Genomic DNA, 41,930 nt, shown 5'->3' on the forward strand with positions numbered 1-41,930 from the left:
CTCCCGTGTGTCACCTATCGAGGCTATCCGCTATGTAGAACAGAATACGGTTTCCATAAAGCGGAAAAAGACAACTATGGAGAACTATCTGATGCGGGACACCGATGTTTCCTATAACTCTATTTCAACACTGAAAGCTGATGTTTTAGGCATGAAAAATGTTGTCCTGCTGGTTGGCGGAATGATAGGTGCTGTATTTGCTTTGGTGGGCCTGATCAACTTCATCAATCTGGTTATGACCAATACTATCTTCCGCAGACGAAAGATCGGCTTCATCTTCCAGAACTACAATCTGGTGCCGGTGCTGAATGTCTTTGAAAACATTGTGCTGCCTGTGGAGCTGGATGGAAACAAGGTGGACAAGAAGTTTATGAAAGAAGTGGTGCGGATGCTGGGGCTGGAGGATAAACTGAACAATATGCCCAGCAATCTCTCCGGCGGCCAGCAGCAGCGTGTAGCCATCGCCCGCGCTCTGGTATCGAAGCCCGCTATCGTCTTGGCCGACGAACCGACCGGCAATCTGGACAGCAAGACTAGCAGTGATGTGCTGGGGCTTCTGAAAGTAACCAGCCAGAAGTTCCACCAGACACTTGTAATGATTACCCATAACAGTGAGATTGCCCAGCTTGCCGACCGTATCATTCGGATTGAGGATGGCAGAATTATGCAGTAAAGGGGGGGATGACATGAGCGATATTCTATTTGGCAACAATAATACCAAAACCATCAAGCACCTGTCTAAACAATATTTCAAGAAGAATAAGGTTCGTAATCTGGCGGCGATTCTTGCGATCGTTCTGACAGCATTTTTGTTTACATCCATCACTTCACTGGCATTTAACATGGTATCCTCCATGCAGCTCTCCATGCAGATGCAGAAAGGCAGCAAGGGAGATGGAACCTTTGGATATATGACAGAGGAGCAATTTGAGCAACTGAAAAATAGTGATTTTGTAGAGCAGGCAGGTCATCGGCGGACGATTGGCTATGCAAGCAACGCCGTGGGTCATTCTGTTGAATTGAACTATGCTGACAGCATACAGCAGGAACTTACATTCTGTGTGCCAACGCATGGTTCAGCGCCGGAAAAAGCGAATGAAATTGCTACTACCGAACTGGCTTTGAAAGCTCTTGGTGTGGAACCGGAGATTGGAGCAGAAGTTCCTCTGGAATTTGAACTGCGTGGAAAAACTTATCATTATGATATGGTGCTTTCCGGTTGGTGGGAAGCAAGCAACGATATGATCAGTGTGGCCGTTCTTTCAGAGCAGTTTGTAAAAGATAATCCGGATGTAGTGAAAAATACCCACGCAGTGGATGGAGAAATCTCAGGGGTTACTTTTTCTGAAGTTGTCCTGAAAGACAAGACGAACATTCAGGAACAGATGGATAACTTTGTCTACTCTATCGGCGGCAATCCAGAGGATATGTCTGCTGATAACTTTATCCTCTCTGTTGAAAACCAGATGGGAAAAGCCATGATTTCTCCGGAGTCCATCTTATTTGCCGTAGTATTTGTGCTGATGTTTGTATTGTGCGGCTATTTGCTGATTTATAATATTTTTGATATTTCCGTTATGCAGGATGTTCGGCAATATGGCTTACTGCGGATGATTGGTGCTTCTACGCGGCAAATTAAAAGCATCGTCAATCGGCAGGCGGTATGGCTGACCCTGATTGGGCTGCCTATTGGTTTAATTGCCGGGTTCTTTGCAGGCCGGGCGTTGCTTCCGGTAGTAATGGAAATTTTCAGCTATGAGTCTTCTACGGCAAGCTTGCAGACATCGACCTCCCCCGTGTTATTTATTATAGCTGCCTTGTTTACGATTCTGACGGTATTTATCAGTACCCGCAAACCAGCCAAAAAGGCCGCAAAAGTATCTCCCATGGAGGCGATCCGCTATACAGAGCAGGATGATTATAAAAAGAAAACCGTTACACGAACCAGAGGTGCAAAACTCTCCCATATGGCATTTTCCAACTTGGGCCGCAATAGACGCCGCTGTGTATTCATCGTTGTTTCTATGCTTTTGTGTATCGTTCTGTTCAACTCTATGATTATTGTGACACAGAGCATGGATGAAGAAAAGTGGATTACCCGCACAACGAAAACAGATTTTACCGTCTACAATTCGATTGCAGTCAATGTTTTGGAAGGCTTTAGACATCACGAAGATGCACTTCCACAGCAAGTGGTAGATATAATCCGTGAGCAGGACGGTCTGGAAGAAGAACGGTATCTTTATCGCAATACCGCAGATGACGGTAACGTGCTGGTTGATTATGGTTTTGAGGGACTGGAGTGTACCTCAACCTATGAAGATCAGGACGGTAGTTTCCGTAAGGTCTTTGGAAAATATAATATGAAGACTGCCCCGGATGTAGAAAATCTTTTCTTTGGAAATATTTTTGGCGCTTCCGAACATTTTTGGGCGGATATGATGATTTATGATGGCGAAACAGATCCTGATGTACTGACACAAAAAATGGCAACCGGGGAATATGTCATTATTGGAGAACGGTTAGACCGACTGAGTGGTGGTCCGAAAAGTACGCCCCTGACAGAACAGTTACAGATTGGCGACAGTATTTCTTTTTACAGGGATGGCGAGTTAGTCAAAACCTGCACAATTCTTGCAAAAGCCTGTACCGTTGGAACTGAGGACGAAACGCCGTCAACAACTACGGCTATGGGGAATATTGGTGGCGATGCGCCCTTTGTGTATTTGCCGGACACTCTGTTCAAACAGATTTACACGACTCCAACTCTGCTGAGTTATGGATTTAATATGGATGATTCCTTACAGCCGCAAATGGAGGAATTTTTGAGCAGTTATGTTGAAAAGAACCCCTCTGTTACCTATACCTCAACAAAATTACTGAAAGAACAATTAAATTCTGTTGCAAGTATGGTTCTGGTTGTAGGCAGTCTGATTGGCTGTATCATGGCTTTAGCAGGACTGATTAACTTTACAAATATGATTATCACCAATATTATCACCCGCCGCCATGAGTTTGCGACTATGCAGAGTATCGGTATGACAAATCGCCAGCTTCAAAGGCTGATGGTTTATGAAGGCGTTTATTATGCCGCTGGTGCAGACATCATTGGTGGAGTGGTTGCGTTGCTGCTTGCTGTGACGGTGCTGAAAAATGTATTGAACTCGCCATCTATGTGGTTCTTCACTATGAATATCACATTGATTCCGGTTCTGGTCATCGGTGTACTTTATCTGCTGCTGGCTGCGGTTATTCCGCTGATCGTTCTCCACTTCTTTAACAAGGGAACTGTGGTGGAACGGCTGAGGACTTCGGAGTAAATAATTAGACAGAGCCGAGGGGAATTTTCCCCTCGGCTTTTCTAATTGTCACAGATTTGTGAGATTTCAGCTTGTTATAGTGTCGAAACACTGCTGTGCTGTGAGGATTATGTGAGAATTGTAATCTAAGATAGCAGTAAGCAAAGGGAGGGCGGGACGGAAAAACCGTTCCACCCTCCCTTTGTTTGCGAAATTTGTCAAATAAACAGGTTGGAGAGAAACCATCGACCAACCGCGACGAAAGAAAAGAAATGGGGAATAAGTTTGTATTTTTGTCCCTTTTGACCCGCCGCCGAACCGACCACGCTCCATATTAGAACATCACAATTCTTTTATACCGCAAACGGGCTCTAGCCTGTTTGCGGCTCTTTTTTTCCTCGACAGCATCTCCAAGTATTCCCTACCAAATTTTAGGGAATATTTGGAAATACCGTCGAGAGATCACAGCGTATGTTCGGCTCCGAAGCCCAGACTGGGGAGTTCGGCTGAAAAATTAGAGAAATTTTTATATTTTGGCGGGAAAAGAAATTCCTGCCGGGGTCCTCCCGATTTTCGTTGTTTCCCCACGCAACAACGAAAATCAAAGGAGGAGCCGATTATGTTTGACCGCAGGAGCGACTATGTGCTCAACAAGCAGGACCCGGATTCCATTGTCTGCAAGAGCAGCACCGGCGTACATATCCGCCTGACCCGGCTGGACTTTTCCAGCCCGGAGGAATTTGAAAAATGGAAGCATTGGTCCGACGAGGACTACCACAATACGGAGAAGGCGGATCATGTGTATTCCAACCATACCGTTTCATCGGACAAGCTAGTGGAGGTCTCTATCACCGTGATTTCCCCGGAGGATGAATTGATGGAGGTATTCAGTAGGCAGGAGCAGGAGGAATTGTACCGCCGTCTGGAGACCGGTCTGGAGACCCGCCTGACACCCGCCCAGCGCCGCAGACTGTGGATGTACTGCGTGGAGGGAATGACGGTTAAGGAGATTGCAGGAATGGAGCAAAAGCGCCATCAAAGCATCTCTGAGTGTTTACAGACAGCAAAAGAAAAAATTAAAAAATTTTTTGAAAAACACCCTGCGAAACCCTCTTAAAAACGGCGATAGGTGAGAGGACTTTTAAGGGCCTGGCCCGGCTGGCTTGTCCAGCCGGGCCGCCCTAAAAACTTCCCTCAAAATGAGGGAAGTTTCGACACCAGCCGCAACCGGCACAGACGCGCCCGCCCTTCCAGCGGGCCGCTCCTAAAAGTCCCCTCAAAATGAGGGGACTTTCGACACCGACGCCAATCGGCACAAGCCCGCCGCCCTTCCGGCGGGCCTGTGCGGGCTGGCGACAGTCCGGTAATTGAATAGGTCCACTGGGTACGTCCGATATGCGTCCGAGAGGAAAGCCGTGCGGGAATGAGCAGGCCATGACCCCACTTTAAGAAGGGAGGTATAGGGAGAGCAGCCGTCCGCGCACAAACAGGCCGTGGCTGGCTTGGAGGCGATGATCCGCATATCGGGGAGATACGATTGTCCAGTCTCAGTCCGAGCGTTGAAGCGGTCTAAAGGGGCCGTGAGCCGTCGCAGGCAAAGAGGGCAACCTGCGAGACCCGCAGGGGGTGAAATTCCCGTGTAAGGCGCGCCAGCGCCGCCCAGTGTGTTCCTGAAATCCGTCCACATCACTATCACGATACCAAGAACCGCGCCTGCATGAGGGAGCGGTTTTTGTCATATTATGGGGAGGCTCAAGTATGGTGATGAATTATATTACCCGGTGCGACAAGGAAGAAACGGAAGTGGAGTTTACGGTCCAGGGCCGCAAGGTAGTCGGCATATTCCCAACCGGGGATAACTCCGATATTTACCAACACCTCAAGCGGATTTTAGTCAACACCTATATGGACAAAAACCATGCTGAAACGCACATTTTTTGACACTTTTTGCGGTTTATGAGATAATATATACAACAAGGAAACTTGCTGTGTACCTTGAAAATTTCATAGCGGATATATCAATCTGCCATCTCATACCGCACAATTTTTCCTGGGAGGACAGATTGATATGAATAAAACGAGTGTGATCCCGTACAGCGTACTGAGTAAGTTACCTGACAGTATCAGTGACATTACCCCGGATTATGGAGTTGACAGCCTGTTGGTAGGAAAACGGGTTTGGTGCCTATATCGTGTTTCGACCAATCAGCAGGTAGACCACGATGAAAAGAATGAGGCCGATATTCCTATGCAGAGGAAAGCCTGCCACCGCTTTGCGGAAAAGATGGGCTGGGCGATCCTCCATGAGGAACAGGAGGAAGGCGTCTCCGGGCATAAGGTGAGAGCGGAAAACCGTGATAAACTCCAGATTATCAAGGAGGCCGCCAAGCAAAAGAAATTTGATATTCTCCTTGTATTCATGTTTGACCGCATTGGCCGTATTGCGGACGAGACCCCTTTTGTGGTGGAGTGGTTTGTAAAAAACGGAATCCGTGTATGGAGCACCAAAGAGGGGGAACAGCGTTTTGACAGCCACACCGACAAACTCACCAACTATATCCGATTTTGGCAGGCAGACGGAGAGAGCGAAAAGACTTCTATCCGTACATCTACCAGGATGGGACAAATCGTAGAGGATGGTTTTTACACTGGCGGTAGTTGCCCTTATGGGTACAAACTGGTCCGTCAGGGCCGTGTGAATAAGCGCGGCCATGAGTTATATGATCTGGTCATCGACGAGGACGAGGCCCCTGTTGTCCGCATGATTTTTGAATTGTATGTAGCGGAAGGGCGCGGGGCGCAGAGTATCGCTAACCTGTTGAACAGCCGGAATATAAAAAACCGTTCCGGCCACAACTGGCACCCTTCCAGTATTCGCGGCATGATTAAGAACATCACCTATATCGGCATTTTGCGGAGCGGTGAAAGCCGTTCCCAGGTGCTCCCGCATCTGCGGATCATTGATGAACAGACGTTTGGGGCGGCCCAGGAAATCACAAAACAGCGTAGCAAAAAACACGAGGACACCCGCCATGTGCCCATGAACATCAAGGGCCAATCACTTTTGGCCGGGAATGTGTTTTGTGGGCATTGCGGGGCCCGGCTGTCCCTTACGACGAATGGGAAAGGGCGGCCCCGCAGCGACGGAATGGACGCCGTGCGTGTGCGCTATGTCTGCCAGACCAAGACACGGAAACATGAGCCCTGCGGCGGACAGACCGGCTATACCCTCCACATCCTAGACAGCATGATAGAGGATATTGTCCATGAGATATTCCGCCGTGTAAGGTGTCTATCCAAGTCAGAGGTTTTAGGGGCCAGTTATGCCGCTAAAATGAGTGAGCAGAAAGCGATTATCCGAAAGGCCCAGCGTGAGTATCAGAAGGCCGAGAATGACTTAAAAGGTCTCAGGAATGAAGTTGTAAAGGCTGTCAATGGAGAAAGCGCGTTCCCTTTGGACTTGTTGAGCAGTCTCGTCAAGGAGATGGAGCAGAAATGTGTCCAACTCCAGGAAACCTATCAAACGGCCCAGGCAGAGGCGGACAAGAACGATATGCTCATGGATGAGCTACGCACTACATATAACCAATTTATCAGTTGGTCGAATATCTATGATACGGCCAACATCCAGACAAAGAAAATGATCGTATGCCAACTGATAGAAAGGGTGGACGTGTTCAGAGGATATGAACTAAAAGTCAAGTTTTCTATCAGTGTCGAGCAGTTTATTTTGGGCCTTGACATTTCTGCATAACTTCTATTTCGAGTGAAATGTCACGGAGAGGTACGCAAGTGCGCTGTCCGGGAGAGCGCTTGACTGGCAGTCAAGAGGTCAGCGGTTCGATCCCGCTTATCTCCACCAATTGAAAAGACGGCTTGAAACTTCTGTTTCAAGCCGTCTTTTTTGTTTCTCACGCAGCGTCTCTCAGGCAGGCGAGCCTCTGCTCTTCTGGCCGGATATTCCCCAAATAAAATGCGTCTCACTGCCAGCCCCGGTCTTTGGGGTCCAGCTGGTCCGCCGCCGTATACAGCAGCGCGTTGCAGATCGCGGCCGCCACATTGCTGCCGCCCTTGCGCCCCATGGCTACGATGGCCGGGACATGATGCCGCCGGCAGGCCTCCAGCAGCCGCTCCTTGCTCTCCACCACATTGACAAAGCCCACCGGCACGCCGATCACCAGCGCCGGGCGCTTCCCCTCCTCCAGCAGCTCCGTGATCCGGAGCAGCGCCGTCGGGGCGTTGCCGACTGCCAGGACCGCGTTGGGGTATTTCTCCAAAGCCCACTCCATGGCCGCCGCCGCGCGGGTGCTTCCCCGCTTCTGCGCGGCCTCCGCGATAAACGGCTCCGCCATAAAGCAGTGGGCCTCGCCGCGCAGGCGCGCCAGCGTGGGCTTGCTGATGCCGGCATAGGCCATGTTGGTGTCCGTCACGATGACGCCTCCCTGCACGGCTTGCACGCCCAGCGCCACCGCGTCCGGCGTGAAGCGCAGGGTCTCCACATATTCAAAATCCGCCGTGGTGTGGATCACCCGCTTCACCACCGCCGCTGTCTCCCGGGGCAGTACAATGCCCCGGGCCTCCAGCTCCTGGCTGATGATCGCCATACTGGTCCGCTCAATATCCGCAGGCCGTGTGTGTTCTCCGCTCATGTGCCCATATCCTCTCTTTCCAAAATCCGGTGCAGCAGGTCCATGTCCAGAGAATCCCGCAGGCCTGCCGCCAGGATATCATACTGCCGCTCCTTATATAATGCGCGAGGCTCCTGTACGGCGGTCTCCACCGTCAAGCCCTTCCGGACGCACAGCCAGTCCGCCAGCTTCTGCACCAGCTCCCCGCTGTCGAACAGGCCGTGGAGATAAGTGCCGAACACCCCGTCCCGCTGACAGCCGTCCAGCCGTCCGTCCTCCAAACGGCAGAAGGCCTCTCCCCGGACCTCCGTGGTACCCATGTGGATCTCATAGCCGTCCAGCTTCGCCCCGGCAAAGGGGCCGCCGGTGACCTCAGCCTCCACCCGGGTACGGACCTTCGCCGGGGCGAACAGGGTCTTGCAGGGCAGCAGCCCCATCCCCCGCAGGACCGGCATTCCGCATTCCACGCCGTCCGGGTCCTCGATCACCTCGCCCAGCATCTGGTATCCGCCGCAGACGCCCAGGACCGGCGTTCCACGGCCAGCCAGCTTCAAAACAGCTGCCTCCAAACCGCTCTCCCGCATCCAGAGCAGGTCCGACATGGTGCTTTTGGTGCCGGGCAGAACGACCAGATCCGGCAGGCCCAGCCCGCCGGGACGGTCCACATACCGCACTCCCAGCGCTGGATGGCTCTCCAACGGAGAAAAGTCCGTAAAATTCGAGATGCGGGGCAGCCGGACCACCGCGATATCTACCGCTTTCCGGGCCTTGTCCTGGTCCAGCCGGGGTGCAAGAGAGTCCTCGTCATCCACATCCACATGGAGATACGGCACAGTGCCCAGCACCGGGACTCCGGTCCGTTCCTCCAGCTGTTTGAGGCCCGGCCGCAGGATCTCCAGGTCTCCCCGGAATTTGTTGATGATCAGGCCCTTGATGCGCGCCCGCTCCTCCGGCTCCAGAAGGGCCACCGTTCCATACAGCTGCGCGAACACGCCGCCCCGGTCGATATCTCCGGCCAGGAGCACCGGCGCGTCCACCAGCTCCGCAAGACCCATATTCACGATGTCGTGGGCCCGCAGGTTGATCTCCGCAGGGCTCCCGGCGCCCTCGATAACGATGACGTCGTTCTCCGCCGCAAGGCTCTCATATGCCTCCATGATCTCCGGGACCAGCTTCCTTTTATAGCGGAAATACTCCGCCGCCGACATCTGCCCCCGGACCTCGCCGTTGACGATGACCTGGCTTCCCGTGTCGCTGGACGGTTTGAGCAGGACCGGGTTCATCCGCACATCCGGTGCGATCCCGGCTGCCTCCGCCTGCATCACCTGCGCCCGGCCCATCTCCAGGCCCTGCCGGGTCACGTAGCTGTTCAGGGCCATATTCTGGCTTTTAAAGGGCGCGACCCGCAGCCCCTCCTGCCGGAAGAGCCGGCACAGGCCCGCGCAAAGCAGGCTTTTGCCCGCGCCGGACATGGTCCCCTGGACCATGATGCATGCCGCTTTTTTCATCCCAGCACCTCCTTCAGCGCCGCCGCAAGACGTTGGTTTTCCTCCCGGGTCCGCACCGCTGTGCGGTACCAGGTGTCGTCCAGTCCCACATAGTTTCCGCAGCTCCGCAGCAGGATGCCCCGCTGCCGCAGCGGCTCACACAGCGGTGTTTCGCTTTGAAACAGCAGATAATTGGCCTCGCCGGGAATCACCCGCAGGCCCAATTTCCCCAGCTGCTCCGCAAACCATGGCCGCTCCTCCGCGATCAGCGCCCGGACCGTCCGCACATACTCTGTCTCCTCCAGTGCCGCCAGGCCCGCCGCCTGTGCCAGGGAGGAGACCTCCCAGGTCTGTCCGGCCAGGCGCATCTGTTCCAGAAACGCCGTGTCGGCGCAGAGCGCATACCCCAGCCGTACGCCCGCCATGCCGTACAGCTTGGTGAACGCCTTTAGGAGCAGCATGCCGGGAAAGCAATCCAAAACACCTTTCAGGGTGTGGGCCGCCGGATCGTCCAGAAAATCGTTAAAGCACTCGTCCACCACCACGCGCGCACCGGTCTCCCGGCAGCGCTCCAGAATCCGCAGCAGCAGCGGCCGGTCTGTCGTCACCCCGGTGGGGTTGTTGGGCTCGCACAAAAATACCAGATCCGTCTCCGGTGTGACGGCCTCCAAAAAATCCTCCCGCAAATGGAAGCCGTCCTCCGCCCGCAGGGGATGGTGTGTCACAGCGCATCCGGCCCGCTCCAGCGCCGCCGCATATTCCGCGAAGGCAGGCGCCGTAACCAGCGCCCGCTTCGGCCGCAGCGCCAGCACCGCCCGAAAGATCAGGTCCGCCGCACCGTTCCCGCAGAGGATGTGCGCCGCCGGGACGCTCTCCCGCTCTGAGATCGCCCGCCGCAGCGCCCGGCACAGGGGGTCCGGATAGCGGTCCGCCTGGGCAGCCGCCTCCCGCAGCGCCCGCTGTACCCCCTGGGGGACTCCCAGCGGGCTGATATTCGCCGAAAAATCCAGCGGCAGGTATCCCTGGTCCGCCGCAAAGCCGGCCCAGTCGCCGCCATGTACCAATTCATGCATCATGACTGTTTCCTCAAATCAGACATACCGCCAGATACCGCACCGCCGCGCAGGCAACCAGCAGCAGTGTTCCGGCGGCGTACAGCATCCGGTTCGCCAGCAGGATGTCCTCCGGCACCACAGGCCGCGTGGGGTCCCCGATGGTGGGTTTTTCATACAGCTCTCCAAAATACCAGGCCGGTCCCGCCAGCTGGACCCCCAGCGCCCCGGCGCAGGCGGATTCCGTCTGGGCGGAGTTGGGGCTGGCGTGGCACCGGGCGTCCCGCCGCCACATGCGGAAGGCCCCCCTCCCGTCCTGGCCCGTCAGCGCCGCGGCGGCGATCCAGAAGCAGGCGGCGATCCGGGAGGGCAGAAAGTTCACCGCGTCGTCCAGCTTTGCCGCCGCGCGGCCGAAATACAGATAGCGCTGGTTCTGATACCCCACCATGCTGTCCATGGTGTTGATGGATTTGTACACCATCGCCAGGGGTGCGCCGCCCAGAAACATATACAGCATCGGGGCCGCCACGCCGTCGGAAAAATTCTCCGCCACCGTCTCAATGGCCGCCTTTGCCACCCCTTCCGCACTCAGCCGCTCCGTGTCTCTGCCGACGATCCTGGCGACGGCCTTCCGGGCCGCAGGAAGGCTGCCGCTCTGCAGGGCCCCGCAGACGTTCCGGCTCTCCGCCGCCAAGCCCTTCATGGCCAGTGCCTGCCAGCACCACAGGGTCTGCAGGGCAAAGCCCGCCGCGGGGTGCAGCCAGAACGCCAGGGCGCAGCCTCCCCCTGTGACCGCCAGCGCTGCGGCGGGCAGAAGGACCGCAAGGCAGACGCCTGCCCGAAATTCCCCGGCGGATGTCTGGGAAAACCGGGGGCGCAGAGTTTTTTCCACCCAGTTGATCAGCTTTCCCATCAGGACCACCGGATGGATAAGCCATGCAGGGTCCCCCAGCAAAAGGTCCAGCAGGAAGCCGCAGACCGCGGCCCAGAGAATCAGCATGAGACGCCGCCTTTCGTATACCGCACACGTTCCAGCAGCCGGAGCTTCCGGGAGGACTGCCAGAGCCCGGCGTCCCAATCCAGCACATAGCCGCCGCCGTTGGGCGCCTCCCAGTCAAAATAGCCCCGCTCCGGCAGGGCGAACCGCTCCATCAGCGCCATCAATACGCCGCCATGGGCCACGACGACCAGCTCTTGGGGGGCCGCGGCCTGTTCCACCAGTTCCTCAAACGCCGCGCATACCCGCCGGCAGAACTCCGGCCGGTCCTCGCCGCCGGGACAGCGGCCATTGCAGCCGCCGTCCACCCAGGCACGGTACTCCGGGTCGTCCTCCATCTCCAGATAATTCCGTCCTTCAAAGGCACCGAAATCCATCTCGATCAAGGCCTCCACCACAGACTGGCGGGCGGCGGGAAACAGGCATTCCGCCGTGCGCCGTGCCCGCCGCAGGGGGGACACATAGACCACCTGCGGGGAGAAATCCGCCTGGACCAGCTCCGCCTCCCCCTCGCCGGACAGGGGGATATCCCGGTGCCCCTGGTAGCGGTGCTCCGCATTGTAAGCGGTCCGCCCATGGCGCAGAAGATAGATCTTCATGAGAGTTCCCCCTTGATGACCACCGGGATGCCGCAGAACACCCGGACCACCGCGTCCGCCCGCCGGGCCAGCAGACAGCACAGCCGTCCCGCCGCCTCCCGGGCCGCCCGCTCCTCCGCATCCGCGGGCACCACGCCGCCGCCGACCTCTGTGGCAATGACGGCCTCATAGCGGGCCAGCTCTCCGGCCAGCGCCGGGAGGTCTCCGCTTTTTGCGGCCAGCTCCTGGACATCCCATACCGCGCGGCGGGACAATTCCTGTTCATCACAGTGCAGGAGCTGCATGGCCGCCGCCTTTTTTCCGCTGCACAGCGGCCCAACGATCAAGATCATAGCACTGCCTCCCCATACTGGCACAGCACAAGCGCCGCCAGCATCCAAAACTCCGCCTTCTGTAAAAACCAGCCCGCCAGATCGCCGGAGATGCCGCCGAACTTCCGCTTGGCCGTATGGATGTAGTATCCAAACACCCCCCCTGCCGCCAGGACCATCGCCGCCCCCACAGGCCCGCCGCAGAAGCACAGCGCTCCGGCGGCCAGCAGCACAAGGGCGCCTAAGATCCAGCGGACACGCACCCTATCCGCTGCCGTGGCGAAGGTGTGGGCCAGGCCCGTATTCTTTGCCAGCGGGAAAGCCGCCACCGCAAAACCCGAAAGGGCGCGGGAAAAGACAAAGGCCAGGCTCATGCAGCACAGCGCCCGCCGGTCCAGCGTCAGTGCGCCGCACAGGGCAAAGCTCCCCACAAAGTAGGCGCATGTCCGGATGACCGCAAAGGCGCCGCAGCGGGGGTCCTTCAGGATCTCCTGCCGCTGCTCCGGCGGGGCATAGCTGGCCAGGGCGTCGCTGGTATCCGCGTAGCCGTCCAGATGGATGCCGCCCGTCACCGCCACAGGGATCAGGCACAGTCCCGCCGCCTGTAACAAAAGTGGAAAGCGCAGCGCCTGGCAGAGCGCGGCCCAGGCCCACCAGCCAAGGGCATTTACCAGGCCCACCAGTGGGAACGCACACAGCATATAGCGCATGTTCCGCTGGTTCCACTCCGGCTGGGGCAGCGGCACCGCGGAAAACATGGCAAACGCCACGGCAATGGTCTCAAACAGCAGCATCAGTTGGGTTCTCCTCCCTTGTAATAGACCGGAACGCCGTATACCACCTCGCAGACATTGTCCGCCATGGCAGCCAGGGCGCAGTTCACCCGGCCCAGCAGTTCCAAATAGCGCAGGGTATCTCCCTGGTAGCGGCTCCCGCCGGAAAAAACCTCATTCGACACGATCACCAGATCCCTGCACTGGCGGCGCAGGCGTTCCACGCCCTCCAAAACCGCCTTTTGGGCGTTTTCCCCGCTTCCCTGGGGGCTGTACATCTCGTTGGCGCACAGATTGCTCATGCATTCCAGCAGCACCGCACTGTTCTCCGGCATCGTCACGGAGGCCAGACCGGTATAGCACTCCACCGTCTCAAAGGACTTGCCGGCCCGCATGAGCCGGTGCTTTTCGATGCGCCGGAAGCACTCTTCGTCAAAGGGCTGCATGGTGGCAATATAGACTCTGGGCCAGCCTGCGGCGGACAGGATCAGTCCCTCGGCGTATTCGCTCTTTCCGCTGGCGGAGCCGCCCACGACCAGCGTCATCATGCGCCGTCCCCCTGGGGCTGGTACGCCTCAATGCCGCATTCCGCAAAGCTGTATGTCTCCCGGTAGACCGCGCAGGCCATGTCCAGCAGCGGGATCGCCGCCACCGCGCCGGTCCCCTCGCCCAGGTGCATCCCGGCGGTGATCAGCGGCGTTTTCCCCAGTGCATCCAGGACCAATCTCCCTGCGGGTTCCGCTGAAACGTGGCTGGCAAACATGGCCTTCCCCGCCTGGGGGCAGAGCCGCTGGGCGCACAGGGCCGCCACGGAACTGATGAAGCCGTCGATCAGGACCGGTACGCCGTACAGCGCGCCGCCCAGAAACATGCCGCACATGCCCCCGATGTCGAACCCGCCGACCTTTCCCAGCACATCCAGAACGTCCGCCCGGTCCGGACGGTTGACCTCCACCGCCCGCCGGATCGCCCGGATCTTCCGCTGCAGCCCCTCGTCGGACAGTCCGGCCCCCCGTCCGGTCACCTGCTCCACCGGGCAGTTCAGCAGGACGCTGGCCACGGCGCTGGAGCTGGTGGTGTTGCCGATCCCCATCTCGCCGGTGGCCAGAAGGCGGATCCCCTGTTCCTTCTGCTCCCGCACCAGTTCCACGCCGGTAAGGACCGCCGCCTCCGCCTGGCTCCGGGACATGGCCGGCCCCAGTGTCATGTCAGCGGTGCCGTTCCCGATCCGCCGGGACAGGACCCCCGCCGTCTCCGGGAAGTCCAGAATTCCCATGTCCACCGGGACCACCCGGCAGTCCGCCACGTTTGCCATGCGGCACACGGATGTACGGCCAGCAGGCAGGCTCTTTGCCACAACGGCCGTCACAGCGCTGGACGTCTGTGTCACCCCCTGGGCCACCACGCCGTTGTCTGCGCACAGGACCAGCACCGCCCGGCGGCTGATGTCGATCTCCGCGCTGCCTGTCAGGGCCGCGATATCCTCCAGGACCGTTTCCAGCAGGCCCAGTCCCCCAAGGGGCTTGGCGCAGTCGCACCAGTGCTGGTGCGCCCTTTTCCGCGCCTCCGTGTCTTCAGGTCCGATCTGTGTGAGCAGTGCTTTCAGTTCCATCGTCTTTTTCCTCGTTTTCTCTGTAGCGCTCCGCGGCGCGTACAAACCGCTCCGCCAGTTGGGGGCTCCCCGCAAAATAGAGGTGCGGAAAGGCCGCGTATAGGGTCTCTGTCATAAATCCGCAGGTCCAGGACCGCCCGGACACCGGCTTTTCCACTTGCAGGCCGCTGCCGTTCTCCGTGCTGTCCCAATAGTGGAACTCATGGGCCGGGATCTCCTCGCCCGCCCGAAACAGCAGGCTGTCCCCTTTGGCCCGCAGGGTGCTATAGCCGAACCGCACCAGCTTTCCGGCGGGAAAGCCCTCCCCCGGGAGGACCTCTGCCATAGGCCAGCGGACATCCTTTTCATCCCCCAGCGCCTGGCCCAGATACAAAAATCCGCCGCACTCAGCCACCGTCGGCATCCCCCGGCTCACAGCCGCTTTGACCGCCTGCCGCATCTCTCCATTGGCGGACAGCGCCTTTGCGTAAAGCTCCGGATAGCCGCCCGGCAGATATAGGCCGCAGGCGCCGTCCGGCAGGGCCCTGTCCCGCAGGGGGCTGAACGCGGCAAGCTCCGCCCCGGCCATCGCCAGTGTCTCCAGGCTCTCCGCATAGGTAAAGCAGAAGGCCTCGTCCCGGGCCACCGCGATGCGGACCGCGTTTTTCCCCCGCGGGATATCCGGCGGCGGTCCGGCAAGTGTGTCCGCTGTTCCGCTCCGGCACAGCGCCAGCAGCGCGTCCACATCCACATGCGCCTCCAGCTCCCGGGCCAGCAGGTCGATCCGCTCCGTCAGGTCCCGGATCTCCGATGCGGTATACAGGCCCAGATGGCGGCTCTCGATCTCCGCCTGTTCCAGATGGGGCAGGCACCCCAACACGGGGAGCCCGGTCTCCTGTTCCAGCATCGGCGCGAGGCTGCGGCACAGCATCGGGGAACAGTCGTTCAGGATCACGCCCGCGATGCCACTGTGCTCCCGAAAGTCCCGCAGGCCCCTGATCTGCGCGGCCAATGTCAGGCTGGCCCCCTTCGCCCGGACCACCAGGATCACAGGAAGGTCCAGCGTGCGGGCCACATGCCAGGCGCTGGCCCGGTCCGTGACGCCGCCCACACCGTCGTAAAAGCCCATGACGCCCTCGCACACCGCCGCGCCGTGGCCCGCCGATGCCCGGGCAAACAAATTCCGAAGGGTCTCTTCATCAGAGAGAAAGAGGTCCAGATTGCGGCTCTCCACCCCCAGCACCGCCCGGTGAAACATGGGGTCGATATAGTCCGGGCCGCACTTGAAGGCGCAGGGCGCCAGGCCCCGCTTTTGCAGCGCCGCCAGCAGGGCGCAGGTCACGGCGGTCTTTCCGCTTCCGGAGGCGGGAGCCGCCAGCAGCATCCGGATCATGTCTCTGTTCCCTCCGTCCGGCGCCCGGTGATCAAAAAGACCGGATTATTCGCCATCAGCAGGTGCAGCGCCCCCGCCGCCCTTGTCCGGCTGACGCTGATCTGGGTCACCTCCGCCTCCAGTCCGCGGGCGGTCAGCGCTGTGACGGCAGCTGTCAGGGTCTCCAAGGCGATGGCGGAAATACAGATGCGGGCATTGGGGTTCTTTTTCAGAGCAATGTCCACGATAGGCTCCATGCCGCCCTTGGTCCCGCCGATAAAAACGGCGTCCGGCGCAGGCAGGGCCTCCAGTGCCTCCGGCGCTCTGCCGGGAACCGGCGTCAAATTCCACGCGCCGAAGCGCTCCCGGTTGGTCCGGATCAGCTCCAAGGCCTCCTCCTGGCACTCGACGGCATAGGCGCGGCCCCGGTCCGCCGCCAACGCCAGCTCCACGGAGACGCTGCCGGTGCCGGCGCCCACATCCCACACGATATCCGTGGGCCGGACCGCCAGCTTCCCCAGCGCCGCCGCCCGCACCTCCTGCTTGGTCATGGGGACCGTTCCCCGCTGGAAGCACGCGTCCGCGATGCCGGAGGTCCGCTTTGGAAAGGGCTCCGGCGCCGGTTCCGCCAGCAGCACGGAGAGGGGCGCAAAGCTCTGTTTTGCCAGTTCCGCCGCCGTTCCCCGGGAAATGCGCTCCTGGCCATAGGAGAGATTCTCTCCCACCGTTACCGGCAGCTCTCCCAGCCCCGCGTCCGCCAGACGGCGGCAGAGGCCATCGGGACCAAGGCTCCCGCCGGTCAGGAAAAACGCGGGCCTTCCCTGGGACACAGCCGTCACCGGGTCGCAGTCCGTACCGTGGGCGGAATACAGCGCCCAGTCCTGCCAGGGACGGCCCAGCCGCGCCGCCAGCATCTGCACACTGGAAATGCCGGGCAGCACCCGGTATGCCATGCCGCTGGCCTCCAACAGCGGCAGCAGGCCCCGGGTGCCTGAATAAAAGCCGGTGTCGCCGCTGTATACCACGCAGGGGCGCTGGCTCCCCACCTTCCCCAGAAGGTCAAAGATCTCCTGGGGTCTGGTGGCCGGAAGGCGCCGCTTCGTGCATGTCTCCGGCAGGGATGCCAGCAGCCGTTCCGCGCCGATCAGGCAGTCCGCCTGGAGCATGGCCTCCCGCGCCTCGGCAGTGACGGTGGCCGCCGTACCGCAGCCAAGGCCGGCCAGTGTTACAAGCATTTCATCAACTCCTCACAGCTCGTTACGATCTCTTCAAAGGACTCGCCGCGCTCCTCCGGGCGGCGGATCAGGACCAGTTGGGTCCCTGTGCTTCTGGCCGCAAGGACCTTTTCTGTAAAGCCCCCAGCCTTTCCACCATCTTTTGTCACAAGGACGGAGATGCCGCATTGCCGGATCAGCGCCTCGTTCAGCTCCTGGGAAAAGGGCCCCTGCATCGCCAGGATGTTGCGGTGGGGAATCCCCGCCGCCTCACAGGCGGCAATACTCTCATGGGTGGGCAGGACCCGGGGAAACAGCCGGGACGGCTCCAGGCCCGCAAATGCTTTCAGCTCCTTCGCCCCGGTGGTGAGCAGGATCTTCCCTGTCTTTTGGGACAGGAATTCCGCCGCCTCCGCCGCGCTCTCCACCACAACAGCGCCGTCATCTCCGCCGCCTCCGCCGCGCAGCAGGCGGCGGTACGGCACGCCCGCTGCGGCGCAGGCCTCCCGGACGCTCTTCGTCACCTCCACGGCGTAGGGATGGGTGGCGTCCACACACAGGTCGCAGTCCCGCAGAAGCGCCAGCTTTTCCTCCGGCGTTCTGCGGCCTGTCAGGACTGTGATATTCTCCGCAGTCCCCTGCTCCTCCCGGCCGTACTCCGTGGCAACGCAGACCGTCACCTCCGCGCCTTTTTCCGCCAGCAGGTGGGAAAGGGTCCGTCCCTCGGTGGTCCCGCTGAAAATCAGGATCTTCATGCTTTTTTGTATCCTCTGGGCGTCACCATGCGGTCCGCCAGGTCTTTTGTCTGGGAGGAGCCGATAAATACGGTGGTGAACATATCCAGTTCTTCCTCCGGCAGCTCGGAAAGTGTCAATACCTTACAGCATTGTTCCTCTCTGCCGATGTTTTTCACCCAGCCGCAGACCGTGTCGCCGCTCCGGGTGCGCAGCAGGATCTCACAGGCCCGCCGCAGGTGGTCCTTCCGTTTTTTAGAGCAGGGATTGTACAGGCAGACGGCAAAATCCCCCGCCGCCGCGCATTCCAACCGCTTTTCGATGACCTCCCAGGGCGTCAGCAGGTCCGACAGGGAGATCACGCAGAAGTCATGTCCCAGCGGCGCGCCCAGGACCGCGCCGCCGGAGAGCGCCGCCGTGATCCCAGCCACGACCTCCACCTCCACCTCCGGATAGTCCTGGGACAGCTCCAGCACCGGGCTGGCCATGCCGTAGACCCCCGCGTCGCCGCTGCATACCATGGCCACTGTCCGGCCGCTCCGGGCGGTCTCCAGCGCCCAGCGGCAGCGGTCGATCTCCCGCGTCATGGGCGTCGTATAGGTCTCCTTCTCCGGATACAGCGGGGCCACCAGGTCCACATACACGGTGTATCCGCACAGAACGTCCGCCGCCGCCAGCGCCGCCCGGGCCTCCTCTGTCAAATACCGGCTGCCGCCGGGCCCCAGCCCCACCACATAAACTTTACGCATCCTGCCATCTCCAATCCAGGCGGAAGGGCCTCCAGGCCAATGCCATGGTGATGCCTCCGCCCGCGTGTTTTCTCTCAAGCAGCGGTCCCCCCGCCGCCAATACCGCGCTGCGCTCACAGACGTTGTCCACGCCGGTCCGCTGTTCCACGAAGGCAGAGGCGGTGAAAACGCCCTCCGCCTGCCGCAGCTCCCCGGCGGAATAAAAACGGATGGGCCAGCCGTGGGCCTCGCAGAAGGCCAGCAGCCCGCTTTCGTCCGATTTTAGGTCGATGGTAGCCGCACCGCAGACGGACTCCGGCCACAGCTCCAAGCTCTCACAGAGATCCGCAAAAGCCGACTCCAGCGCCGCCTGGGAGGTTCCCCGGCGGCAGCCGACGCCCAAGACCAATGCCCTGGGTGCCAGACAGAGGCCGCTGCCCTGCCGGCGGCGGACATCGACGCAGACATCCCATTCCCTTCCATCTGTCAGGCGGATCCGCTCCGGCGGCGTTCCCTCTATGGACCAGGCGGAGCGGACCATAACGGTCTCCCCCGCCAATATTTTGGCGGAGACTCCTTTGATCCCATGGGGGTCCGTCACCGCGCAGTTCTGCCGCTTCGCCCACTCGTCCACGGCGAACAGGCCGTTGGCGTCCGTCGCCGTGGTGATGACGGCCACTGCGCCGCAGGCCGCCGCGATCGCCCGGGCCAGATCGTTGGCCCCGCCCAGATGGCCGGACACCACCGGCACGGCGAACCGGCCGCATTCATCCACAGCCACCACCGCCGGGTCCACCGCCTTGCCTTTCAGATAGGGGGCTATGGCCCGGACGGCGATGCCCACGGCGCCCACAAATACCAGGGAGCTATTTGTGAAAAACGCCCTCTCCGTCCACTCCGACAAGGAAAATCCCTGTACAGTGCGGGTACAGGTCACGGTGCCTCCCAAAGCGCGGCGCAGACGCTCCGCCAGCGCTGCCCCCTTTTCTGAAAAGGCCAAAAATGCAGGGCCGCCTCCCGGGGCACTCATTTGCGGCCCTCCCGGTATTCCGTGGTGAACGCCGGGTCATACAGCTTGCTCTTTTCATAGGGGGAATCCAGGAAATCCCCCACCAGCACCAGAGCCGTCTTGCGGATGCCCGCCTGCTCGCCCGCCTGGGCCAGTGTGCCAACCGTACAGCGCACCGTTTTTTCCTCCGGCCAGGTGGCCTTGTATACCAGGGCGGCAGGCGTCTGCTCCGTGTAGGCGCCGCCCTTCAAAAGCTCCTGCTGGACCTGTGCCAGCATCCCGCTGGACAGGAAAATGACCATGGAGGTCCCGTGCCCGGCCATGGCGGACAAACTCTCCGCCTCCGGCACCGGCGTCCGGCCCGCCAGTCGGGTGATGATCACGCTCTGGCTGACGCCCGGCAGGGTGTATTCTGCGCACAGGGCCGCCGCCGCGCCGCAGAAGCTGGAGACTCCCGGCGTATCGTCATAGGCGATCCCGCGGGCGTCCAGGGCGTCCATCTGCTCCCGAATGGCGCCGTAGACACAGGGGTCCCCGGTGTGCAGGCGGACGGTGGTCTCGCCCGCCGCCTCCGCCTGCTCCATCACGGCAAGGACCTCCTCCAGCGTCATGGTCGCGCTGTTGTAGACGCGGCAGTCCTGCTTTGCCATTTCCAGAAGCGCCGGGTTCACCAGGCTTCCGGCGTAGATGATCACATCCGCCTGCTTCAGCAGCTCCGCGCCCCGCAGGGTGATCAGGTCCGGCGCGCCGGGTCCGGCGCCGACAAAATGTACCATGTTCTCTCACTCCTTTACGATCACTGTGGCAAAATAACCCATTCCCTCAGTGGGCGCCTCCCGGGACAGGTCCGGATAGACCCGCTCGCCCGGAAGTCCGCAGTTTTGGACCAGCATACTTCTCTCAAGGGCATTCCGCTCCGCCAGCGCCGCCAAAACGGCCGGCATCTGACGGCCCGATTTCATCAGGATCTTGATCCCCGGCAGGTCCAGCGTCTCCTTCAGCGCCGCGCTGCCGGGCGCGATATGCAACGTGCTGTTCATCTCCGTCAGGCTCACGTTCAAGCAGGCCGCCACCGCGCAGAAGCTGGGAACGCCGGGGATCATGGCCGTCTCGTATCCCCGTTCCCGCAAGATCTCCATCAAATAGGAATAGGTGGCGTAGATCGAGACGTCGCCCAGATTCAGCATCGCCACATCCTGTCCCTGGACCAAATACGCTTCCACCGCCTCCGCCGCGGCCAGATGGGACTTTCGCAGCCTTTCCGGGTCACGCTCCATGACAAAATGCAGCGGAACCACGGTCTTTCCCTGGAGGTCCACCGCACGGGACGCGATGTCCAGCGCCAGCATCTCCCCGCTCTTCGTCTGGGGCGCCGCAATGACCGGGCACCGCTCCAGGAGCCGGATCGCCTTCACCGTCAGCAGCTCCGGGTCTCCGGGGCCAATGCCGACGCCGTAAAAAACTCCTTTTTTCATCTCTGCTTCCATTGCTCCATGATCTCCTCAACTGTCTCTGTTTTTCCCAGTAATCCGTATTCATTGGAAAATGCAACCGCTCCGACGGTAAACGCGCCTGCCGCCCGGTATTCCAGGTGCCGCTGGATCGCCGCCAGCAGGCTCTCCATCACCGCTTCCCGCAGGCCCGCCGCGTCCAGCTCCGCGATACACGCATCTGTGGTGGCCGCCTCCATCAGCCGGCGGCACAGGTCTGTCCCGCCGCCGCAGACCGCCGTGTGGGCACAGAACAGCTCCACCCGGCAGTCCGCCCATTTGGAGTGGGTGTTCATCACGCCGCCGGCCAGCTTCACCAGCTTGCCGATATGCCCCACCAGAAGAACGCTTTGGAAGCCCTCTACCACCGCGATATCCAGGGCCTCTCCCAAGAAATTGGAGCATTTCACACAGGGGACTCCCTGTGCGTCCAACCCATTCTCCCGCAGAAAATCCATGCCGTAATTTCCCGGTGTCAGCAGCAGATGCTTAGAGCCGGAAAACGCCGCCTGATGCTCCTCCACCGCGATGGTATCCACGATCGCCTGCTCGCTCATGGGCTCCACGATGCCGGAAGTCCCCAGGATGGAGATGCCCCCCTCGATCCCCAGCATGGGATTGAAGGTCCGCCGGGCCAGCTCTTCCCCGCCGGGAACGGAGATCACCACGGACAGTCCTTCGCTGTATCCGGTCTCTCCGCAGACCTCGCCCACAGCCGCCGCGATCATCTGCCGGGGAACGTGGTTGATGGCCGCCGCCCCCACCGGCTGGTCCAGACCGGGCCTGGTCACCCTGCCGACACCGGTGCCGCCGTCAATGGTGATGCCGGCGGCGGTCCGGGCGACGGATGCGCAGACCAGATGACCGTGGGTCACATCCGCGTCGTCGCCGCCATCCTTGACCACGGCGCAGCGGGCGGTGTCCCCGGCCATTGCGCAGGACTGCGGCTCCACCTCCACCAGAATGCCCTTGGGTGTCATCAGGCACATCCGTTCCGGGGCCTCTCCGGTCAGCAGCAGGCGTGCGGCTCCCGCCGCCGCCAGCGCCGCGCAGGTCCCTGTTGTATAGCCGCAGCGCAGCTTTCGCTGGCCGCTTCGGATGTAGTATTCAAAAGCCATGACGCACCCACCTTTCTTTTACAGAATGCTTTCCAAATGCGCCCGGTACAGTGCCTGCACTGCCGGGACCGCTCCCAGGCCCTCAACTGTGCACCGCACCGTGCAGCCCTCCGCCGTCAGGCGGGACGCCCAGCTGCCGCTCTCCGCCCCCGCCATGTCGTTCATGGCGTGGTCTCCGGCCACCAGCATCAGCGGCACCAGATGGACGCGCTTCCTTCCACCGGCCTGGATCTGGCGGGACACGTCCTCGTAGGAGGGCCAGCCCTCCACGGTCCCCACCAAAACATCCGCTCTGCCGGTCAGCCAAAACGCTGTCTGCAGCGCCGGATACACCGCATTGGCAAAGTGGTCTGTTCCGTGGCCGAACAGGACCAGCGTCTCATCCGCACAGGGCGGATAGGTCCTGGACATCGCCGCCGCCAGCGCCTGGATATCCTCGGTATCCGCCAGCAGCGGCCTGCCGATCACCAGACTGTCAAAGCGCTTCCGCCATGGCTCCGCCTCCGCTCGGATCTTGTCGTATTCATGGCCATAGAGGATGTGGGTCGGCTGCACCAGCACCTCCCGTATCCCCTGGCTCCAAAGGCCCTCCAGTGCCTCCGGAACGCTTGGCACTGTCTCTCCCCGCTCCGCGAGGATGCGGCGGATAATGGAGCTTGTGAACGCCCGAACGAACAGGCGGTCAGGCGCCAGAGACCGCAGGGTGTTCTCCACCGCCGTGATGCCCGCTCTCGCGGCGTCCACACTGGTCCCAAAGCTAACGCATAGGATCGCTTTTTTCATGCTCTCACCTCTTCTGTTCTTCCATGGATCACCAACCGAAAAACACCTCATGGTTTATATAGCCCGGTGCTTTAAGATCGCATCCACGATCCCCTCGGCGGAGATGGTATCCGCTGTCAGGAACGGCCGGTCACAGCGCTTTGCCAGCGCCCGTGCCGTCACCTCTCCGATGCACACACAGACCGCCTGCGGCGGGATCTCTCCGTGGGCGGCGCAGAACAGCTCCACGCCGCTGGCGCTGGAAAAGGTCAGATAGTCCAGCGTGTCCAGCACGCCGCGGGCGGCCTCCGCTGTCCGCGGCTCGCTCCGCAGAGTATACAGCGGGATCTCCCGCACGGGGATATCGTGTTCCCGCAGGATCTGGGGCAGGACCGCCGCCCCCTCCCGGGAGCGGAGCAGGACTACCTCCTCCCCCGCTTTCACCTGTTCCGCCAGCGCCCAGGCAAGGCCCTCACTGGTATAGACCTCTGGACAGAGGTCCGGGGATATTCCATGCTGCTCCAGCAGCTTCCCCGTGGAGGCGCCGATCACGGCGAATTTGCAGCCGTGAAGGCGGCGCAGGTCCATGCGCTCCTCCCGCAGGCGGCGGAAAAAGCTTCTGACGCCATTGCTGCTGGTAAACACCAGCCAGCGGTTTTTGCCGCAGAGGCCTGAAAGGCTTTCAGCCACAGGCAGCTCCTCCACCAGGGATTCCTCCACGGTCCAGACCTCCGCCCCATATTCCCGCAGGGCGCTCTTCAGCTTAGAGGTCACCGCGCTGGTCCCCGTCAGGCCGATCCGCACATGCCGCAGGGGCCGCTCCAGGGTCGCAGAGAGGTCCAGCGCCGCCGCTTCGCCCACCACGATCACGGCGGGAGGCTGCACGCCCGCCTGCCGTGCGCGCTCCGGCAGGTCCTGCAGCGCAGCCCGGACAGTGGCCGGGTGCGCCGCGTTGCCGCCGGACACCACCGCCGCCGGGGTCTCCGGCGCCTTTCCCGCCTGTAAAAGGCCTTTGGTGATCTGCTCCAGATGGCTCAATCCCATCAGGAACACCAAGGTCCCATGCAGGGCTGCCAGATGCTCCAGATCCTCCGGCAGTCCGCTTGACGCCGCTGTATGTCCCGTGATGACATGAAAGCTCCGGCTGACGCTCCGGTGTGTCACCGGAATGCCAGCGGCGGCCGGGATGGCGATGGCGGACGAGATGCCCGGCACCTCTTCACAGGGGATCCCTGCGGCCCGCAGGGCCTGGATCTCCTCACCGCCCCGGCCGAATACAAAGGGGTCTCCCCCCTTCAGCCGGACTACGGTTTTACCCTCTCCGGCTTTTTCCACCAAAACACCGGAGATCTCTCCCTGGGGCGCGGAGTGCTTCCCGCACCGCTTCCCCATATAGATCCGCTCCGCCGCCGGCGGCGCCGCTGCCAGCAGCTCCATGTCGATCAGATCGTCATAGACCACAACGTCACACTGCTGCAGCAGCCGCAGGCCCCGCACCGTGATCAGGTCCGCCGCGCCGCAGCCGGCGCCGACCAGATAGACGCAGCCCTTTTTTTCTTTCATCCGTGTACCTCCTGTGCAGCCTGCAGTTTTTCCGGCAGGGCTGTGCCGGGCAGCGGTCCGCCTGCCCGCATGCACTCGTCAAAGAGTTCTCTCAGCAGCTGCCTGCGGCGGCTCTCCTCCGGGATCTGGTCCTTCACCGTCTCCCGGGCCGCCTCCAAATACGCCAGGATCTCCTCCAAGCGCTCCGGCAGAAGATCCGCGATCCGCTCCTTGAAATAGATGGCTGCCGTGGGGCCCGCTCCGCTGGTGGAGATGCCCACAGACAGGTCCCCGCGCTTGACCAGCGCCGGAAACAAAAACGTGCAGTCCTCCTTGCAGTCCGCCACATTGACCAAAATCCCCCGCTCCCGGCACAGCGCCGCGATCCGGTGATTCAGCGCGTGGTCATCCGTGGCGGCGATCACAAAGTCGCAGCCCTCCAGGTCCTCCGGCACAAACGGCCTCTCCCGCAGCTCCAATCCGCAGATCGTGCGGAGCTCCCCATGGAGCTCCGGCGCCGCCACAGCCAGCCGCGGGCCGTATGGCAGCAGCTTTTGGACCTTGCGCAGAGCGACGGTCCCGCCGCCCACGATCAGCCCCTGTTTCTCAGACAGCTCCACAAAGAAGGGAAAATATCCCATAGCGTCCCCCTCGATCCGTTCTCACACATAGTAATACTGCCAGCCGTGCTCCGTCCAAATGCGCTTTACCGTCACGCCGAATACCCGGTCCAGCACGCCGCTGGAAAAGATCTCCTCCGCGGTCCCGGTCCGGCGCAGCATCCCCTCCTCCAGCACAGCCAGCTGATCCGCCTCCCGCAGTGCCAGGGACAGGTCGTGCAGGACCAGGACCACAGCCCGTCCCAGCTCTGCCAGCCGGCGGGAGACGGACATGACCTCCATCTGATGTTTGACGTCCAGGTAGGTGGTCGGCTCATCCATGAAAATGGTCTCCGTGTCCTGCGCCAGCGCCATGGCCAAATAGACCTTCTGCCGCTGGCCGCCGCTGAGCTCCGACATGGGCCGGTCGGCCAGGTCCTCCGCATCCGCCCAGGCCAGCGCCTGCCGGGCCATCTCGCGATCCTCCGGCCGGTAGCGCCGGGGATAGCCCAGATAGGGGAACCGGCCATGGAGCACCATTCGCCGGGCTGTGATGCTCGGAATATTACGGGCCTGTGCCATATACGCCGCCTTTTGGGCGATCTGCCGCACGGTCAGGCGGTCGATGCTGATGCCGTCGAACAGCACGTCGCCCGTCCGGTCCGGCAACAGCCCCAGCGCCGCCTTGACCAATGTGCTCTTGCCGCAGCCGTTCGGTCCCAGAAGGACCGTCACCTGTCCGGGCGGGAACGCCATGGATATCCCGTGAAGCACCGCATGGCCGCCATAGCCCGCGCCGAGGTCCTTGAGTTCGATCATGTGTGCCCCCTCCTTTGCAGCAGCCAGATAAAGAAGGGGCCGCCCACCAGCGCCATAACGATGCCCACCGGCAGCTCAAAGGGGGCGAACAGCATCCGGGCCAGCAGGTCGCATCCCCCCAGCAGGGCCGCGCCCCCCAGAGCGGAGGTCACCAGCAGCGGGCCGCTGTCCTCCCCTACCAGCCGCCGCATGATATGCGGCGCGATCAGGCCCACAAATCCGACCAGGCCTGAGATGCTCACCGCCGCTCCGGCCATCACCGCAGCCAGCGCCAGCACCAGGAGGCGGAGTCTTTTGGCGGATACCCCCAGGCTCTGGGCCTGCTCCGTCCCCAGCATCAAAACGTCCATCTCATTATGCAGGGAGAGCGCCGCCGTGAAGCTCAAAACGATGGGCCAGAGCGCCGGTTTGATCCTGGTCATGGACATGCCGGAAAAGCCGCCGATCCGAAAATCAGAATACCCGTTCAACGCGTCCGGCACGAAGGTGATGACCGCGTCGATGCCCGCACTGAAAATACTGGAGATCGCCACACCCGCCAGCACCAATGTGATCTTGGACGCCCCGGTCCGTTCCGCGATGAACAGCACCAGACTCACGCCTAAAAAGCCGCCCAGCAGCGCCGCATAGGGGACCAGCGCCACTGAGGAGGGCGCAACGGCGCAGCAGACCGCCACCAGCAGTCCGGCGCCTGCGTTGACGCCGATGGTGCTGGGCGCCGCCAGGGCATTGGACAGCACCCCCTGGATGATCGCCCCCGAGGCCGCCAGGGCGGCGCCGGTCAGCAGGCAGGCGCAGGTCCGGGGCATCCGCACATAGCGGATGATCCGGAACGCCACTGTGCCGTGCTCCTGCCCCGCCAGGACCCGGCCCACGGTCCCCAGCGGGATCGTCTCCGCGCCCAGGCAGAGGTTCAGGACCGCCACCAGCAAAACGAGTCCCGCCAGAACAGCGGCCGTTGTGCCGGGTTTATGCCGCGGGATAGAGGATGTCCGCCAGTTTTTCATAAGCTTCTCCCCACCGTGCGTTGGGCTTTACATTGTACAGCCGCTGGTCCATCGTGTAGTATCTGCCCTCCCGCACCGCGGTCAGCTCGCTCCATGCGGGATTGGAGAGCAGCGTCTGTTCCAGCGTCGCTTCCGCCTTTGCCGTGTCAGAGCCCTGGAGCACCACGAAAATATACGCCGGGTCCGTGGCCAGGATGGTCTCCATGCTGAGATTTTCCAGCAGTCCGGTCTCGCTGTCCGCGATGTTGACGCAGCCCAGCTCCGCCAGCATCTCGCCCAACACCGTGCCCTCGCTGTTTTTTACCTTGCAGCTGGAGCCTGTGGCCCGGATATACAGCACGCTGGGTCCCTCTTCCGGCGCCCGGTCCTTTGCCTGCTCGATCTGCGCCTGCACCTCTGTGCCGTACTGCCGGTAGTTCTCTGAACAGCCCGTGAGCTGCGTGCAGATCCCCAGCATGTTCAGATAGTCCTCAAAGGAGCTGACCTCAAAATAGGCCACCGGGATCCCCGCCTGTTCCAGCACATCCATCAGCTCCACATCGGCAGCGGTCTTGGCGCTGCCGATGACGAAGTCCGGCTCCGCCGCCAGCAGCTGTTCCAAATTCGGTTCCTTGACCTCTCCGAGATTCGCCACTGTATCCGGCAGGTCCAGGTCAAACTGTGTCCAGCTGTCGTTGGCCGCAGCCACCAGCGTGTCCCAGCCGCCAGCCAGGCACCAGACATCCGCGAAGCTGCCGATCAGCGCCGCTGCCCGCTCTGGAGCCGCAAGCGTGACCTCCCGTCCCAGGTCGTCTGTAAAGGAGACCATCTCCGTATTTTCCGCCTGTCCGTCTTGCTCCAGTGCCTGGATCTCCGCCTCTGCGGCGGGCTTCCCGCCGCAGGCCGCCAGCAGGCACACCAGGACACAGCACATCAGGGTCGTTCCCATTTTTTTCATTTCACTTCTTTTCCCTTCTGTCTCCCGGAAGTTCCTTCCGTATATCGGGAGTCTAATTTCTAATATTTTCCATATAAAACATAATAGCCGCGGCGGTCTCAATGACTGCCGCGGCCGATATTCCCGCAACAAACCAAGCAGCACCATTCCTGCGGTCCTGCTCTTTTCCCACGAAATAGGTCTCCTGACTCGCGCTGCGGAGCCTGCCGCTCCGCCGGCCTCTCCCCACCTTCTCAGAGATCCCTCCAATGGCGAACTCGCGTTCAACGCTCTGTGAGCGCTTAGGGAAGCCTTACGCATACAGTGCCGGCACGTCTCGGATTCTCACCGAATTCCCTCATCTCTGCATCTTCGGGAGATGCAGAGTCACTCCGTGCTATTTAACCATCGATCGGTCTTTAGACCCTTGGTTTTAGTGATATTTTAGCATATCTGCATAGCAGAGTCAATCTCCCTGCTCTTTTAAAAATGCATATGCGGCTCCATACTGCCAAACCCTTTTCAAATACCAGCTGAAAAAATTTGTCGTTGATTGAATTTTAGTGTTGACAATTCCGTTACTTCCTGTTATACTGTCAACTGTTCCGGTTCGGGGGTATAGCTCAGCTGGGAGAGCGCTTGACTGGCAGTCAAGAGGTCAGCGGTTCGATCCCGCTTATCTCCACCAAGAAAAAGCCTGAAATCTTTTGATTTCAGGCTTTTTTTCTTTATTTGCTTCCAATGGGCATCATGGGCCGTCCGCTATTCGCTCAGGCAGCCCCATGATGCTCTTGCTTGATTTTGGGTGGAAAAACAGATATACTCCATATAAACACACTCGAAGATCCCTCTGCTGCTTTGACCGGCGATTTGACTGCCGAATAGGAGGACCGCTATGAAAAAAGACTATCTGCTGTATATCGATGGCGCCTGGACACCGCAGAGCGACGGCTGCGTCCGAGACGATCTGGAACCCGCCACCGGGAAACCGCTTTGTTCCGTACACCGCGGCGGTCCGGGGGATGCGGAGCGGGCGCTGGCCTCGGCCCAAGCCGCCTTTCCCGGCTGGGCCAGCACTCCCGCCGACCAGCGGGAACGGGTGCTCCTCCGGGCAGCGGACATTCTGGAATCCCGGATGGATGAATTCATGGACCTGCTGGTCCGGGAGGGCGGCAAGCCCCAGTCCATTGCCAGAGGTGAATTTTTAGGTTCCGCCGGCGTGTTCCGTGTGGCCGCGGGAGAGTGCCGCCGTCACAGCACGGAGCATATGCCTCCCACAAAGCCCGGTCAGATCTCTCTGGTGGTCCGGCAGCCTCTGGGCGTCATTCTGGGTATCGTTCCCTTCAACTATCCCCTGATCCTGTCCGTGAAAAAACTGGCCTATGCCATCGCGGCGGGAAACGCCTTCCTGCTCAAGCCCTCTCCCCACACCCCGGTGATCAATCTGCTGCTGGGAGAGGTCCTGACCCAGGCGGGTCTGCCCAAGGGCGTTCTCAATGTGCTGCCGGTGGCGGATGAATCCATCAGCGCGGCGCTGGCTCAGGACAGCCGGGTCCGTATGGTGTCCTTCACCGGCGGCGGCAAGGCCGGTCACGCCATCGCCGCGGCCGCCGCCAAAGATCTCAAGCGTGTGGCGCTGGAGCTTGGCGGCAAGAATCCCTTGATCGTTCTGAAAGACTACGATGTGGACGAAGCCGTGAGCATCGCCGCCAGCGGCGCTTTCAGCAACCAGGGCCAACTGTGCATGGCTACCTCCCGCATCCTGGTGGAGGCCCCGCTGTATGAGTCCTTCTGCGAGAAAATGGCCGTCGCGGCCAGCGCCCTCAAAGTGGGCGATCCCACGGACCCGGCGGTCTCTATCGGACCGCTGATCGACGCGGCCCACTGTCCTTTCGTGAAGGGGCAGGTGGACGACGCTTTGGCAAAAGGGGCCAGGCTCCTCACCGGCGGCGGGTATGAAGGTCCCTTCTTCCAGCCCACGGTCCTGCGGGATGTGACGGAGGACATGCGCATCTATTATGAGGAGAGCTTTGCCCCTGTCACCAGCATCGTGCCGGTGGCAGACGCCGCAGATGCCCTGGCCAAGTGCAATGACAACCAGTTCGGCCTGTCAGCGGCGGTGCTGACCCATGACCTGGACCTGGCCATGGAGCTGGGCATGAAGATCCAGGCCGGCATGGTGCACATCAACGACATGACCTATCTCAGCGCCACCACGGCTCCCTCCGGCGGCGTGAAGGAGAGCGGTATGGGCCGGGAGGGCGGCCGGTATTCCATGGATGAATACACAGAGCTGAAATGGCTCACCTTCCAGGGCAAGGGGACCTGGTGATCCACCTGCATCAAAAAAGCTCCCGGCGGGAATTCCGCCGGGAGCTTTTTTATGTCGATACACCTGTGCGTCTGCCGGAACGCTGTCCGGCGGGCGCCGGTCTGCGGCGGCCTCACAGGATCCCCAGGTGTTCCAGCAATATCTTCGCGCCCAGCAGGATCAGGATGATGCCGCCGGACAGCTCCGCCCGCCTCTTATACCGGGCGCCGAAGAAGTTGCCCACGGCCACGCCCACCATGGAGAGGCAGAAGGTGATGCACCCAATGATGGAGATAGCGGGCACGATGGAGACCTCCAAAAACGCAAAGGTCACGCCCACCGCCAGAGCGTCGATGCTGGTGGCTATCGCCATCAAAAGGAGCTGCTTGTAATCCAGCTTCGCGCTGACGGCGCAGGCCACTTCCTCCTCTTCCGGAGACAGGGCCTCCCGCACCATATTGCCGCCGATCAGCAGCAGCAGCCCAAAAGCCACCCAGTGGTCGATGCTCTGTATGTATCCGGCGAACTGGGATCCCAGCAGCCACCCCGCAAAGGGCATCAGCGCCTGAAAGCCGCCGAAGAACAGCGCGATGACGGCGGCATGACGCCAATTCAGCTTCGGCATGCAAAGTCCCTGACAGATGGCCACGGCAAAGGCGTCCATGGACAATCCCACGCCGATGAGAAACAGCTCCGCAAAACTCATACTTCCACTCCTATCGCTCTCACAGGATCACCGGCACGCTCTGGCGGATGACAAGGCTCTCCGGCGTCACGGCACAGTCGCAGGCCCGCACGTTCACCCCGTTGGCCGCAGCCTCCCGCAGGGCGGCGCCGAAGGCGGGATGGGTCCCGTCGTTGGGGGCCACGCTGCGGATGTCCTCCATCTGCACCACAAAAAACAACGTGGCGTCCAGTCCGGCTGACGCCGCCCGCTGCAATTCCCGGATGTGCTTCACGCCCCGCTCCGTGGGGGCGTCCGGGAAACGGGCCGCGCCGCCCTCCTCCAGCGTGACGCCCTTGACCTCCACCAGATGGAGGCCCTTTGGCGTCTCCAGGCAGAAGTCCAGCCGGGAGTCCCCGTAGACATATTCGCGCCGCACCGCCGTCACATCCGGCAGGAAGCCGCCGGACGCCGCCCACTCCGCAAAGACCTGATTGGGCGCCTGGGCGTCCATGTTGATGAGCCGCGCTCCCTTTTCCACCGCAATCAAATCATATGCGGTCTTTCGGGCGGGATTCGTCCCCCGTGCCAGATAGACTGTAGCGCCGGGGACCAGCAGCTCCCGGCACCGGCCGGTATTCTTCACATGGACCGTCTCCACGCCCGCCGCGGTCTCCACATGGGCGATGAAGCGGTTCGGCCGGTCCAGAAAGCGGCCGGAGATGACCGCGTTGTAATGCATCTCTGTTCCTCCCCAGTGTGTGATTTTTTTATTATAGCACGTACCGGCATATCGCGTATACCAATTTTCCCATGGTTTTTTTGTCATAATTTACCAAGAAAGCGCGCGGTATCTCCCGAGACCGCGCGCTTTCCAGATCTCAATGATGGAAGTGCAGCTCATAGGTGTCCACCGTCAGGTCCAGGGTGTCCAGCACCGCGCCGTCCTCACCGTACAGCGTCACATGCACCGGAAGGTCCGCATGGAGCACACTGTATCCTCTCCACTCCTCCAGATCGACGATATAGCCCCTATACCACTGGTACGCCGCGTTTTCCAGATCGCATTCCTCATCTGGTACCTCCCCGAACCCGTTTGGCCGGTGATCCTCCGCCCGGTATCGGAAGGCGAACAGGTCATCCCCCTGCTTTTCCCCCTGGAAGGTGAACGTGCGGGTCTCCCCCTTGACGGTCTCTCTGGCCCCTGTGGCCGAGGTGATATACTGGGTCGTCCTTTGGGCCGTCACCTGGGCGGTGGCCGCCGCCGCATCCCGGAACGGCCCTGCCACATACAGCGTGCCGTCCCAGGCCGTGCAGAGGGTGCCCCGGCCGATTTTTGGATTTCTGCCGTAATCTGCCCGCACCCGCAGGAAATTGCGCCGGTACATGGTGAAAATATAGGTGTCATCCGCCGTCTTGGCCAGCAGATAGGTGTCGTAATCGATCTCATGAAACCACCCTGTGGAATATTTGCGTTCCACCCGATCCGCCAGGATCGGCTCCAGGTCCGGCAGCAGATACTTCCGCTCCATCCGCTCCAGCATCCCCTGCACCGTGTAGGGAGGGAAGCCCAGCATGGTGTACACCACCAGCCCAAGCACTATGCACACCAGCAGATTGCGGACGATCTTCTGTTTTCGGTTCAGTCGGATCCGTCTCATGCCTCACTCCCCCAATCCACCCGCAGGGTCCACTCTCCATCGGCGGGATAGCTGATCTCCACCCACTCCGGCGGCGCGTCCAGCGTCAGTTCCAGGGTCTCACGGAACCGTGTCCAGCCGCCCGGCCCCGCCCATTTGCACTCCCAATACCGGCTCTCCGGCATAGCGTCGTCCTCGGCCTGCCGCCGGTAGGCGCTCAACTCCCCCTGGCTGTCCCGGTAGGTAAACCAGCTGGTCGGCGGCCATGACCCCGCCGCCAGCGGGTCCCGCTGCCTGACCCACAGCAGGATCTCCGCCTTCACATGGCCGTCCTCCTTCCAGACCTCTCCCGGGGCGGCGTACACAGTGGCGTGTTTCAGCTCCACCCTTTCCGCCGCCTCAGGCGGCGCCTCCCACTGCAGCTCACTGACAGTTTGCCGCACCATCTCCGGCATGACCTCCACCACAAAGGCGGTCACCACCGCCGCTGCCGCCAGCGCCAGGACCAGGATGCGGGTGGCCTGCCACAGCCAGCCCCAGAGGGGATGGTGGGCCCGATCCATGGCGCTGCCCACCAGAGAGGCGCTGCCCATGGCGCCCAGCGCCCGCTGTTCCGCCAGGTCCCGGTCGTAGCCCAGGCGCTCCAGGTCGGCGCAGCTGTCCTCCAAATGGGCCATCAGCTCCTGCCGGATGGCCGGGTGGTCCGGCTGAAAGCGGACCTGGGCCAAGACCGCCTCGCACCAGTTTCGCCATGCCTGATTCTCCCGGGGCGCGGAGGTTTTATTCTTCCCTTTGAAGATTCCAAAGTTCTTTTTCATAGGTATGTACTTCCCTCCCGGCCGCGTCAAAAAAGGTCACCTTGACATCGCTGATAAAATCCGGGTCTCCCGCGCCGTCGGCTGTGCTCTGGAACACCCAAAAAACCAACGCTTCGTCATCTTTCAGGTTTCCCTCCGGGTATTTCCGCTCCAGGGCAAAGCGGTAAAGCCCGTGCTCATTGGGTTCCGCCTCCATGGTATAGGTCTCGTCAAACGCCCGGCCGTTGGCAATCTCACGCAGACGCAGCGCGCATACCGCCCGCGCGTCATTCGGCAGGTCCGCATAGACGTAGACCGCCTCCGGATCGCGGCTCCTCTTCTCCTGGAGAAATACCACCGCTCCCTCCGGCTCCGCCAGTTGGAATTCGGACACAGCATAGTCCATCCAGCCATACCGGTATTCGACGGCCGTCCCGTAAAACGCGCCAGCCCGAAACACCACGTCCCGCCGGGCGTTCTCCCACGCGGTACGGTGTAGCGCCTCCGGCGCGGGCAGTCCGTATTCCTCCGCCCGCCAGCGGAGGGCGGTATCGGCTGCCGGCGCCCGGAAATCATGGACGGCCCAGACCAGAAGCGCCAGCAGGACCGCGGCCAGCAGGTTCCGCGCGATCCTCTGTTTCCGGCTCAGCCGGGGCAAAATCCGCGGCAGCTTCATGGTGCTTCCTCCTCTCTTCCGGGCAGTTCCAGCCGGAAAGACCATCCGGCGGTCCTGTGGCGGATCTCGATCCACTCCGGGGCGCCCACAATGCGATACACGCCGATGGACAGGGTGCTGCGGACATGTCCCTGGGTGCTGCTGCCTCCATAGAGCCGCTGGGGCGCGCCCCCGTCTGCATACCGCAGGCCATTGCTGTCCACCGCTTCCAGACAGCCATGGAGCACCGGAGCACCCAGCCAGAATTTCGGCGTCTGGGCTATCATCTCCACATACAGCGTGTCCCCATCAAAATGCGCGTGCTCCACGGTCATGGTGTATGCCCCCGCCTGAAAGGGCGGCGGGAAATCCACGGTATCCTCATAGCGGTAGAACTCATCCCACTGGGAATGCGGCCGGATCCATTTCCCCACGTCCGGCAGTCCGCCGTTTGAAAGAACGGCCATCAGCGCCCATGCCGCCGCCAGCACCGCCAGCCACCGGCTCACCTGCCACAGCCAGCCCAGCCAGGGCCTGTGGGCACGGTCCAGCGCCCGCCCCACCTCCGCCGGGTCCCCCATGGACCGCAGGACCCGCTCCTCCGCCAGCTCCCAGTCATAGCCCAGCCGCAGCAGGTCGGCCTTGCTGTCCTCTAGATGGGCCGTCAGCTCTTTCGTGATCGCCTTGTGGTCTGGCCAGAACCGCACCTGCTCCAGCACCTCCCGGACCCAGCCCCGCCACGCGGGGTCCAGCCGGATATCCGCTTTTACCTCCCGCATAGGCTCACGCCGGGGAAATGCCGCAGACCACGGCATTCACCTTTTCTGTGAAGGTGTTCCACTCCTCTTTCTTCTCCTCCAGCGCCCGCAGGCCCTTTCGGGTGATGCGGTAGTACTTCCGCACCCGGCCAGTCTCCGCCTCCTTCTCCCGGACCGTCACCAGCCGGTCCGCCTCCAGGGTGTGGAGAATGGGATACAGCGTCCCCTCCTTCAGCTCAAAGGTGTGGTCGGAGCGCCGGGCCAATTCCGTGATCATCTGGTAGCCGTACATCTCCTCCCGGGCCAGCAGGGACAATACCAGCAGCGTTGTGCTGCCTGTCATCAAACTCTTGTCTATCTTCATAGCCGCTCCTCCTTCTCTTATAGCCACCGCATGGTGGTCCGCCGAAATTGCTCGATGTCCCGCGTCTCCAAAAGCGCTTCGTTTTCGCCGTACATCCGCAGGACCCCAGAATAACGTTCCTTTTGGCTTCCGGCAAAGATCTCCCGTTCCCATCGGGCCTGCTGGCTCGTGTCCGCGTCGCCATGCTGCCGCGTCAGATCAAACCGCCAGCAGTTTTCCGCTGCCCGCGTTCCCCGCGCCGTGCAGGTGGAGACCATCTGATTGGATGTGTAGGACAAGGTGATATCCATCTCCGCCGAGGTAGCGTCCGGCAGATCGCCAAAGACAAAGAGATGGATGGGATAATACCCGTCCTGTTTTCCCGCGGCCAGGTCGATGCCGGCAAAAGCACCTACCTCCTCGTCATACAGGCGCACGTCATCCAGCCACAGCCCCATCAGCGTGCGGTCATAGTAGACCTGCAAAACATCGCCCTGGTTCCAGAGATACAGCTCACAGCCGCCCCCAATGGAATCCGTTTCCAGCAATACCTGGGAATCCCCCGCCATCAGATATTGCCGCTCCGCCCTGCGGATCAGACCGGCCTTGGTCAAGCTGGGGAATTCCGTTGCCCAGGACATCAGAAACAACGCCAGGACAATGCACAGCAGATTACGGATGATTTTCCGCTTCCGGTCCCATTTGGGCAGCCATTTCCCCCATTTAGCCATCCGTGTCCACCTCCCACTCCAGCCGCAGGGAAAAGCCCTCGCCGCTGCTGCAGGTAAATTCCGTCCACTGCGGCATCTCCTCTAAAAAAGAGACCCATACCAGATATTCTGAACAGAAGGGATTTTCCTTGATGAAGCTCACTTTTACAAAACCGTCCCAGCGCTCCCGGCGTTCCTTGTACGTGTACTCCTTCCACTCCGTAAGAGCGGCAAATTCTCCGCCTGTGCTATCTGTCATCGACAGGGTCTGCAAAGCCCGATAGGGGCCATGATCCCAAAAACGGCCGTCCTCCGCCCGCAAAATGGCCACCATGTTATAGTTCTTCTCCAGCTCATTCCACCAAAGAGCGGCATAAGGAATGGATATGCTGTATCCGCTCCGCTCCACTGTGCCGCCCTGTGTCACCGTGGCCCGGGAATAGGCGGGATTATTCAGCTCAAGGCTATAGCCATTCGGCTCATAATCTCTCTGAGGCCGCATCAAATGCAGATCATGGCAAATGTTGTAGCCGCTGTCCCTATATGACACGACGCACAGCAGCAAAGAAACGCAGAGTACCAGCACCCACTTGCTCGCCAGCCACAGCCAGCCCAGCCAGGGCTTATGTACCTTGTCCAGCGCCCGGCCAACCTCCACCGGATCCCCCATGGCGTTCAGCGCCCGCTCCCGTGCCAGCTTGTAATCATAGCCGATCCGCTCTAAATCTTTCACATGATCCTCATAGTGGGCCTCCAGTTCCCTGCGGATGGCACGCCGGTCCGGCCGAAACCGGACGCAGTCCAAAACCTCCGTCACCCAATTCCCAAAATGTCGCTCCAAGCCCGCTCACCTCCAAAAAAGCACAATACCTCGGCCATCTATGTTTATCATACATAGATGGCCGAGGTTTGTCAACCCTTGCATGCACTTATTTTTCCGGCAAAAGCGGGCTGTACATCATGATGGCGTCGTTGGTGAACAAAAACTGCTCCTCCAAAAGCGCCCCGGTCTCTCCGTATACCAGCCGGTACAGGGCGTTGTGGCGGACATACCCGCCCCAGGACTGCTGGTCGATCCGCGCCTCCCGCTCCACGATCTCATAGCGGAATTCCGGCGGCCGCACGGCCCGCCAGGCTCCCTCCAGATGGGTCTCCCCCACCCGCACGCAGAGCTGAAAGTCCTGGTCTGTGTCATTGCGGATCATCAGGTCCCGGTGGGGATAGGCGCAGGTGGCGCCGCTGCCGAAGGGCTGGGTCCGATTGGCGTCGGGAAATACGTCGTGGGAGTGACGATAGCGCTCCACCACCGTCAGCGGCGTGTGGAGCGTCATCCAGAAGATCAGGTTGGAGAGCTGGCACAATCCGCCGCCAATATCCCCGCCGATCCGTCCCAGGAACAGCACCATCCCCTCCTTGTAGCCCTTCCGGCTGCTGGGCCTGCCAATCAGCCTCCAGTAGCTGAAGGTCTCGCCGGGGTGCAGCACCAGCCCGTCCAGCCGTGCCGCCGCCAGCTTTAAGTTCGTGACCTTGTTCCGCTGCCACTCCATCTCCTCCCCCCGAAGCTGCCGCATCAGCGGCGTGGCGTGGGTAAATTGAATGCAGGGCAGGCGCTCTTTTCTCCGCTCCTTTGCCCAGCGAAATTTAGGAGAGCACCAGAGCAGATACCGCTTTCCAGCATAATACGCCTTTCCCAGCCGCAGGCGAAGCCAGCTGCGGCGGATAGGCGGGCGCAGCTGTTTGTCTATTTTCATATGCGACTCCCTCATACCTTATCCGGTGGGTAGACGGTCACTGTGACAGGCGCGGAACGGACGATGGCGCCTTGCTCCGTATCATAGGCCAATTCCGTCGTCAACTCGCCCATATAGTGAACCGTCTGAAAGCGGGGATCCTCCATGCCAAACGCCATCGCAGCTGACAACGTTCCCGCCTCCACGTCAATATCCAGGGTCGTCCATCCGCTTTTTATGGGTGCATAGCGGAACTCCTGCCAGATGGTTTCCTCCTCGTAACCGGCGGCGATGCAGGCGTTATAAGTGCGTCCCTCATCATCCGTTATCAGGCACTGTATGTAGCCGGCCTCTTCCCCCAGCGTCTCAATGGTAATGAACTCCGCCATCTCCTCCCATGGCTCCAGAATGGGGATCTCCTCCATGGCGGCCAGATCGTAGGCAACGCACCAATCCTCGTGTATCCCCGTCCCGCCTCCGCCTTGCAGATACAGGAGATCCGGCTGGCCGTCGCCGGTCATATCCGCCCAGAAGGGCATCCCATAGCCGGACACCGCGCCGCCATAGCCGGCGGAGATGTTCCAGCCCCACGCATACCCGCTGGCGTTCAAGCGGTCATTCAGTTTCATGGTGCGGCCGTTGTAACGCACGGTTGCCGTCTCAAAGCCATCGCTGATCCGCAGGTAGAAGTCCGGCTCTTCCGGCCGGGTAAACTCATAGTAAAAATGGCCGTTCTCCTCCACGCCGCCAAAGTCGAACCCATTGGGCCTGCCGTCCCGATACATATATTCCAGAGCCTCTTCCGACAGCAGCAGCCGTGTCGGCGCCTCTTGTTTCTCCTCTGTCTGTTCAGGGATTTCCGGCTGCTCCTGGACTGTTTCTTCCTCTTCTTTTGCGCCGCATCCCACCAAGAAAATCGTCAGCAATAGGCATAGCCAGGACATGTACTTCCGCCTTTTCATAAAAATCCCCCACATTTTCTATGTATTTGGGGTAAGCATACCAGAATGTCTGGAAAAATGAATCTCAAAAAAGGAACAAATCGTTACAAAACAGAACACCTGTCCCCCTGTCCTGTTCCAGAAGCAGGCCATCACGGCCGGTACGCAAAGCGCGTCCCGTTATACGATAAAACTCCACCCCAAAATGGTGGAGCCGTGTTTCGGAGATGGTTCTTAAACGTATGGGGCTATAATAAGGGGAGAGCCGACAGGCTCTCCCCTTATTTTTCACTTTTGCGACATGTGTCATCGAGTAATTCCTGCTCCGCGCATTTTTATATGCCAAGGCCGCAGGGCTTATACCGCATTTTCCTTCTGGATGGCAGGCAGTTCCTCGCCGAAGAATTCGGCCAGGATCTCGTCGCAGTTCAGCACGGGGTCGTTCGCCTCTCCAGTGAGCGTTCCCAATTCGGGCATGGCCGCATTGGTCCAAGCGGCGAACCGGGCAAGGATGGCCTCCACGGCGGATACAGTCACCAGTTCGTCGGGCTTGAACCTGCCGTCTCCATAGCCGTTCACCATGCCGTGGGATTGGGCCCATCCGATAGCAACGGTGAACTCATGGTCGGCGGGCACATCGGTGAAGGTGCTGGGCGTACTGTCGGGCTGACCCTCGTGATTCCACAGGTAACCAACGAACTCGGCGCGGGTCACCGGGCCACTGGCCAGAGGGACGGCCGGGTCATCGATCGTAATGTCAGGATCATCTTCGTCCACATCGGGGTCGGACGCCTCACTGTTCCGTTCCCAGCGGGCTGCCAAATCGATCGTGCCGTTCACGATCTCCGGCACATTCATGCTCCACCCAATAAACGTGTAGCCCGCACGAGTGGGTTCAGCCAGCTCAGGAAATTGGGTGTTTCTCTCCAACTGATCACTGAAGATGGGCGTATCGCTGTATCCGTCCCGGACGATCACGTTAAAGAATTGGGCGGGAGCAGCTTTCAAGCACAGGACCGCATCCCCGGAGGCAGTCCAAATCTGATAGGTGTTGTCCTGATCGCAGCGAGAGCCGTTGACATCCCAAAGCCACCTGGAAACCGCGCTGCCATCGATCTCAGCGCCCATATCCTCAGCGGTCATCAGGGTGATAGAGCCTCCCCCGCTGACGTTGCTGTATATGTCGTCGCTGGATGATTCAGAAGTGTTGTTGTACAGTTTACCTCCAGTCATGGTGAAGACAGTTGTGTGGCTATATACGCCGCCGCCAGTCCCCTTAGCCTCATTTCCGGAAATTTCTCCGCCGCTCATGGTAAAGCTGCCAATGTAGCTGTAAACACCGGCACCGGCACTGGCAGTGGAATTCTCGGAGATCTTGCCGCCGTTCATCGTAACGTCGCCATTGGAAAAAACACCGCCGCCCTTAGAGGCATTATTATTGGAGATCTCACCAGCGTCCATCGTAAACTTACTGCCGCTGGAGACAAGTATTCCGCCGCCGTAGTTAGAGGCAGTATTATTCGAGATTTCACCGCCGTTCATTGTAACGGTGGCTTGACCGCTTGCTGATACACCGCCGCCATTTTGGGCCTTATTCCCAGTAATGGCGGTATCCTTCAGTTCAACAGTTGTCTTGTTACCGCTGGCAAAAATACCGCCGCCGTTGTTAACGGCATCATTATTTGAAATCTCACTGTCTGTGATCGAAACTTTTCCGTTGTTCACCTCGATACCGCCGCCCCAGACAGTCGCGTGATTTCCGGCGATCGTACCATTCTCGATCTCAATAACGGTATAGTCCGGGTCTGGAGATTCCGCATAAAGGACCGATCCAATTCCACCGCCGCTGGCGGCAGTGTTGTTGGAGATGGTGCCTCCGTCCATCTTCAATGCAGCGTCATCATCCGTCCGGCTAGCCAATTCTGTATTGATGTATACGCCGCCGCCGCTGTATGCGGCAGAGTTTCCATCGATTTTCGCACCCTCACCCATGGTAACGGTGCCTGCACCCACATATACGCCGCCGCCGTTGTTGGCCACATTCCCGGTGATGGTGCCGCCCTGCAAATCAAGGGAAGCATTGTCTGACACTTTGATACCGCCGCCAAAGCCCTCACCATGCTCGACCACATGATAGCCGCCAGTAATGGTCCCGCCACCCTCACTGTCAGTCACAGTGAGCTTGGTATCCTCGCCAGTAACGGTGATAACAGTGTTTCCACTGCCCTTGCTGCCCGCTTCGGTTTCGCTTTCGGCACGGTAGCCGCCGTCGATGGTCTGGCCGTGCAGGTCCAAATTGACGTTTTGTCCCTCATCGACGGTGATGGTCGTGGTTTTGCCATCTTTGCTCTCGTTATACTCGACTTCCTCGTTGAGCTGGATATTCCGGCCGCCATCGTCGTCATCCCAGGCTTCAATGCCATAAGACTTGCCGCCTTCTTCATCTGTGCTTTCAGAGTACCCATAGCGGCCGTCACTAATCTCGGTCCCCTTGTCGTTTCCGTCAATAGCATCTTGGAGGTCGGTAAAGGTGGCTGCCAACGCAGGCTGCACCATCCCTACACACAGAGCCAGCGACAGGAACACCGACAAGACTTTGTTTCGCTTTTTCATTACGCAATTTCCTTCCTTTATTTTCTGAACGTGAAGCACCCGGTATCTGAACAAACGTAGAATTAGGTTTATGTCTCGCGGTTTCCCATCACCTGGTTGTGTGGCAATCCGCCGCTGTCGGCGGCTCCGATGGCTGGTATATACCAGGGATGATTACTTCTTATAGGAAGACCGCCTTTCTTGCCCTTTCTCGATCCAAGCTATTTGTTACGAAGCAGAGCTTCGTAACAAACGGCGTACCGGTACGCCGTTCGAATTTTTGGAGTTGTATGATGATGGAAATTATACCATTTAATCGATGGCGTTGCAAGTACGATTCCATGCGGAATGCGGAATTGTTTGGAAAATTTTTTGATTTGCGGTTTAATAAACCGATAACCGAAATCGTCCCTTATCAAAGGGTAAATTATGCATGGACGAATGTCCATCCTCTTAAACATATTGTCCAACAATTGGGCGCTGCGCCAATTCCTATCCAGATAGTGTAAATCAGACTCGTGTTATTCGCAAATGTTTGATATTTCAGAATTAGTACTGTCAGGAGTTGTGCGGTTGGGGCATCAGCTTTTTGGGGCCGCTGGCGCTGCCAGCGGCCTTCTTTATAATTAAAAAGAGGACGGCAAACAAAGATTGCCGTCCTCTTCGTGTTGGCGTTACCTATCTTCCCGGGCCGTCGCCAGCCAAGTATTGTGGGCAGAAATGAGCTTAACTACCGTGTTCG

41 protein-coding genes, 1 tRNA gene and 1 riboswitch are annotated in these 41,930 nt (G+C 60.3%); of the genes, 7 read left to right on the forward strand and 35 right to left on the reverse strand.

The features are described 5' to 3' along the window. The first annotated feature begins 7 nt into the window (after positions 1-7). The 5 genes from Q0Z71_RS14005 (at position 8) to Q0Z71_RS14025 (ending at position 7,053) form a co-directional block, all read left to right on the forward strand. Positions 8-673: an ABC transporter ATP-binding protein gene (locus Q0Z71_RS14005; RefSeq protein ID WP_298024187.1), complete on the forward strand. Its 666-nt coding sequence runs from the start codon at positions 8-10 to the stop codon at positions 671-673. 13 nt (positions 674-686) lie between these two features. Beyond that, on the forward strand, positions 687-3,320 hold the full coding sequence (locus Q0Z71_RS14010) for an ABC transporter permease (protein ID WP_298024068.1): 2,634 nt from the start codon (positions 687-689) through the stop codon (positions 3,318-3,320). A gap of 598 nt (positions 3,321-3,918) precedes the next feature. After that, positions 3,919-4,416, forward strand: a complete 498-nt coding sequence (locus Q0Z71_RS14015) for an RNA polymerase sigma factor (protein WP_298024071.1) — start codon at positions 3,919-3,921, stop codon at positions 4,414-4,416. 641 nt (positions 4,417-5,057) lie between these two features. Next, positions 5,058-5,240, forward strand: a complete 183-nt coding sequence (locus Q0Z71_RS14020; RefSeq protein WP_298024076.1) for a hypothetical protein — start codon at positions 5,058-5,060, stop codon at positions 5,238-5,240. A gap of 127 nt (positions 5,241-5,367) precedes the next feature. Then, complete coding sequence (locus Q0Z71_RS14025; protein WP_298024079.1) at positions 5,368-7,053, forward strand: recombinase family protein; 1,686 nt, start codon at positions 5,368-5,370, stop codon at positions 7,051-7,053. A gap of 226 nt (positions 7,054-7,279) precedes the next feature. Here Q0Z71_RS14025 and Q0Z71_RS14030 read toward each other — a convergent pair whose 3' ends face one another. Genes Q0Z71_RS14030 through Q0Z71_RS14140 form a run of 23 tightly spaced genes read right to left on the reverse strand, consistent with a single transcriptional unit; the run spans position 7,280 to position 28,068 of the window. Next, positions 7,280-7,948, reverse strand: coding sequence for a precorrin-8X methylmutase (locus Q0Z71_RS14030; RefSeq protein ID WP_298024082.1), 669 nt, complete (start codon positions 7,946-7,948; stop codon positions 7,280-7,282). Then, on the reverse strand, positions 7,945-9,435 hold the full coding sequence (locus Q0Z71_RS14035) for a cobyric acid synthase (RefSeq protein WP_298024085.1): 1,491 nt from the start codon (positions 9,433-9,435) through the stop codon (positions 7,945-7,947). Before Q0Z71_RS14035 ends, Q0Z71_RS14030 begins: the two co-directional genes overlap by 4 nt. After that, positions 9,432-10,490 (reverse strand): histidinol-phosphate transaminase, encoded by a 1,059-nt coding sequence (locus tag Q0Z71_RS14040; protein ID WP_363316730.1) that lies wholly within the window; start codon positions 10,488-10,490, stop codon positions 9,432-9,434. The genes Q0Z71_RS14035 and Q0Z71_RS14040 overlap by 4 nt, the downstream gene beginning before the upstream one ends. A 10-nt stretch (positions 10,491-10,500) precedes the next feature. Then, positions 10,501-11,466, reverse strand: coding sequence for an adenosylcobinamide-phosphate synthase CbiB (gene cbiB, locus Q0Z71_RS14045; protein ID WP_298024088.1), 966 nt, complete (start codon positions 11,464-11,466; stop codon positions 10,501-10,503). Continuing rightward, a complete protein-coding gene (locus Q0Z71_RS14050; protein WP_298024091.1) occupies positions 11,460-12,062 on the reverse strand; it encodes a histidine phosphatase family protein in 603 nt (200 codons plus the stop codon). The genes cbiB and Q0Z71_RS14050 overlap by 7 nt, the downstream gene beginning before the upstream one ends. Further along, positions 12,059-12,394: a bifunctional adenosylcobinamide kinase/adenosylcobinamide-phosphate guanylyltransferase gene (locus Q0Z71_RS14055; protein WP_298024094.1), complete on the reverse strand. Its 336-nt coding sequence runs from the start codon at positions 12,392-12,394 to the stop codon at positions 12,059-12,061. Before Q0Z71_RS14055 ends, Q0Z71_RS14050 begins: the two co-directional genes overlap by 4 nt. Then, the gene (locus Q0Z71_RS14060; RefSeq protein WP_298024097.1) at positions 12,391-13,167 is read right to left on the reverse strand and encodes an adenosylcobinamide-GDP ribazoletransferase; all 777 of its coding nucleotides are present in this window, start codon (positions 13,165-13,167) and stop codon (positions 12,391-12,393) included. The genes Q0Z71_RS14055 and Q0Z71_RS14060 overlap by 4 nt, the downstream gene beginning before the upstream one ends. Beyond that, positions 13,167-13,694, reverse strand: coding sequence for a bifunctional adenosylcobinamide kinase/adenosylcobinamide-phosphate guanylyltransferase (locus Q0Z71_RS14065; RefSeq protein WP_298024100.1), 528 nt, complete (start codon positions 13,692-13,694; stop codon positions 13,167-13,169). The genes Q0Z71_RS14060 and Q0Z71_RS14065 overlap by 1 nt, the downstream gene beginning before the upstream one ends. Then, complete coding sequence (cobT, locus tag Q0Z71_RS14070) at positions 13,691-14,758, reverse strand: nicotinate-nucleotide--dimethylbenzimidazole phosphoribosyltransferase (RefSeq protein ID WP_298024103.1); 1,068 nt, start codon at positions 14,756-14,758, stop codon at positions 13,691-13,693. The genes Q0Z71_RS14065 and cobT overlap by 4 nt, the downstream gene beginning before the upstream one ends. Then, complete coding sequence (locus Q0Z71_RS14075; protein WP_298024107.1) at positions 14,721-16,130, reverse strand: cobyrinate a,c-diamide synthase; 1,410 nt, start codon at positions 16,128-16,130, stop codon at positions 14,721-14,723. The genes cobT and Q0Z71_RS14075 overlap by 38 nt, the downstream gene beginning before the upstream one ends. Beyond that, on the reverse strand, positions 16,127-17,344 hold the full coding sequence (cbiE, locus tag Q0Z71_RS14080; protein WP_298024110.1) for a precorrin-6y C5,15-methyltransferase (decarboxylating) subunit CbiE: 1,218 nt from the start codon (positions 17,342-17,344) through the stop codon (positions 16,127-16,129). Before cbiE ends, Q0Z71_RS14075 begins: the two co-directional genes overlap by 4 nt. Beyond that, positions 17,335-18,078: a precorrin-6A reductase gene (gene cobK, locus Q0Z71_RS14085; protein WP_298024113.1), complete on the reverse strand. Its 744-nt coding sequence runs from the start codon at positions 18,076-18,078 to the stop codon at positions 17,335-17,337. Before cobK ends, cbiE begins: the two co-directional genes overlap by 10 nt. Further along, positions 18,075-18,806, reverse strand: a complete 732-nt coding sequence (gene cobJ / locus Q0Z71_RS14090) for a precorrin-3B C(17)-methyltransferase (RefSeq protein ID WP_298024116.1) — start codon at positions 18,804-18,806, stop codon at positions 18,075-18,077. The genes cobK and cobJ overlap by 4 nt, the downstream gene beginning before the upstream one ends. Continuing rightward, positions 18,799-19,815: a cobalt-precorrin 5A hydrolase gene (locus Q0Z71_RS14095; RefSeq protein ID WP_298024119.1), complete on the reverse strand. Its 1,017-nt coding sequence runs from the start codon at positions 19,813-19,815 to the stop codon at positions 18,799-18,801. Before Q0Z71_RS14095 ends, cobJ begins: the two co-directional genes overlap by 8 nt. Further along, positions 19,812-20,570 carry a precorrin-4 C(11)-methyltransferase gene (gene cobM / locus Q0Z71_RS14100; RefSeq protein ID WP_298024121.1) on the reverse strand — a complete coding sequence of 253 codons (759 nt, stop codon included), beginning with the start codon at positions 20,568-20,570 and terminating at the stop codon, positions 19,812-19,814. The genes Q0Z71_RS14095 and cobM overlap by 4 nt, the downstream gene beginning before the upstream one ends. Before the next feature lie 6 nt (positions 20,571-20,576). Further along, on the reverse strand, positions 20,577-21,269 hold the full coding sequence (gene cobI, locus Q0Z71_RS14105; RefSeq protein ID WP_298024125.1) for a precorrin-2 C(20)-methyltransferase: 693 nt from the start codon (positions 21,267-21,269) through the stop codon (positions 20,577-20,579). Beyond that, a complete protein-coding gene (gene cbiD / locus Q0Z71_RS14110; protein WP_298024128.1) occupies positions 21,266-22,402 on the reverse strand; it encodes a cobalt-precorrin-5B (C(1))-methyltransferase CbiD in 1,137 nt (378 codons plus the stop codon). Before cbiD ends, cobI begins: the two co-directional genes overlap by 4 nt. Before the next feature lie 18 nt (positions 22,403-22,420). Further along, entirely contained in the window at positions 22,421-23,185 is a 765-nt protein-coding gene (locus tag Q0Z71_RS14115; RefSeq protein ID WP_298024130.1) for a sirohydrochlorin cobaltochelatase, read from the reverse strand. A gap of 54 nt (positions 23,186-23,239) precedes the next feature. Further along, complete coding sequence (gene cobA / locus Q0Z71_RS14120) at positions 23,240-24,727, reverse strand: uroporphyrinogen-III C-methyltransferase (protein WP_298024133.1); 1,488 nt, start codon at positions 24,725-24,727, stop codon at positions 23,240-23,242. Continuing rightward, positions 24,724-25,347, reverse strand: a complete 624-nt coding sequence (locus Q0Z71_RS14125) for a bifunctional precorrin-2 dehydrogenase/sirohydrochlorin ferrochelatase (RefSeq protein WP_298024136.1) — start codon at positions 25,345-25,347, stop codon at positions 24,724-24,726. The genes cobA and Q0Z71_RS14125 overlap by 4 nt, the downstream gene beginning before the upstream one ends. 21 nt (positions 25,348-25,368) lie before the next feature. Then, positions 25,369-26,124 (reverse strand): ABC transporter ATP-binding protein, encoded by a 756-nt coding sequence (locus Q0Z71_RS14130; protein WP_298024140.1) that lies wholly within the window; start codon positions 26,122-26,124, stop codon positions 25,369-25,371. Further along, on the reverse strand, positions 26,121-27,131 hold the full coding sequence (locus Q0Z71_RS14135; protein WP_298024143.1) for an iron ABC transporter permease: 1,011 nt from the start codon (positions 27,129-27,131) through the stop codon (positions 26,121-26,123). The genes Q0Z71_RS14130 and Q0Z71_RS14135 overlap by 4 nt, the downstream gene beginning before the upstream one ends. Continuing rightward, positions 27,094-28,068: an ABC transporter substrate-binding protein gene (locus tag Q0Z71_RS14140; RefSeq protein WP_298024146.1), complete on the reverse strand. Its 975-nt coding sequence runs from the start codon at positions 28,066-28,068 to the stop codon at positions 27,094-27,096. The genes Q0Z71_RS14135 and Q0Z71_RS14140 overlap by 38 nt, the downstream gene beginning before the upstream one ends. 156 nt (positions 28,069-28,224) lie before the next feature. Further along, positions 28,225-28,457, reverse strand: a riboswitch (cobalamin riboswitch). A 202-nt stretch (positions 28,458-28,659) separates the two neighbouring features. Here Q0Z71_RS14140 and Q0Z71_RS14145 point away from each other — a divergent pair. Together Q0Z71_RS14145 and Q0Z71_RS14150 are read left to right on the forward strand one after the other, a co-directional pair. Continuing rightward, positions 28,660-28,735: transfer RNA gene (locus Q0Z71_RS14145), tRNA-Ala, on the forward strand. Positions 28,736-28,942: 207 nt separating this feature from the next. Then, positions 28,943-30,379, forward strand: coding sequence for an aldehyde dehydrogenase family protein (locus tag Q0Z71_RS14150; RefSeq protein ID WP_298024150.1), 1,437 nt, complete (start codon positions 28,943-28,945; stop codon positions 30,377-30,379). A 112-nt stretch (positions 30,380-30,491) separates the two neighbouring features. On the opposite strand, the gene Q0Z71_RS14155 is transcribed toward Q0Z71_RS14150, so the two are convergent. From Q0Z71_RS14155 to Q0Z71_RS14210, 12 genes are all read right to left on the reverse strand, one after another. Further along, positions 30,492-31,064 (reverse strand): manganese efflux pump MntP family protein, encoded by a 573-nt coding sequence (locus Q0Z71_RS14155; protein WP_298024153.1) that lies wholly within the window; start codon positions 31,062-31,064, stop codon positions 30,492-30,494. Between the two features lie 19 nt (positions 31,065-31,083). Further along, positions 31,084-31,764, reverse strand: coding sequence for a DNA/RNA nuclease SfsA (gene sfsA / locus Q0Z71_RS14160; RefSeq protein ID WP_298024155.1), 681 nt, complete (start codon positions 31,762-31,764; stop codon positions 31,084-31,086). Positions 31,765-31,903: 139 nt separating this feature from the next. Beyond that, the gene (locus Q0Z71_RS14165) at positions 31,904-32,683 is read right to left on the reverse strand and encodes a hypothetical protein (protein ID WP_298024158.1); all 780 of its coding nucleotides are present in this window, start codon (positions 32,681-32,683) and stop codon (positions 31,904-31,906) included. Next, a complete protein-coding gene (locus tag Q0Z71_RS14170) occupies positions 32,680-33,480 on the reverse strand; it encodes a permease prefix domain 1-containing protein (protein ID WP_298024161.1) in 801 nt (266 codons plus the stop codon). The genes Q0Z71_RS14165 and Q0Z71_RS14170 overlap by 4 nt, the downstream gene beginning before the upstream one ends. After that, positions 33,443-34,135 (reverse strand): hypothetical protein, encoded by a 693-nt coding sequence (locus tag Q0Z71_RS14175; protein WP_298024164.1) that lies wholly within the window; start codon positions 34,133-34,135, stop codon positions 33,443-33,445. Before Q0Z71_RS14175 ends, Q0Z71_RS14170 begins: the two co-directional genes overlap by 38 nt. Then, positions 34,132-34,893: a permease prefix domain 1-containing protein gene (locus Q0Z71_RS14180; RefSeq protein ID WP_298024166.1), complete on the reverse strand. Its 762-nt coding sequence runs from the start codon at positions 34,891-34,893 to the stop codon at positions 34,132-34,134. Before Q0Z71_RS14180 ends, Q0Z71_RS14175 begins: the two co-directional genes overlap by 4 nt. A 4-nt stretch (positions 34,894-34,897) precedes the next feature. Further along, positions 34,898-35,236 carry a PadR family transcriptional regulator gene (locus tag Q0Z71_RS14185; protein ID WP_298024169.1) on the reverse strand — a complete coding sequence of 113 codons (339 nt, stop codon included), beginning with the start codon at positions 35,234-35,236 and terminating at the stop codon, positions 34,898-34,900. Between the two features lie 17 nt (positions 35,237-35,253). Next, on the reverse strand, positions 35,254-35,946 hold the full coding sequence (locus tag Q0Z71_RS14190) for a hypothetical protein (protein WP_298024172.1): 693 nt from the start codon (positions 35,944-35,946) through the stop codon (positions 35,254-35,256). After that, positions 35,939-36,766 carry a permease prefix domain 1-containing protein gene (locus Q0Z71_RS14195; RefSeq protein ID WP_298024175.1) on the reverse strand — a complete coding sequence of 276 codons (828 nt, stop codon included), beginning with the start codon at positions 36,764-36,766 and terminating at the stop codon, positions 35,939-35,941. The genes Q0Z71_RS14190 and Q0Z71_RS14195 overlap by 8 nt, the downstream gene beginning before the upstream one ends. Positions 36,767-36,854: 88 nt before the next feature. After that, positions 36,855-37,676, reverse strand: coding sequence for a VanW family protein (locus Q0Z71_RS14200; RefSeq protein WP_298024178.1), 822 nt, complete (start codon positions 37,674-37,676; stop codon positions 36,855-36,857). Between the two features lie 11 nt (positions 37,677-37,687). Then, positions 37,688-38,617 carry a hypothetical protein gene (locus Q0Z71_RS14205; protein ID WP_298024181.1) on the reverse strand — a complete coding sequence of 310 codons (930 nt, stop codon included), beginning with the start codon at positions 38,615-38,617 and terminating at the stop codon, positions 37,688-37,690. 336 nt (positions 38,618-38,953) lie between these two features. Continuing rightward, on the reverse strand, positions 38,954-41,209 hold the full coding sequence (locus tag Q0Z71_RS14210) for an S-layer homology domain-containing protein (RefSeq protein WP_298024184.1): 2,256 nt from the start codon (positions 41,207-41,209) through the stop codon (positions 38,954-38,956). Positions 41,210-41,930: the final 721 nt, after the last annotated feature.

The organism is uncultured Dysosmobacter sp. (assembly GCF_947631635.1).
Classification (GTDB): domain Bacteria; phylum Bacillota; class Clostridia; order Oscillospirales; family Oscillospiraceae; genus Oscillibacter.

What these genes read in the sequence shown, in the direction of transcription:
- Q0Z71_RS14175 (WP_298024164.1), bottom strand. Translation starts at nt 34,135, where the DNA reads ATGAAGCTGCCGCGGATTTTGCCCCGGCTGAGCCGGAAACAGAGGATC.
- Q0Z71_RS14015 (WP_298024071.1), top strand. Translation starts at nt 3,919, where the DNA reads ATGTTTGACCGCAGGAGCGACTATGTGCTCAACAAGCAGGACCCGGAT.
- Q0Z71_RS14010 (WP_298024068.1), top strand. Translation starts at nt 687, where the DNA reads ATGAGCGATATTCTATTTGGCAACAATAATACCAAAACCATCAAGCAC.
- cobK (WP_298024113.1), bottom strand. Translation starts at nt 18,078, where the DNA reads ATGAAGATCCTGATTTTCAGCGGGACCACCGAGGGACGGACCCTTTCC.
- Q0Z71_RS14135 (WP_298024143.1), bottom strand. Translation starts at nt 27,131, where the DNA reads ATGAAAAACTGGCGGACATCCTCTATCCCGCGGCATAAACCCGGCACA.
- Q0Z71_RS14210 (WP_298024184.1), bottom strand. Translation starts at nt 41,209, where the DNA reads ATGAAAAAGCGAAACAAAGTCTTGTCGGTGTTCCTGTCGCTGGCTCTG.
- Q0Z71_RS14035 (WP_298024085.1), bottom strand. Translation starts at nt 9,435, where the DNA reads ATGAAAAAAGCGGCATGCATCATGGTCCAGGGGACCATGTCCGGCGCG.
- Q0Z71_RS14190 (WP_298024172.1), bottom strand. Translation starts at nt 35,946, where the DNA reads ATGGCTAAATGGGGGAAATGGCTGCCCAAATGGGACCGGAAGCGGAAA.
- cobT (WP_298024103.1), bottom strand. Translation starts at nt 14,758, where the DNA reads ATGGAACTGAAAGCACTGCTCACACAGATCGGACCTGAAGACACGGAG.
- Q0Z71_RS14050 (WP_298024091.1), bottom strand. Translation starts at nt 12,062, where the DNA reads ATGAAGATCTATCTTCTGCGCCATGGGCGGACCGCTTACAATGCGGAG.
- Q0Z71_RS14205 (WP_298024181.1), bottom strand. Translation starts at nt 38,617, where the DNA reads ATGAAAAGGCGGAAGTACATGTCCTGGCTATGCCTATTGCTGACGATT.
- Q0Z71_RS14180 (WP_298024166.1), bottom strand. Translation starts at nt 34,893, where the DNA reads ATGCGGGAGGTAAAAGCGGATATCCGGCTGGACCCCGCGTGGCGGGGC.
- Q0Z71_RS14155 (WP_298024153.1), bottom strand. Translation starts at nt 31,064, where the DNA reads ATGAGTTTTGCGGAGCTGTTTCTCATCGGCGTGGGATTGTCCATGGAC.
- Q0Z71_RS14065 (WP_298024100.1), bottom strand. Translation starts at nt 13,694, where the DNA reads ATGATGACGCTGGTCGTGGGCGGCTCCGCCAGCGGAAAGAGCGAATAC.
- Q0Z71_RS14140 (WP_298024146.1), bottom strand. Translation starts at nt 28,068, where the DNA reads ATGAAAAAAATGGGAACGACCCTGATGTGCTGTGTCCTGGTGTGCCTG.
- cobJ (WP_298024116.1), bottom strand. Translation starts at nt 18,806, where the DNA reads ATGCGTAAAGTTTATGTGGTGGGGCTGGGGCCCGGCGGCAGCCGGTAT.
- Q0Z71_RS14165 (WP_298024158.1), bottom strand. Translation starts at nt 32,683, where the DNA reads ATGAGACGGATCCGACTGAACCGAAAACAGAAGATCGTCCGCAATCTG.
- cobI (WP_298024125.1), bottom strand. Translation starts at nt 21,269, where the DNA reads ATGAAAAAAGGAGTTTTTTACGGCGTCGGCATTGGCCCCGGAGACCCG.
- cbiB (WP_298024088.1), bottom strand. Translation starts at nt 11,466, where the DNA reads ATGCTGATTCTCTGGGCCGCGGTCTGCGGCTTCCTGCTGGACCTTTTG.
- Q0Z71_RS14115 (WP_298024130.1), bottom strand. Translation starts at nt 23,185, where the DNA reads ATGAAAAAAGCGATCCTATGCGTTAGCTTTGGGACCAGTGTGGACGCC.
- Q0Z71_RS14130 (WP_298024140.1), bottom strand. Translation starts at nt 26,124, where the DNA reads ATGATCGAACTCAAGGACCTCGGCGCGGGCTATGGCGGCCATGCGGTG.
- cobA (WP_298024133.1), bottom strand. Translation starts at nt 24,727, where the DNA reads ATGAAAGAAAAAAAGGGCTGCGTCTATCTGGTCGGCGCCGGCTGCGGC.
- Q0Z71_RS14150 (WP_298024150.1), top strand. Translation starts at nt 28,943, where the DNA reads ATGAAAAAAGACTATCTGCTGTATATCGATGGCGCCTGGACACCGCAG.
- sfsA (WP_298024155.1), bottom strand. Translation starts at nt 31,764, where the DNA reads ATGCATTACAACGCGGTCATCTCCGGCCGCTTTCTGGACCGGCCGAAC.
- Q0Z71_RS14185 (WP_298024169.1), bottom strand. Translation starts at nt 35,236, where the DNA reads ATGAAGATAGACAAGAGTTTGATGACAGGCAGCACAACGCTGCTGGTA.
- Q0Z71_RS14030 (WP_298024082.1), bottom strand. Translation starts at nt 7,948, where the DNA reads ATGAGCGGAGAACACACACGGCCTGCGGATATTGAGCGGACCAGTATG.
- Q0Z71_RS14095 (WP_298024119.1), bottom strand. Translation starts at nt 19,815, where the DNA reads ATGAGTGCCCCGGGAGGCGGCCCTGCATTTTTGGCCTTTTCAGAAAAG.
- Q0Z71_RS14040 (WP_363316730.1), bottom strand. Translation starts at nt 10,490, where the DNA reads ATGATGCATGAATTGGTACATGGCGGCGACTGGGCCGGCTTTGCGGCG.
- cbiD (WP_298024128.1), bottom strand. Translation starts at nt 22,402, where the DNA reads ATGGCTTTTGAATACTACATCCGAAGCGGCCAGCGAAAGCTGCGCTGC.
- Q0Z71_RS14020 (WP_298024076.1), top strand. Translation starts at nt 5,058, where the DNA reads ATGGTGATGAATTATATTACCCGGTGCGACAAGGAAGAAACGGAAGTG.
- Q0Z71_RS14170 (WP_298024161.1), bottom strand. Translation starts at nt 33,480, where the DNA reads ATGAAAAAGAACTTTGGAATCTTCAAAGGGAAGAATAAAACCTCCGCG.
- Q0Z71_RS14200 (WP_298024178.1), bottom strand. Translation starts at nt 37,676, where the DNA reads ATGAAAATAGACAAACAGCTGCGCCCGCCTATCCGCCGCAGCTGGCTT.
- Q0Z71_RS14060 (WP_298024097.1), bottom strand. Translation starts at nt 13,167, where the DNA reads ATGCTGCTGTTTGAGACCATTGCCGTGGCGTTTGCCATGTTTTCCGCG.
- cobM (WP_298024121.1), bottom strand. Translation starts at nt 20,570, where the DNA reads ATGGTACATTTTGTCGGCGCCGGACCCGGCGCGCCGGACCTGATCACC.
- Q0Z71_RS14125 (WP_298024136.1), bottom strand. Translation starts at nt 25,347, where the DNA reads ATGGGATATTTTCCCTTCTTTGTGGAGCTGTCTGAGAAACAGGGGCTG.
- Q0Z71_RS14075 (WP_298024107.1), bottom strand. Translation starts at nt 16,130, where the DNA reads ATGATCCGGATGCTGCTGGCGGCTCCCGCCTCCGGAAGCGGAAAGACC.
- Q0Z71_RS14055 (WP_298024094.1), bottom strand. Translation starts at nt 12,394, where the DNA reads ATGATCTTGATCGTTGGGCCGCTGTGCAGCGGAAAAAAGGCGGCGGCC.
- cbiE (WP_298024110.1), bottom strand. Translation starts at nt 17,344, where the DNA reads ATGCTTGTAACACTGGCCGGCCTTGGCTGCGGTACGGCGGCCACCGTC.
- Q0Z71_RS14025 (WP_298024079.1), top strand. Translation starts at nt 5,368, where the DNA reads ATGAATAAAACGAGTGTGATCCCGTACAGCGTACTGAGTAAGTTACCT.